Source organism: Candidatus Vogelbacteria bacterium (genome assembly GCA_021414225.1).
Classification (GTDB): Bacteria; Patescibacteriota; Minisyncoccia; order Phycocordibacterales; family XYD1-FULL-46-19; genus JAIOOX01.
Window position 1 is genome coordinate 1 of sequence record JAIOOX010000004.1, and the last position, 55,821, is coordinate 55,821.

A 55,821-nucleotide genomic window follows, 5' to 3' on the forward strand; every position below is an offset into this window, starting at 1 on the left:
ACATCCAGGCGGTCGTGGCCGCTGACTATATCCGCAATCTTCGCGAAGAGACCCGCAAAGGGTTTTACGGTCGGCTCAAGCAGGGCCTGTATCCTTTGGCCGCGCCCGCCGGGTATTGCGACAACGGCAAGGGCCAACCCAAAACTGTTTGTCCAAAGAATGGGCCACTGGTCAAACAACTCTTTGATCTCTATGTCAGCGGTCAATACTCACTCACCACGTTGGCTGATGAAATGCACGCACGAGGATTGCGTTCCCGGACTGGGGGACGGGTACCGAGAAGTATGATTGCGGTTATCCTCGCCAATCCATTCTATGTCGGCACCATCCGCGTCCACAGCACTGGCGAAGTTTTTCCCGGCGTACACGAACCACTTATCCGCCGTAGCCGCTTCGATGATGTCCAGAGCATTCTCCATGGCCGTATGCCTAAGTGTCAGCGTGTTCATCACCACTTGTTCCGCCAGCTTTTCAAGTGTTCGCAGTGCGAGAACCTGCTCATCGGCGAACGACAGAAAGGGCATGTCTATTATCGCTGTCAAACCCGTGGCTGCCGCCAGACCTCGCTCCGCGAGGAATCCCTCGATGATGCTGTTCGCTCAGCCCTGACATCGCTCACGCTCAGTGACGAAGAATATGAATTACTCTCGGCGGAGGCAGAGACCATGGAAACCGAGCAGGAGAAAACCGCTCACGAAGCGGTGGAGTCGCTGCGGTTGCAAGTGGCTGCTGTTGCCGCGCGGTTGGATCGGCTGACGGACGCGTACTTGGACCAGGCTATCGAAAAGGAGGCCTACCAATCACGGCAGGCTTCGCATCTGGAGGATCAGCAGCGATTGAAGGAAAAACTGCGCGATGCGGAGGCGGTTCTGGAGGCAAACCGCAACCAACTCCAAGATTTTCTCGAACTGGTGAAAAGCTTTACGCTGCTTTATGAAATGGGAACGGACGATGAAAAACGCAATGTCATGCAAAGCGTGTTCTCGAACCAGACCGCATTTGGAAAAGACGTTGTGGTTACGCTGTATTTTCCGTTTCAGGCGATGGCAAATCGGCCACCTGTCCTGGATTGTGCCGATGGTAGGACTTGCACCTACGACCTCCGCTTTATGAGTGCGATGCTCTAACTACCTGAGCTACATCGGCATACCTAGTAAACATACAAATTATCCATAAAATATAAGAAAAATCAACCACCTTGATTGACCAGACCACAATAAGCATGTTAGTATTTAGCGTATTGTAGTGCCCAAAAGGCAATATCGCGGGGAGGACGAACGGCAAGTCGCAAGGCTCATAACCTTGAAATAGTGGGTTCAACTCCCACCCCCGCAACAATTGAACGTAGTGAAATTGGTGCGGGGAGCAAAAGAACTACTTCTTTTGCGTGTGGGAGTTGAAAACCGGAAGTATGTTTTTCTAGCAAGAAAAACAACTGAGGTGGGGCTGCGACCGAGCCGAGTGACGACGAGGTGAGAGTTGTAGCCTACTCCCTCTTTGGGATCGCGAAATGAAATCGAAAAATACCCGCCCCCGTAGGGGAAACTCCTACCCTGACTTTTTTAATCCAGGCCACGGAAATTTCAAATGACGATTTGAAAATTATTCCTAACCAACTCCCTTCTAATTAAATATATCTAAACTCTCTAAATACCTTTTCATACAAACCAATCACCCGTTGAGTCTCCCTTTTGTTTAATTCATAACCACCTTCGTGGGCAATAGCATTACGAACTTTATGAGCCTCCCAAGCATCATTTAAAGTTAGGAAGTCGCTCGGTTCGATCATCTTCAATCTCTCCCCTAAATTACCCCCTTTATAGCCAATATTGGCCACCATGGCGTCCAACATAGTATCAGCTTCAATAATAGCCAACTTCCAATCCGCTGGATTATCAGACTCCAAAGCGGAAATAATATTTTCCCAGTCCTGACTAACTTTATCCTCTGCTCCTTCCCGCCAAGCAGTTACCAAAAGAGACATCATGTTTTCCCGATCTTCCTGCCATTGATGAAAAATTAGATAAGCTAAGTAGGCCATCACCAAGGACAAGAAAATAGCCAACACTCCCCAACTAATTTTGAGTATCAAAATGTAAACAGGATTAAGACTAAAAACAGACCATACGTAAATATAAATACCCTTGATCAGAAAATAAATTTTGCTAAAAATTAATTCCAAATTGAGACTAACCATAGATAAAGACTATTATGCTCCAAAAAATTGTTTTCCGATAGCAAATAACACCTCTTCGTTGAAATGATCAGCTGTAAATTGCACCCCCAGTGGTAAACCAGATTTCGTCACACCAGATGGCACAGAAATAGCCGGCACTCCTGCTAAATTGACAGGAACAGTAAAAATATCTTCCAAATACATTTGTAGTGGATCATTAACTTTCGCACCCACTGGAAAAGCTGGGGTGGGAGCAGTAGGAGTCAAAATCAGATCAACCCCGTTATTGTTTTTATCAAAAGCTTTTTTATATTCATTGGTAATAACTTGTCGGACACCACAAGCTTTGCCATAGTAAGCATCGTAATAACCAGCCGACAAAACATACGTACCCAACATAATCCGCCGACGAACTTCTGGCCCAAAACCTTCCCCTCTCGTTTTCATGTAGTCTTCCAAAAGATTTAGACCGTCAACATGAGAACCATAACGAACCCCATCGAAACGCGACATATTAGAAGAGACCTCAGCGGGCATCAAAACATAATAACAAGCTAGTGAATATTTAAGATTCGGTAGTTCAATCTGTCTTACTTCGTGACCCAACTCAGTCAGTTTCTTAAGAGTTTCATCAAAATTTTGCTTCACCTCTGCATCAAGACCGCGACTAACAAAGTCAGTCGGCACACCGATCACTAATTTACTAGACACAGTCGCTAGTTTGGGATCAACACTCGTTGAATCGAAAGAGTCTCGGCCGGCAATTATTTTATACAAAGTTTCAGCATCCTCTACTGTTTTAGTGATTGGTCCAATTTGATCAAGAGATGAAGCCATCGCCATGACTCCATGACGAGAGACTGTACCATAGGTAGGCTTTAGACCAACCACCCCACAAAAGCTAGCTGGTTGACGAATAGAACCACCAGTATCAGAACCAAGGGCACAAAGGGCCAGATCTCCGCCAACTACGGCCGCTGAACCACCAGAAGAACCACCAGCCACTCGCTCAGAATCATACGGGTTTCTGGTTGGACCAAAAGCGGAGTTTTCAGTTGAGCCACCCATAGCAAATTCATCCATGTTTGTCCGACCTATAAAAATAGCTCCAGCTTGTTTTAGTTTTTCAATCACCGTCGCATCATAAGTGGCTCGATAATCGGCTAACATTTTTGAGGCCGCTGTCGCCACTCGACCCTTAATTAAAATATTGTCCTTAATCGCAATTGGAACACCAGTCAGTGGACCAACTTCAGCTCCAGAAGCACGCAACTCGTCAGCTTTTTTCGCTTGATCTAGAACGTCAGAAAAAACTTCCAAATAAGCATTCAAATCTTTATTTCTAATTTCAATATTAGCTAAATAAGCTTTAACCAAGTCGGTCGAAGTAAATTCACCGGATTGTAACCCGGTTATCGCTTTTGTAATTGTTAAATTCTTAAGATCAAGAGCCATATTCGCTATTTATTATTCAGAACTGGTTTAACTTTTACAAAATCACCAGACCGAGCTGGAGCTTCAGCTAGCAAGACTTCTTGATCAGCCCCTGTTTCATTAGGATTAGTATCTGATCGAACCACATTGGTTACCAAAGCGTGTCCAACCGAGATGTTACTGTCAGTAATATTGACCTGATCAAGCTCTGAAACATAACCCAAAATCGACTCCAAGTCCTTTTGCAGTTTATCTTTTTCTTCTTCTTTTAGCTCTAGGCGAGCTAGTTGGGCCAAGTTTTCTAAGTCAGACCGGTCAATCATATGGCTTCTACTATACACTATTTGACCAGTTTTAGAAACTCAGTTTCCGACAAAATTTTGACCCCTAGACGGATCCCTTCGTCGTACTTAGACCCGGGCTCTTGGCCAGCCACAATGAAATTTGTTTTGGCTGATACAGAGCTAGAAATTTCTCCCCCGGCCAGACGGACTAGTTTTTTTGCCTCATCACGAGAAAAAGTCTGCAACGAGCCAGTAAAAACAAAAGTCTGACCAGACAAAGTTTGAACTGGTTTACCACCAATATTTTTCTCAGCCACAATCACAACCTGCTTTAACAATTTTTTAATCAGTTGTTGATGATCAGAATTTTTAAACCAAGTAACTATCGATTTGGCTACCACTTCGCCCACTCCTGGAATAGCCGCCAATTCCGCTTCAGTCGCCTGTTGGATATTGGAAAACTGTCTAAAATGTTTAGCTAAATCAATAGCCGTCTCTTCGCCAACATGATCAATCGACAAAGAAACAACAAATCTGTCCAGCGTTATTTCTTTTGCTCGATCTATAGCCAGTAATAAGTTATCAACTGACTTTTCAGCAAATCTAGGTAAATTCAACAAATCTCCTCGCTTTAAAGTAAAAATATCCGCCAGGTCAGAAATCAAACCATTGTCGAGTAAAGCTTCCACCACCTTTGGACCACAGCCATCAATATCAAAAGCGGACTTACCTACAAAATAGGAAAACTTCCGACGGACTTGAGCAACTGATTTTTTGTTCACACATCGATAGGCTGCCTGACCTGGGATTCGCTCTAGTGGGCCACCACAAGCATCTAGATAAGTTGGAAATTTAAACACCTTTTCTTTACCAGTTCTAAACTCAGTCAGTACTTCTAAAATATCCGGGATAATGTCACCAGCTTTTTGCAAAATCACTGTATCACCCACTCGCACATCCAGACGTTTTATTTCGTCTTCATTGTGTAAAGTAGCTCGGGAGACAGTCGAACCAGCTAGTAAGACAGGTCGGAGTTGAGCTACTGGTGTCACCACTCCAGTCCGACCGACCTGAAAAACAATATCATCCACCACTGTTGTCGCCTGCTCAGCGGCAAACTTGAGGGCAATTCCAAACCGAGGTGACTTACCAGTGTAACCAAGCTTGTCTTGATACTCTCTTTCGTTGACCTTGACCACCACCCCATCAATCAAACACAGCAATGAATCCTTTTTCTTCTGCCAAGTTTGCCAGAAGTTAATTACTTCTTCGATGGTCTGACAATGTTTAAAATGTTTTTCTACCGTAAAACCAAATTCAGACAATAAAGACAGTTCTTCAAACTGGGTTTTAGGAATATTTTTATTTGATTTAGCTAAGTCATAAATAAAGCTAGCTAGTTTACGTTCAGCCACGATCCGCGGATCAAGCTGACGAATAGTACCAGCGGCGACATTGCGCGGGTTAGCATACAAGGGTTCATTATTTTTGGCCCGCCCTTTATTTAAAAGCTCAAACTCTTTCTTACTCAACCAAATCTCACCTTCTACTACAATATCCAAACCCGGTTTTTGTAATCGTAATGGAATAGATTCAATGGTTTTAACATTAGCCGTCACGTCTTCACCAACGGAGCCGTCGCCTCGAGTAGCCGCTGTGACCAAAACAGAATCACGATAAGTTAAGACGATTTTAAAACCATCAATTTTTAATTCAACAGTATAAGTTGGTTGACCACCACCCAACATTTTACGCACCCGTTTATCAAAATCTCTGATATCTTCTTCAGAAAAAGCATCATCATACGACCATTGAGTAATCTCGTGTCGAACTTTAGCAAAGCCGGGTAGAGGTTCACCAGCAACCCGTTGAGTCGGCGAATCAGTGGTAATAAATTCTGGATAATCTCGCTCCAAATCAGCTAGCTCCTTTTTAAGCGAATCAAGCGCCGCTTGCGATATTTCCTCTTTATCTAAGACATGGTAAAGGTACCGATGATGATTAATCACCTCCCGCAATTTTTCTATTCGCCCTTTGATTTCCACTTTATCCACTACCCAAGAATACTACAACAAGCAGAATGTTCAATCTATCTGATTGTTGGTTTTAGATCTTGAACCCTCCTTAAAACAAGCCTATTGTTTGATTCACAGTCAGCATTATTATACCCGACAGAGTCAGATTCAAACCCATCTATATTGTTTGATACAGTCACTTTAGCACAAGAATTATCATTAATATCCTGTATCGTAAATTCCCAATTACCATTTTCAGTGTCGCCCGGCGCTAAATCATTTGGACTTATGACTGAAGTGTCATCCAAGCACATAATTTCTATGTCTGAATCACTTTTAGTAAATACTGAACCTTGAGATTGACCAGTAATTTCATTATAAGAATCTTCAACAAAACCAAAACTGCCTTGTTTATTCCAATAACGAGCACAGGCTCGGCCAACGTCAGCCGCATAATAAGCTATCTGAGAACTCTGTCCTACTCCAGACAAAATTAATTGTTTAAAAATAATATTTGATAAAATCAAACCACCAATAGCCACTACACTGGCCACTAAAACAGCATAAAGAATCGCAAAACCATTATTATCTTTTTTGTTATTGTCCAATATCATAACCAGCATTAAATACATAATCATCTAATATTAATTCTTGTTCAATCATACCTGACTTATTTTTCCAATTAATAGTAACCTCCACTGGAATAGCCATCTCTTCTCCAGTACTAGAAATAATAGCAGGTAATATTTTTATACTCCTCTTAAATATTGTCTCAGGGAATGACTCTCCATAACCATATGGAGCACCAGCTTGTTCTTGAGTCAAATAAGGACAACCATCAGAGTAATTACACGAACCAAAATAAATTTTGTTGGAATCTAAATCAACTTCTCCATAGCATTTTGAATTCACACAAGAAGACATATAATCAAGCCATCCTGATGATTCGCCGTCTCCAATTGATTTAATATTAGAGTCCACTTGGTTGATAATTAACTCCATACCCTCTTGAGCTAAATAGTAAGCAATGACTTTGTTTTTAATAAACAAACCATCTTCTATCGCCTTAGACATGACACCTAGAGGGATAAGTACCGCTATTAATAAAATAGTGATCGCCACAAATGTTTCTATTAGAGTAAACCCTTTATCTTTTTTTAGGTTAGGAAATATCATATTGATCTATTTCTAAGTGAAACTGAACTCTGTAAAGTAAAGTCGGTTCTAATCTTAGGTGTAGCCTGAGCCACACCATGGATAACAATAGTAGCTTTTGGTACAGACTGACTAATGTCAGTATAAATCTCAAAAGTATCTATTGTAACTTCTAGAGAATTCAAAGCAACGCAAGTTTGACTATTTCCAATACACTGATCAACTGTTTTTTTTGCATCATTAATTTTATATGTGACTTGTTCCACAGGAGATGAACCACCAAATCGATCGAAAGAAATATCTGTGTAGCAATTAGGTTTACCATTACCACATTCTAAACCAACCCTCCAATCAGTTCCTTCCCTTAATTCATAAGAGATGGTGTCCATCATAAAGTTTATATTATCCACAACCGCTCGATTAGATTGAATTTTGCGATAAATATTCGCCAAAGTGACAAAAGCCACACTAACGACCATGGCCACAATCACAAACAAAGAAACCGAGACCATCATCTCAACTAAAGTAAAACCATTTTTTTTGTTTTTATCTTTTAACATTATTGAGTAGTAGATGAATCAACAAAATCCTCAACTGCTATTTGACCATTAGCGTAAACTGCCACCACTTTACGTTTTTTTTCTTTCAGTGATTCCACCACTATCTCCACTTTAGAAATTGAATTATCTGGACAATTTTCCCCTTCATCAACACAAAATCTAGGATTAGATTTTGGTCTCTCAAATGAAATATCCACTTGTGACTGTGGTTCAATAATTCCGTCGGCTTTGTATATATAAATATCACTAATCGTAAAACCATTAAGACTATATTCTGATTGACACTCTGTCGTTGACTGTCCACAGGTCGTCTCACTACCTGGGGTGTACTTATAATCAATAGTCGGTAAATCTGCAAATAAAACGAATCGACCTTTTTTATCTGGATCTGTTGATAAAGAAACACCATATGCAACCAAATTCCCATTTAAAGCCCTAGTCCCAACCCCAAAGACCTGAGAACTTCTAATGGTCACTGCAATATCTTGAGCCACCAAATCAACAGAGGTTTTTTCTCTGAAATTAGGAACGTTAATCAAGATCACTCCAGTCACGATCAAAAAAATACCAATAACAACCATCATTTCAACTAGAGTAAAGCCTTGTTTATTTTTTGTGATAGTCATTATAATTTAATGAACGGATTTTACTGAGCTGCTTTATTCCCCTCAACAATCGCTGGATTATCGTATTTAACTTTAATCGGAACCACTTTATCAGCCCCAGATTGTGATGATAGTCTGATGGTGAAATTAGTTCCTCCAACAGGGAATGAACTTAAAAGAGCTCTGAAATACCAAGGTGAAGTTTTATCGCCAGCTGGAATACTTGATGAACAACTAGCTTCAGAAACTTTGTCTTTACAGAAAACAAAACTAATATAAGGAGGTTTACCGCCCAACACACTCAAAGTGAGACCTTCTTCTGTGTCAATCATGTTGTTATTTATTCGAATCGAAGTCAGAGAGTAATAAAGATTACCGGTACATTTATCGTATCCGGAACAGTCAACAATTAGTCGACAGTCTCCAGCCAGGGTCCCATTACAAGTATTTATGTCAATATCAAAAGGATCTGGTTCTTCCGTAACAGTACCAGAGAAAGTAACGGTGACGGTTTTACTCTCATTCATCAACACCGGACAGGTTGAACCAACACTACAACTCGATTCACTCCAAGTAATAGTGGCCAATCCGTCAGCTTCAGCTGATAAAGTAATGGAATTTCCTTTGTTCACTTCAGCAGTACAATCTCCGAGATTGCCAGTACTACAACTAATAGAATTACCAGTAACAGTACCAGAACCAACAACCTTAACTGTTAAAGTTTTCGTTGTTGGGTCAGGATCACAATTAGAACCACCCGGGCAACAGTCAGGATCAGTATCAGGGTCACAAGGTGGATTACAATTTGCACCACCAGGACAACAATCAGGATCAGTATCAGGGTCACAAGGTGTATCTCCTAAATCAGCCAAAACGGTCGACATATCTACCCACCCAACCACGTCAGCTCCCCAGGCATAACCAGCAAATTTTTTAGTTGACGGATTGTAAGTTACGCCATCAAAATTGACCCAGCCATCCCATCCGCCGCCATTCGCCAAAAAACGACCCCAACCAGACATTTTGTAAGGGTTTTGAGTAAAGTCTATTTTCACTGCGTGATTAGGGGCGGCTGGATAAGAACCAGTGGGATTAAACTGCAACCAACCCACATTGGAACTCCAACCATATCCAGTGAAGCTACCATCACTATTCACCACCACCGGACTCTGGCCGGTTTGCATTTGAATCCAGCCAATATTAGAACTCCAAGCATAGCCAGAGAGAGCCTTGGTACCAGTTTGGGCTATTACCTTCTCCACAATCACAGGGGCCAAAAAAGTCAAAACTGTCACCAAAACCAAACCAGATAAAGCTGAGAAAATAAATTTAGGTCGAATCATAGATTAGGTACTTCTTTAAATAATAACACACAAGGTACTCTAAACGTTAAAAACCTTATCCACATTCATCAGGTATCTACCTAAAAAAACATTGTCAGAAAATGAAGATCGAAAACCAAAGCTAAAATAGTACCCAAAACTAAAAACGGCGCAAAAGGGATTTGGCTTTTTAGTTTATTAATCGACGGAACAGCGAGAGCTGGTTTGTATTTAGAAACAGCAATCAAAGACAAGCCGACCACCGCCCCAATCCAGAAAGCGAGAACAACCGCTATTATCCCCTGATCAAGACCCAAGAAGAAACCAAGGGCTACCGCCAGTTTTACATCACCAAAGCCCATCGCTTTACCTTTAGAGAAATACCAAATAAACCAGAAGAAACCAGCCAACACCAGGGCCGCTAAAGACTTATTCAACAAAGCAAAGACAATGTAGCCGAAACCTTGACCTGACACCAAAGGTAGCAACGCTCCCAAACCGGTTAAGATAAAAACCCATTCGTCCGGAATTATTTTATGATGGAGATCGTAAACAGCAATCAAGACCAAAACACTAGCGCACACCAGATAAACAATCAGGGTCAGCAACAACGCAATACCCCACCCGGAAGTTAGGTTGTATTTAAAAATATTCAAATACAAGACAGCGTGAGTAAAACCGATAAAACAAAGACTGGTCAAAAGTTCAACCGCGGGATATTGCCAAGAAATGGTTGACGCACAACCACGACAACGACGCTTTTGGATAATAAAACTAACTACTGGGACCAACTCAAGCCACGACAACATCTTGCCACAGTTTTGACATTGAGAACGGCCACCCAACCCTTGACCAGTACCATAACGAAACAAAATAACATTTAAAAAACTACCAATAATCAAACCGAGCGAGCCAGTAATAAAATAAGTAAACATAATATTAGATTATAACTTAAAACCATTTTTCCTCAAACAAAAACCCCGCCAATTGGCGGGGTTTTTGTTTGAGGAAAACTCTATAAAACTATGATCCACACACTGTATCCCCAGAACTAACCCCAGCGGTGATTGAGCTAGCAGCTTGTGCTCCGGCTGATCCAGTACTATCAACACAGAAAAAATCATTCTCTAATTCTATCTCAGCAGCCCAACTCAAAGAAGTTGCCCCACTGGCACCACTTTGAGCACAAACAGCTGTACCAACATTTTGATCATTAGCAGCCGCTAATAGTTTACCAACAGTGCCAGCATCACCATTACTACAAACATCTATGATGTAATTACCACTAGAATCTACACCTAATTCTGCTTCCGCTCTCATAGAACTCATACTAGCTTTTGCGGAAGATTCTTTGGCTTTACTTCTAGCTGAACCCAATGATGTCAACACAATTCCTGACAAGATACCAATGATGGCGATCACCACCAAAAGTTCGATCAAGGTGAAACCCTTATTTCCTTTAGTCATATTAAAATAATGAACTAATAATAACTTAATAATATTGAAACGTTCGCCTTTATTTAACGTTTGCTTATAAGTATACCGCCCCCTTGGCTTCAAGCACAATAGCGCTGTGGATAAGGGCGAGACTCATGAATCCTAGTCTCGCCCGCCATCGAGTAGTCCTTAATTTTCTCTAGAAGCCGGATGCGACGTTGTAGATAGGCACCAAAACAGAAGTTAGTAGAACACCCACCGCGAGACCAAGCATTACAATCATCGCTGGTTCGATCAGGCCTACCAGAGTATCGACTTCGTTGTCTACTTCCCGTTGGTAAAACTTGGCGAGAGTGTTTAACACAAACCCAAGCTTACCGGATTCTTCACCCACTTTAATCATCTGGATCATAATGCCCGGAATCTCTTCGTGTTTAGCTAAAACACCAGACACTGAGCTACCTGACTTGATCAAATTAGTCGCATCCATCAAAATCTTTTTATACACTTCATTACCCACCACCTCAGCCGTGATCTCAATCGCTCGGACCATGGACACACCACTAGTAATCAAGGTATCTAAGTTGTCAGCAATCCGCGACAAATATAATTTACGATAGAGGGTGCCAATATACGGTATACCTAATTGAAACTTAGAGAAAGACATTCTTCCCGCTTGGGTTGGTAGGTATTTAACCAAAACAACCACTACCACTAAAACCAAAAACAGAAGTAGTAGACCATAATTGACTACCAGATCACTTAAACCGACTACAACCTTAGTATAGATAGGCAACTCTTGGCCGGTTTCTTCCAAAATCTGAGACAACTTAGGAATAACGAAAGTAAGCATCAAGACCATTACCACCACAAAAGATAGCACCACGAAGGCCGGATAGATCAAAGCATTTTTAGCTTTTGAAGCTAACGCGTAGGATCGGTCTAAATAGTCAGCTAAGTAAGAGAAAGTCTCAGACAACTTACCCGACTCCTCACCAGACTTGACCATGTTGACATAAAACTCAGAGAAAATAGCTGGGTGTTTGGCCATCGCTCCGGAAATAGGAATACCAGACTTAATATCGTCAGTGATATGAGTCAGACTTTCTCGCAATAGCGGATTTGAAGATTCACTAGCCAACAGACGAAATGTTGAGAGTACCGAAACCTTGGCTTCAAACAAAGTAGCAATCTGACGAGACAAGATCACGATCTCGCGTGATTGCACTCGTTGGAAAAAAGTTAGATTCGAAAATAAACCAGACCGGCCTTCGGGAGTAACACTGACGATAATCAAATCCCGTCTTTGCAGAGCACTGATCGCCAAATCTAAACTAGGAGCATCGATACTCCCCAGTTGAGGTGAACCATCTTTAGTTGTGGCTTTGTAATTAAATAGCATTTTTGTTTCTTACAATAAGCGATCCAAACTCTTAGCATTATAAGTATAACGATAAGCACTCTCAGACGAAATTTCTCCACGACGAACCAGATCGGCTAGAGAGTGATTGAAGTCAATCATCCCCGCTTCTGAACCGGTCTCAATCACAACATCAATCTCGGCTGTTCGCCCTTCACGAATCAAGTTGGAGACGGCATTGTTATTGACCAATAACTCATAAGCTGGGATCAATCCCCCAGATACTCGAGGCACTAAGCGTTGCGAGAAAATACCCAGCAGTGAATCAGCCAATTGAACTCTGATCTGTTTTTGTTGGGCAGCTTCAAAAGCGTCCACGATCCGGTCGATAGTTTGTGAAGCACTGTTGGTGTGGAGGGTCGACAAAATCAAGTGACCAGTTTCCGCCGCCGTCACTGCAGTTGAGATGGTCTCCGGACTGCGCATTTCTCCGATCATGGCCACGTTTACATCTTCACGGAACATTGATTTAAGGGCTGTGTGAAAGTCTCTAGTATCAAAACGCACTTCACGTTGATCAATAATAGAACGATCACTGGTAAACAAATATTCAATCGGATCTTCGATTGTTACAATATGCTCTGCTCTTTCTCGGTTTATCATATCAATCATCGCAGCCAGGGTGGTCGACTTACCCTGACCAACCGGACCAACCACCAAGAAGAAACCTTGTTCTTTACGGGCAAAGTCGTAAATCTGAGTTGGTAAATTTAATTCCTCAATTGTTTTAATGTTAGCCGGAATCAAACGCAGAGCGATCCCCACTAGACCCCGTTGGAAAAACGCATTACCTCGAAACCGGACCGTTCCATCTGGAGTATACGAGAAGTCTATTTCTTTATTATCTAAAAAGATCGATTTGTTTTGATCGTTCAAAATCTCCATCGCAATCCCCATCGTATCGTCAGCTGACAAGGGTGCTCGATTGACCAACGGGATCAAATCTCCAGCTACTCGAATGGTCGGTGGACGACCAGCGGTCAAGTGCAGGTCAGACCCACCTTCTTTTGTCACTATCAAAACCAACTCGTTTAGTTCTTTTTTATAATCAGTCATGAAAAATTAATTTATTTCTTTTTATTTTTAACAATATCAGTCACCTTGGCCACCACTTCAGTGGGAGTAGCACTAGCTTTAACAATATAACCATCGGCTCCTAATTTCAGTCCTTTGTTCACATCTTCCTGTTGACCAAGATTAGATAAAATAATGATAGCGGTTTTTTCTAAAGATGGACGTTTCTTTAGTTCTTCTACCAATTGAAAACCATCCATCCCGGGCATAATAATATCCACCAAACAAATATCTGGTACCCAACCACTATCTACCTTCTTTAGAGTCTCGTCCCCACTAGACATAGCAACCACTTCGAAATCGTGTTCGCTAAATTTAATCGAGTACATGTCAATCAAAAACTTGTCGTCGTCAACTATAATAATTTTGGTTTTTGATGTGAACATAGTAAGTGTCTTTATTATATTACAGCTTATTGACCTCTTCAAACGGAATAATCCCCTGGAATGCCTTAAGCATAGCATCCTCTTTCATAGTCACGAAACCTTTACTTCTAGCATATTGATAAATATCCCCATCAGACGGCGAATTTAGAATGATTTTCTCTAGTTCCCGATCCATCTCTAATAACTCAAAAGCGCCGATCCGGCCCTTGGTTCCCGCTGGACAAGTAGCGGTCTTTTTGGCTTCGTACACTTCATTAGGAATGACAATATCTTTTCTAAATTCTTCTGGTAGGTCTGCAAATTGTTTATCCACCATCATTCTCAAACTAGCATCCAGTGGCACTTGTTCCTTCTCTTCACAAATAACCGGGATCAAACGCTGACCGATCGCCAATACCAAAGTCGGTGGAATAAGGTAAGGTTCCACACCCATATCAATCAGACGAGGGATCACTCCAGCCGCTGTGTTGGTGTGAATAGTAGAGAAAACCAAGTGACCAGTTAGTGAAGCCTGGATCGCCAAGCGGGCTGTCTCTTTATCGCGAATTTCACCGACCATGATAATGTCCGGATCTTGACGAAGGATCGAACGCAAACCATTAGCAAAAGTATAGTTAATTTCTGGTTGAACCTGAGATTGGTTTACTCCCGGAATATCATATTCAATCGGATCTTCTAGACTAACCGCATTATTTTTTTCTTTATCAATCTCGCCCAACATCGAATACAAAGTGGTAGTTTTACCCGAACCAGTCGGACCAGTTAGTAAAATCAAACCATGAGGCCGAGCGATCGCACGGCGAACAGTTTCTAGGTTGCGATCATTTAGACCCAAAGAACTAAGAGTTACTAATTTCTTTTCCGGGTCAAGAATACGCATCACCACCTTCTCTCCAAAATAAGTTGGGAAAGTTGAGACACGAAAATCAATCTTTCGACCTTCTACTTTGGCAGAAAAACGTCCATCTTGTGGTTTACGTTTTTCATCAAGCTTCATGTTGGTTAAAATTTTGATTCGAGCTACCACTGCATCGTGAACTTGAAGTGGTAAAAACAAACTAGTATACAAAACACCATCCACTCGAAAACGCACCCTTATTTTGTCGGCTATTGGCTCAATGTGAATATCAGAAGCATTACCAGAAGTAGCGTGTTGTAAAATCACCCCCACAATCTTCGTGACCGGGGCTTCTTCAATAATATTAGCTTTACCCTCACCTCGCTGAGCTCCGTCTTTAATCAATTCAGCCGGTGCCCCTTTCTGAGCTTCCACCTCGGCTCCCAATTGATTCAAAGCTTGATCCACTTCACCAGTCAAACCTTCGTAACTTTCGATCGCCGAGTTAAAATCTTCTTGAGAAATAAGAAAAATCTTCAACGGCATATCTACCTTAGAGGCAATAAACTGAGCCGCATCTCGAGCTTCGATATTTTCAGGATCAATCATCCCGATTTCCAAAATACCCTCCGTTACCCCAATCGGCAAAAACTTGTAGTAAGAAGCCGAGTCTCTCGGCACATACTTCAAAATATCATAAGGCAAGCGCTTGCCTCCCAAACTTCGAATGGGAATGTCAGGATTGATAGCCATAATTTAGAATGAAATAAAAACTTTATCGAAAGAACTCATTGGCGGGAATTGGAGTTGTATTAATGTTGCCAGTTCCCAGCGGCGCAAACGGATTAGAACGGCCTTTCTGACGGTCAGGTAAAGGAGTGGTAAAGTCCTGCAAGTCACCAGCAAAAGCTGGATTTGAAAAAATAGAACTTTTTAAATCAACCGAGCGTAGATTATTCAATAAAATCACAAACTCAGACGCTTCTGATTGATCACTCCCAGCCACATTAGAAGCGCCATCAGTGGTCAGTTGTTGAAGACCTAATTGATCATTGGTCTCAGCCTCTCCACCAAAAAAATAAAAATAACCAATAACACCAACTCCCACCAAGAGGACGACGATCAGAATATTAATAATGTTTTTAGAATTGGACATATTTTTATTTTAGCCAATAAGTAACTAAATCAACTTGGTATTGATACTGACCACCAGCCAGCAATTGAGTGGAGGTCGCAGCCGCACCTGTCGCTGGTTGAGCAGAAAAAGATAATCTGGTCACATCTAAAACTCGCAAACTACGGGTTAAATCGCCCATAAAAGCTCGCATTTGACTATAAGTACCAATCACCGCAAAAGATAAACCAACTTTTGTGATCGCCGGCTTGTTGACCAATGGCGACGTATTGGCGGTGGCATCTACCCGACTAGCAGTACGACCAGTCTTATCTAAATCTGTATTTATTTTAACATCTTTCAATTGCATACCAGATTTTTGAGCAATAGTATTAACATCAACAATCAATTGAATGTCATCAACTGCATCAGGTAAAAAGACATCTAATTTTTTAATCTGCTCTGGGTCGATCTTTTGATATGTTGCTTCAAGATCTTGAGCTCGACCTTTAAGAGATTGAATGTCAGCAATAGCTTTATTGAGACTCTCTTTTTCAGCCAAGAGTGATTTAATACCACCACCTACCTTCTGAGTAGCATCATCAAAAGTTCTTTGATTGTTAATAATCGGATCTGTTAGGAAATAAAATACCCCGCCGGCGCCGATGATGAGTAAAATTGGAATTAAAAATCTGGTCATAATTATTGGTTGGTACTAGTAGCTGATACGGTTGAACTAGCTGACACACCACTATTCACAACCGGCAGCTGATTAATTACCGATTGTTGTTCAGCTTGATTCTGTTGAACTAAAGCTTGGTAAGAAGTCAGATCTTTGTTTACAGTCAGAGCTAATTTAAAAGTAATATTTCCCTTAGGGTCTAAACCTAGGCCAGAGAATACGGCGTTATTTACTAGATCACTAGATTTAAAGGCTTTTAGTTGAACGGCAATATCTTCATAACCTAAAGCTACCCCCTCCAAAGTGATTCCTTTGTCAGAAAAATCAAATTTTGTATAACGAATAGTCTGTAGAGTTAATTCTTGAATTTTATCAAACAGAGGCAACAAAGTAGCGTGATTGTTGATAATACCAGAGGCAGCTTTCATTTTGGCATCCAACCTAGCAAAGCGTACTATTCGATCAACCTGTAATTCCCGCTTGTCGTGTTCTAATGATTCTCTCAAACCACAACCTTGATCGCTACCAGCTTGGCAAGGACGATTGATCGAGTCAGACAAAATATATTGATATCCATAAGCTCCGGCAAAAGCCACTAAAGATAAACCAAAAATAACCATAGCAATCAACATCAACAAACCAAGTGACGCTTTAGAAGCCGCTGAATTAGCGTTATTGGTGAAATTTTGTTTAGGAATAAATGATGATTGGATACCTTCTGGCATAGTATAAAAATTTTATGATTCTTGCAGAGCCCTCATCGCTACCCCGATAGCAACCGCAAAGCTCGGACCAACTTCGGATAGGACTGGTGATAAAAAAGCCGGCGCTTGCACTCGCTCGAAAGGATTACCAAAAACGATTGGAGCATACACATGCTGACTAGCAATCTCTTTGATCCCTTTTAATGAAGCACCGCCGCCAATTAAAATAACTTTATCAACACTGCGGTTATACTTCTTCTGATAGTTTACCATAACTCTAGTTACTTCTGAAAATATGTATTCCACAATTGGACTCAGAGTAGCCGTCAAAGACCCTCCGTCAACTTTTTCCACCAAACCGATTCGACGTTTTATCTCTTCGGCTTTAATAAAAGGAATATTTAATGACCGAGCGATAGCATGAGTAACATCTTGTGATCCTTTACTAATAGTATGAGACAACCGAACCACTCCGTAATCAATAATAACCACTTTCGTCGAAGCGGCCCCTAGGTCAACGATCACCGTCGCCCCTAAATCATTTTGTAAAGAACTTCGCATAGCACTAAAAGTTTCAATTTCTAAAAATTTAGTTTCCACTCCAACAGCGGTACTAATATCTTGAAATTGTTTGATCGTATCTTTGTGGACCGCTACCACCAAAACGTTCGTCATCGCGAGCGCTCCCCCTTTACGTTCTCGATCCACATCGTCTAAATTTTCTGTAGTTGATTTCGGAATCACCCACCAATCCAAAGCCACTTCGGAGATAGGTACTGGTACATACTTGCGAGCTTCGATAGGAATTATCTGGTCCAAATTATTATTGACTGACTCTGGTACTTCAATCGCCACCAATAAACTAGATTTAAGTGGAATAGATAAGCCACCAACTTTGGTGGTGATGGCTGATTCTCGAAATAAGTCTTTAATCAACTCAGCTGTTTTGGCTGGTGATAGATTTACCGCTTGACCAACTGAGGCACCACCATAAGGACCAGCTGATAGCTCACCATAGGTTTCCAAAATCATCTGACCTTTGTCTTTTCGCAACTGAACAACTTTAATCGAGGACGAACCAATATCAAGACCAACAACACTAGTGTCGCCTTTAGAAAATAAAGAACCTAAAGTAAATAGCTTCGATAGCGGATTATCCATTTAGAGATTTTTCAAAAATGTTATTATATAGCAGTATATCATAGCCTTATTACTATATGGAGAAGTTACTACAACTTATCCACACGATTATTGATTTAATTTTCCCTCACACGTGCGTTGGTTGTAAAAAAACCGGCCAATTGTTGTGTGACGCTTGTGAAAACTCTTTACTAATGACACCAATTTTTGTGTCAGAAAATATTACAGCTCTTTTTCCGTACCATCACGGAATAATTAAAAAATTATTGTGGCAACTGAAATATAAACAGTCTGCTGAAGTGGCTAATATCTTAGCACCATATTTAGCGGACATACTTTTAGAAAACAGTGCTGACAAATTAGCCCTAAATTTGAAAGCAGAACCAATTATTTTAATCCCCGCTCCCATGTCGAGATTGAGAAAGCGGGAACGTGGTTTTAACCAAGCCAGCAAACTAGCCCAAGCCTTAGCCAGACTTCATCCGAACATTTTTGTGGTTGACGAAACTATTGTGAAAAAAATTAAAGAAACGAAACCACAGGTAACCTGTCGAACTAGAACGGAACGATTAAATAACGTCAAAAACGCTTTTGAGGCCCATCTACCTAACGGAATGCACCACCATCACTTCATCATAATCGACGATGTCAGCACCACTGGTGCCACCCTTGATGAAATAATTAAGGCCTTACGAAAAACCGCCGCCGAGAATATCTCGGCGGCGGTTATCGCTCACGGTTAAAAATCGATTATGACAAGTGCTTAGAAACAAGCTTGGTCATCTCAAACATGTTGACCATTTTCTTGCCATCAAAAACTTTAGTTAAGTTTTCATCAGCATTAATATTTCGCTTGTTCTTTGGATCTTGCAGATCATGCTTCTTGATATAAACCCAAAGTGCTTTTACAACTTCAGATCGAGGCATTGGACCTTTGCCAACCACAGCGGCTAAGTCGTCACTAATGGTCATTGGCTTCATAAATGCAGAATTGGCATTTGGCATATTAATTGTGTCGATTACTAATATGAAAGGTACTATACAACAGTTTGAGAAAAAATGCGAGATAACCACCTTAATCCACCATGGCATATCAATAAAAGTTATGTTACGATGACGCCTATTGGAGGGGTGGCTGAGTGGCCGAAAGCGCCTCACTGCTAACGAGGTAGGGGCTTTAAAACCTCTCGCGGGTTCGAATCCCGCCCCCTCCGCAAAATAAAGAGCTCAAAGCAGGGCTTTGTAGCGACTATATTTTTGCGAGAGTGGGGCGGGATTCGAACGCCGGAGCGGGCGAAGCCCAAACTCAGCAGAGTTTGTTCGCGAGGCGATGCCTAGACCAAAATTTAGTGACGACCAAGTTTTGAGTCGAAGGAGAATCCTGCAAAAAAGAAGACTGGAGAGATGGATGAGTGGCTTAAATCAACGGTTTACTAAACCGTCGAACCTTAATTGGTTCCGTGGGTTCGAATCCCACTCTCTCCGCCAAAAAGAAATTCTATCTCATGATAGAATTAATCAGATGGAATCTCGCAATAAACTCATCTGGCTATTAATGATTATCGGCAGTGCTGTCGGTGGCTTTATCCCCTCCCTTTGGGGCTCGGACGTCTTCTCTATTTCTTCAGTTATTTTTACTGCCATCGGTGGTTTTGTTGGTATTTGGTTAGGCTTTAAATTGGGTAGTTAGGTATAGATTCCCTTATTACTGACCATTTTCTGCCAACCGGCGATCAACTTAAAATGCTCTGGAGACCGTGCTCATTATTTAGATTCAAGCCAAAAAAGCAGAACAAAACTTAAAAAAATTTACCTTACTCAGCCTCAACTTCAAGATAACCATCAGCACCAAGCCATAGTTTCTTTTGCTCGCCAGTGGGAGTAGACCATTCAATTTTTATAACATCATTAACACTTCGAATTGTTTTAATACTTAAGCTACTACCTACACCACCGGGAAAATCACTAAAACTAATTTCCATATCTGGTTGGTTAGACCGATGTTTAATCAATCTACCACCCTCAATATCTAAATCAAAATAATTCTGGTAAAGCCACTGCTTAGCATCTTCTCCAACTTCATAATTAGTGGTATTTTCAGATTCGATACTTTGAACTTCTGACACACCAATTTTTTTTGATAACTGCCTCAACACAGCTTCTCTAAGTTTTTCATCACCCTCAAGAGCCTCTAAAATATTCTTAACCCTAGCGTCAAAAAGTTTTTCATTCAAAGATTGAGGTGACTCCTCTGAACCCCTAAGCAGCTCTTCTTCAAATGATAGGGCTTCATCTACTGCTTCATTGGCACCAAAACCTTCAATTCCATTATTCATAGTGAGTCTATTATATTGGTTTAGTAACCAGTTTATAATAAATTACCTGCGATAAAAAAACAATTTACAAACGAGTATAAGGCATTTTTTATAGTACAATACAAACATGAATCCTCTAGAGCCTTTAATTAAACATTTCCGCCTTACTGGTGATCAACTAAAAGCCCTCGAAAAACTAAAGATTAAAACCCTGCAAGATTTACTACTTCACCTTCCCTCTCGCTATGCTAGACAAGGTGAAGCCAAACAAATTGCCGATTTAGTGGTAGGCGAAAACGCGATCATCTACGGCAAAGTGGTTAAAACCAAGATCAGTAAAGCCTGGAAAAAGAAAATTCCAATGTCAGAGGCAGTGATTGAAGACGGCTCGGGTAAAATCAAGGCGATCTGGTTCCACCAAGCCTACATGGTTAAGAAAGTACCCGAAGGGGCTTTGGCTCAATTTTCCGGCAAAGTCACCGAACGTAATGGTGAAAAATATTTAGCCAACCCTGATATTGGTGGTAACGAAGTAGTCCCCGGCAATTCATTATTTGCTTCAGATGAGGCCATGAATTTACAAGCAGTCTATCCCGAAACTCGCGGTCTGTCTTCGGGTTGGCTTTACTATCGTATCCAAACTTTACTCGGAAAGCATACTCATGAACAACTTCCTGACCCGATCCCAAGTGAAATGTTAAAAAGATACAATCTCCCTACCCTCTCCACCGCTTTGGTTTGGATCCACACCCCCAAAAATGGTCGTGATGCGGAAGCCGCTCGCAAACGATTTGCTTTTCAAGAAATCTTTTTTATTCAACTTGATCGGATTGATAAACGTAATCGCTATCAATCCAATCTGTCTTTCAAAGTTAAGACTAGCTCGGAAGATATAAAAACTTTTACCGACCGTTTTCCTTTTCCCCTAACAAACGCCCAAACTAAAGCCATTGCCAATATTACGAGCGACTTTACTAAAGACAAACCAATGACTCGCCTCCTCGAAGGTGATGTTGGTTCTGGTAAAACAGCCGTCGCTGCAGCCACCGCTTTTGCCGCAGTCAAAGCCGGATTTGAAGTAGCTTATATGGTACCAACCGAAATATTGGCTCGCCAACATTTCGAATCGTTCATTAAATATTTTGAACATATGCACGTGGCGGTAGGCTTGATGACTGGTAGTGAGTGCCGTAAATTTCCCTCCAAGATCTACAAGGAACAACACACTCACATTTCTCGACCACAACTCTTAAAATGGGTAGCTAACGGAGATATTCCGATTGTGATTGGGACTCACTCACTGATTCAAAAATCAGTGAAGTTCAAAAAATTATCCTACGTTATTATCGACGAACAACATCGCTTCGGCGTCATGCAACGGGGCAAACTTCTCAAACAAGGTGGTGGTCACAGTGAAGTGCCACACCTACTTTCGATGACCGCCACACCTATTCCCCGCACTTTGTCTCTGACTATTTATGGCGACTTAGATTTAACTCTACTTGATGAATTGCCGGCCGGCCGCAAACCAGTAATTACTAAAATCATTAAACCAGACGAGCGTGAAAAAGCTTATGAGACCGTTAGGCAAGAGTTAAAGGCCGGCCGACAATTATATGTAATTTGTCCGCGTATTGATGAACCAGACCCGGATAAAGAATTTGCCCTGCAAACAAAATCAGCCAAAGCAGAAAGTCTACGCCTAAAGAAAAATGTTTTTCCCGAATACGAAATCGGCTTAGTCCATAGTAAATTAAAACCTAAAGACAAAGAAAAAGTCATGGCTGATTTTACAGCTGGTAAAATTGATATCTTAGTCTCCACTTCCGTAGTCGAAGTTGGAGTTAATGTCCCTAACGCTACTAATATTATTATTGAGGGCTCAGAACGTTTTGGCTTAGCTCAACTCCACCAATTGCGCGGTCGTGTCTTGCGCAGCTCTCATCAAGCCTATTGTTATTTACTGACTGAAACCAAAAATGAAAAATCTCTAACACGCCTCGACAAACTCATCACCGCTAAAAATGGTTTTGAACTAGCTGAGGCTGATCTTATGCTTCGTGGTGGTGGCACTCTAGCTGGGAGTAAACAGTGGGGTTTGTCTGATCTAGCCATGGATGCTATTCGTAATCTCAAGCTCGTTGAAGCTGCTCGCACCGAAGCCGAAAAACTATTAACTCAAGATCCTGACCTAAAAAAATATCCCCTTCTCAAAGACCGTCTCGACACCAAACCAGTCGATATCCATTTTGAATAAAATTTAACAAAACAAAAACCGCTCTAGGGCGGTTTTTGTAAAAGTCATAACTATAACTACTCTTAACGAAAGATCAGCCCCTGTAATTGTTTCATAATGCTCTGCAAGCTCAATGATATCGCGGCCAACTGACTTTGTGTGGCAGACTTGTTCAATAAGGTATATCGAGTTTGAAAATTAACTGTTTGGGTATAATCAGGAGTAAAATCATCATCAATATCCCACTTAACCCCATTCAATGTAAGTCGATATTGGCCAGACGTCCCCAAAGGACCAAGAGGTACCTCAACCGTCAATGATAAAGTTTCTGTCTCACCTTCTTCAATCCTGTAGTTGCCAGCCGGTGTAAGATCGCCACCGGTTACATTAGTAATATTTCCACTAATTGATTTAGAAGTAGTGGCCACCCCGGCTTTATCTACCACATAAAGGTAACCAATGGAGTTAGCTAAAGATGATAAATAAACAGTGTCACCAATAGCTCTTACTTTGAATTTTATATTAAACTGACCCATATCGTCATTATTTGATGTGCCCGTGTAAACCTGGGTATCAGTACTTACCAGAGTGGTTTGTATACCCTTAGTTCTAAACTCCTGCACCTTACCAAGAACGTAGCCTATCTTTTGATTTAGCGCCATACCATAACCATCTTGATTAACAACATGGATCGAACTTACATTTGCTTCAGTTATATCAACCTTAAGGGTATCACCTTCATCAAAACCACCTGACTCAATATCGTTAATGTCTCCTCTGATAATAAAATCCACAGATTTTCCAGCCTTCACAGCTAATTCAGGATAACTAAAATAAAACGTAACCACCCCAGAAGTCCCTTGAATAGTCACATTTTCTGACGCTAATTCTTGCCCAGCAACAATAAGACTAACGCTCTTTACTACAGACGCAACACTAGCACCTCCAACTGTCGTGATAGTAAGTGGAATTTTGCCAATCCTTACGTCAGAATTACCAACAGCCTTAAATGTACCACCCAGAAGAGCTACACCCTCAGTATCATTATAGTCATCAACAATCACAATACTTTCTCCTACGGTAGTCGGTCCATCCGAAACTTGTAAATTCGAAGATAAAACAACTACAACTTTAAAAGTTGAACTTTTAGCCATAACAGCATCTGTACCAGCTTTACGAACTTTTACATAAGCCATTGAGTTTAGAGGAACATTGGTACCTACACGAACATTGGACACTGACCCCGTATTAGCGATGTTTTGATAAGCAAAGAAACAGGCATCAGAGAGCCCTGTTCTCAAGTAACAAACAGAAACGTCAACATTAGGAACACTGCCGGTTGTGGTCCATTGTACGGACTTGGAAGTAGCTTGAACCCAAGTAGAAGGAGTACTTGTGCCAACAAGAACATTGGAAATAGAAGCTCCTGAGATAACTGTCCTTTCTACTCTATTACTATTACCGTTGGTGTTATTTCTAATCTCAAGCAGATATTGACCTGTCAAAATATTATTTGGAACATTGGCCACAATGTTCGTTGCGGAAGAAGAAACAATAACTAACTCTATAGGACTACCTTCAGGAATTAAGTTGTAATAAGGAATAAGAAAAACTTTAGAGTTAGACAATCTTTCTCCAGAAACAGTCACAGGTGAACCCAAGGTTAAAGACATGGGACTAGTGGTTGATATATATGGTCCCTTTTCACCAACAATTGCAATAGTGTTTGTTTTTTGACTAAGAGAAACTGATGAATGTGTATCGTTTGTATTGGACGGATTAGTTACATAACCAAGATTATAAAAATGGGAGTAATAACTACCGGCAAACAATTTACTAGAATCCCATTTATAAATATACGTAAAAGTTTTTTCTGAGTTAGCTGGTATACTCCAAGCCTTCCCTCCATATAAACCAGGGGCATACACAGACGCTGTACTACTAGCCAATGAGCTAGACTGACCAGGAGTCTGTTTGTTGGTATTATGGACCAAAGAAATTCCTTGATATTCACTAACATAAATCGGCACTGCCCCAGTTTTAACTTTTACCGTGTGGGTACTAATTACCCATGGTTGATCAGGTTTACTGGCATTATATTCTGTTTTAATTGAAGAACTAACAGGAGTAACAACCACACCCGTCTGCGCCGACACAAACGCAGTTGGAATTAATACCAAACCAAGAAGCACTCCAAATAAATATTTTTTCATAAATTTAATAAAAACTAGTAATAATAACTCGGATAAAAACTGTCTTACATAATAACACGGGGTGGTAAAAAGGAACTAGTGTGCTCTCTGGCTTGGATATTAAGCGTTCTGTGCTATCATGCAAAAACTATTGGTATGAAAAAAACCTTACTTATCACTGGCTCGCTAATAATCCTAGTTTTTGCCGGCATCGGCCTCTTTTTGACCGCTGGTTTTGTGGCCGTCAACATGGGTTGGACCAACAGCCAAGGCATAGTCGACAATAGCCTAACCACACAGACCAACAATGACTCAGAGGGAAAAAACTCCCAATATCCAGCCGGTACCAAATTCATCTGGAATCAAAGTTCTGAATGGCAAACTTTGAAAGAGGCTATCGCCAAAGACGCTCTATTAATCAAACAAGTCAGCACCCTAACCGGTATTTCACCTCGTCTTTTGGTTACCCCTTTAGTAGTTGAACAACTACGCCTCTTCCACTCCGAACGAGAGGTTTACAAAGATTTGTTTTCGCCTCTCAAAATTCTAGGCACTCAAACTCAATTTTCTTGGGGAGTTCTCGGTTTTAAAGAAAAAACCGCCAAACAAGTTGAAGATTATTTGAAAGACAAAAATTCTCCTTACTATTTAGGACCTCGATACGAACATTTACTTGATTTTAGCACCAGCGACATTAATAGCGAGCGATTTGATCGACTTACCAATTACAAAGACCGCTACTGGGCTTATTTGTATGGTGCTCTATATTTAAAACAACTGACCACCGGCTGGCAAAAAAGTGGTTACGACATTTCAGGGCGACCAGAAATTATTACCACTTTATTTAATATCGGTTTTGAAAATTCTAAACCAAATGCTAATCCTCAAATCGGCGGATCTGAAATAGATATCGGTAACCAAAAAATATCTTTTGGCCGTCTCGCTTACGAGTTTTATTACTCAACGGAACTCACCGACCAATTCCCAATCAAATAAATTAATTCGCAGTCACACCCCCTATCAATTAACTTTAACTAGTTGGAAATATTTACTGGGCCGACAGTTGAAATACCATTTGGAGGTGGAACAGGATCAATAGTATTACCTGAAACATAAGCTGTAACAGTAGTATTAGTAGTGTTGACTGACCCAACTCCAATCCCCGCCGTCTGACTATTAGTGATGGTATTATTCTGCACGGTTACGCCACTGAAATTAAACAGAGATATCCCAATCATTTCATTACTGATTTGATTACCAATAATAACGTTGCCAGACTGACTCATATAGTCCGCCCCGGGACCAAAAATAGTCACCGCATAAGCATCTCCACCATCAAAACGAATTCCATTAGTACCATACTTAGTAGAGTAGCCAGTATTAATCGGAATTGAAGTATCAGCAACCGTGTCGTGTTGGTTACGGATGTTGTTATTACGAATAATATTATTTCCTCCGGAACGGAAAAAGTTCACTCCAGGACAATCATCAGTCTCCTGACAATTTTCGTAAATTAAATTATTTTCAATGAGGGCACCATTAGCCGGCAAGCCTCCACCGGTAATACCGGAATTGTCATTTTGGTAAATAGTATTGTTTTGGATTTTTACATTTGGCATAAACATCCCAATCCCATGAGAGCCATTACCAGACAGAGTGTTACTTTCTAACACCACATTACTTCCACAAGTATTACACTCCCCCCACATATGAATTCCACTACCTTTGTTACCATCAGCTGTACTATAAGTAGAACCACTCGTACCACTGACCGCCGAATTACGAACTATCACGTCATCAAGTAAGGCTGGGGCACTACTATAAATAAAAATACCCCCCACTCCTTTGTTCGCATCAAGAGTTAAATTTTCCAGAACAATATGTTTAGAGTTGGCCACTACCACTCCAGCGCTAGGTGCGTCTGGATTACTAGTATTAGCTTCGCGAATAGCCAGCGATCTGACAGTAATATAGGAACGATTAAGAATATACACACCAAAATCATTGGCATTATTTAGATCTAATAACGGCTTGGCGCCCGTACCATAGTAACTAAAAATCACCGGATTACCTGAGGCTCCGGAAGTATTAATAATTAATTTTTCATTCCAGATACCTCCTTTTTTAAATAAAATTCGATCACCAGGACCAAACGAGCTCATACTGGAATTTACTTTAGCGATAGTTTTCCAAGCATTAGCTGAAGACAAACCATCTTTCTGGTCATCACCAGACTCACTATCAACATAAAAAATGTCACCAGTCGCACCTGCTATGTCACCAAGACCAGGGTCACCAGCCCCTCCGCCGGTTCCCCCACCCCCAGTACCGCCACCACCTGTACCCTCTCCACCAGTACCGCCACCACCAGAATTATCAACCACTACTTTGCTGGTTGTTAAAGTATAAGAACAAGTTTGATTAAAATCAGAACCACAAGCTGTTCCCTGAAACACAAAAGCAGAACCGGGCCGAATAGGGATACTCCTAATATATTCAGGAGATAAAGCTGTGACAATCTCTTGCCAATTAGCATTATCAGCATCATCACTCCGAATAGTAATACCCGGCTTACCTGGGTAATATTCCCGATCGGCGAAATAAAGTTCCAGAGCTGTTTTTACTTGATGCACTTGTTGATCATTAGCACTATCAACACTTTTCTGCCGAGCACTCGACAACGAAGACAGCACCACACTCGCTAGTAGGGCGATAATCGCTATTACCACCAATAGCTCGATCAACGTAAAACCAGCTTTTTTAGAATTTAGAAAATTAGTTTCGGTAAACACTCCGTAATAATATCACAGGAAAAGTGACAGGGCATCCAAGCCACGACTACATTTGACCGTCGGCTGGGACTTTATTTCTAATCCCCGGCACAGCCACCAATATAAGCAATACCACCAAAACAGCTCCAGCGAAACCTATCCCCACCCAAGGTAAAAAAGGATATTTTTCAGTCAAGCGACTTTCTTCTTTGTCACAAACATCGCCTATCTTGTCACCGTCTCTATCTTGTTGATCAACGTTTGGTTCATTGGGGCAATTATCGACTGAGTTCAAAATACCATCCTTATCAAAATCTTCACAAACATCCCCCTGACCACTGTTATCAATGTCAGCTTGGTCTGGATTTATAACATTAGGACAATTATCATTGATATCTAATACACCATCTCTATCAGAATCAGCTGGACTATAAATAGGATTACCCATAATTGCTGACGGAGTAACTGCTAAAAAATTATTGACGGTCACCAGATTGTCAGCTGTTAATTCGGCTGTTTCTCTGTCTGGGTTAGAATACAACCTATAGTTATGTCCTGGTTGAGCCAAAAAACGGACATAGCCAGATGTCACACTACCAACATTATTCTGCTCCAGAGAAAATTCACTAATGCGAAGCAGTTGTTCATACTCTAAAGTCACCATCCACCGCCTAGCTGTTGTTTCTGGAAAATTAATACTATTAGATAAATAAGGTCTGCGAGCTACTACTATTTTACCACTCTCTCCACCTGAGCTACCACCAAAAAAAGTCAGAACCTCAATATGAGTTGGTTTGGTAACATATTGACCCAGATCAATATTTAATTGAGACGAAGTGATTGGTTTCGCTGTATCAATAGTAATTGTAGTTCGACCAGAAGTACCAGTTAACGGAAACTCTGTGTAAGTACTGACGTTATTATCAATCATTAAATTGGCGCTATTACTAGCATCCGAAGCCGAGATACTCTCCGGCACTTTTTGAGCCACATTCACCTTGTTAACAAATCTAGGCTTGGCGGTCTGTTCTTCTATATCCCAAATTTTAAAGTTGAAAAATTTGAAATTACTGGACGGGAAATCAACTTGAACCACAGTTGGCACTACAATATTGAGATTATTAATGTCCTGATAAGAACGATAATTAGGAGCAGTAAGGTCCAAAGGATTCGACAAGCCAAAAACCGGACTAGTCATACTAAAAAAAACCAACATAGCAGCCCCACTGAAAAATAAATTTTTAATATACATCATCTTCCTAATTATTTTTGAATAATTCCACTACTACTTGGCCGGCGACCAATGAAGGCGGTGCTAATGAGTAGTACACCAACAGCCAGGAAAACAACCACTCGACCAATAATATCCATTTGCCAAACATCAATCGTCAAAAGTCGGCCCACCACAAATATTAACAGGGCTCCCCCATAACTAGTAATTGTTAAATGACCTCGCAAGCGACCCAAAACATAAAAACTTAGACCAATTAAGGTGTAAATAATTAAAGCGATAGTGACGGCGGTATCGGCTGAAGCCGCCAAACTATGAAGACACAACCAGATAATGGCGTAGCCATAGATTGACCCCAACACAGCCAAGATGAGACCAACCTGGCTAGCACTGGTGGATTTTTCCAAACGTGATTTGTGCCATAAATAATAACCTAAAGCCATTAAGGTTACCGCCAAAATAGATAAGACGGCCAAATCACCATGCCAAATTCCATCCCTCCAACTAGAAGAAACTAAACTAGGCAGAGACAAGGCCGCTGGTCCAATTAACACAAAACTAGTCATCTCAGTGACCTCAATCTTTTTAACCCCGGCTGAAACACCCAAAATTAGCAATGCGCTTTCCAAAGTATAAGCAATAGTTAAAGCTGGACCAGATAACTCAGTCGCTGTCGCTGTCGCCAACATCACTACCCCTAGACCAACGTATACATAAAAAGGTTCTTGTCTGCCAGACAACTTTAAGGCCACAAAGGCTCCAACCACAAAAACCACCATCCAAGCCGAAATAGTCAGACTTTGTAAATTGGCCGGCACCGTCTGAATGATCCAAGCCAACAACAACAAACCGTTACCAATCGCTGTTATGACAGCTGGCGCCAAATTTGAATTCGGTCGACGAATAAATCCCACCACATTGGCTACAAAAAACAAGCCAGCAAAAACATAAGCAAAAAGAAGTAGCGCCCCCTTATCGGTGTCAGTAAAGTTAATATATGTTAAGTGAGGCAAACTATACAAAACAACCAACATTAAACCAGCTGTTGCTACAACATCAAATCCCGTTATTGCTACTACCCAAATAGTACCGATTATTATGATCAACAAATAAGCAAATAAGGCGTTGTAGTCAAAGTTCCCACCAACAGTAAACGGAATAACCCCAGCCAAAGCAAGACTAATCAAGGACAGAGGCAAGCGTCGATAAATAACACTCATCAGGGTGACAAAAAAGATACTTGCCAGCATCAATAATAGAGCGCTAGTTGGAGTGAACATTCCATACACCGCTCGGGCGGCATAGGTAGTTAAAATAACAATAGTTGAACCTAAGGTTAAAAAAACACCTCCCTGATAAACATAGTTTTTAATCCTCCAAGCACCTAATACTATAATTAAAGAGCCTACCAATAATCCTAGACTAACCTGACCAACGGGACCAATCCAATTATTAGCAAAGGCGTATGATATAAACCAACCAACCCCAATTAAAACCAACAAAGCACCCAACTTAAGAAGCCAATCTTCTCGAAGCCAAGTAATCAAACGTTCCTCCGGTGATAAAACATCACTAACTTCTACCGACTCACTTGAAACTCTAGTCTGCTCTTCCGGTAAAGGAATAAAACCATCAGAAGACTGTTGATTAGTCGACAAACCAGACAAGGATATAGGTGGAACAATTTGAGGAATTTGTTTTACTTCTACTCCTTGAGATAATTTATTTTCTAGCGCCTTAACCCTAGAACCTAATCTAATAATATAAATAATAATCGCTACACTAACCACAAAACCTAGAGGCTCCATAAAAAAAGATAGCATTGTAAATTAATATTATTATAGTTCCAAGCAAACAACAAGAAAATATCCTCTATTTTTGGGTACAAAAAAGAGCGTAGGAACCCTTTGTCGCCTCTCCCATTACGCATAACGAAAGAGATTTTCAGAGCTAGATTGTGGTATTCCAAGATTGGCTCCGCTTTACCCGGAGATAAAGTTTCAATGCCTCCCACATATCCTATGTTCTAGCCTCCTAACACATTAGGCCATCAGAAGGGAGTTGAACCCTATACATTTAAATCCAAACTTGGCATCCAAATGCACCGACCACACGGCAATGTTTCCTACGCCCAGATCCTAATTTCTTACATAAACTAAAAAAAATGTCCACCCGCTTGGACTCGAACCAAGGACCCTCGAGGTATAAGCTCGATGCTCTAACCAACTGAGCTACGGGTGGTTATGTAAACAAGATTATTCTAATTTTAAGGCAGTGTCTATAGGATAATCTCCAACCGAAAACCTTTTGATACTATAAGCTAGGGCCGGCACCCCCAAATTACGGCCGATCTTTTCTGCTAAAACTCGAACATACACACCACTGCTGGCTGACACTTTTATTTTAATAACGGAAAAAACTTGGTCAGATCGATCACTTAGAATTTTATCCCAAACTGATTTTATGTCTGTCTGTCTAAAATCACCTACGACTTTATCAATTCGACTGTTTATCTTTTCCAGTAAATCGGAGCCGTTAATTTCAGTTAAAGAAACAAAATCTAGTCTAGTAATTTCTACTTGTTTAGAGACTAGAGTGTTATCTTCCAGTCTACGCCGGCCCGCAATTTTCGGGGACGAAAATTGCGGGTATTTCTGCTCAAAAATTCCGACCAGCTCAGCCAAAATTTCTCGCACCCGTGATTCCAAGACCACTTCTTCATTAAGTTTATATTCGGTCACCAAACCCATCACATCCCCCGTGTCGGTGCTCACCCCCAACAAAATTTCCGCCTCATATACTTTTGGTAAACCTAAATATCGTTCTCGACTAAAATTAGACTCACCAACTAACACCAACATCACACCCTCGGCCAACGGATCAAGTCGCCCAGCGTAAGATAATTTTTTGTCTTTGTATTCCGAAAACTTCTGACGCAACAGATCGAGAGTTTGCAGTGGCGTCAGACCGGCTGGTTTATACAACGAGAGGACCATCAGGTAAACCTTGCTTTGGCTTAATCCCATGAAGGATTAGGTGCTTTTCAAATTCGGCCCGCTCCATGGTTTCCATTTTGACCAGTTCTTCAGACATTTCGTCCAGAGCCTTACGGTGGTTAGTGATCACTTCATCTGCTCGAATCAAAGCTTCAGTCATAATTTTTGAGACTTCTTTATCAACAATCGTTTGAGTATTTTCTGATACAAACTTATCAGTTGCTATCACTCCACCAGTGATAGTCTTAGAGTCTCCACCCGCCAAATCAATCGGCCCAATCGCATCACTCATACCATAGCGAGTCACCATACTACGAGCCAAGGCAGTAGCTACTTGAATATCATTAGATGCTCCAGTGGTCATATCACCAAAAATCATTCGCTCCACCGCGTAACCACCAAGTGACACGGCAATGTCGTCGAGAAATTCCTTCCGTGAATTTAATTTACGATCTTCAATCGGTAATTTCAAAGTATAACCAGCGGCGTGGCCACGAGAAATGATCGATACTTTATGAACTGGATCGGAATTCGGTAAAACCGAAGCAATCAAAGCATGACCCATTTCGTGGTAAGCGGTAATTCTCTTTTCCACATCAGATAAAATATGACTTTTACGTTCTGGTCCGAGCATCACCTTCTCCACACTACGCAACAGATCATACTGACTAACCTCTTTCCGATCTTCGCGCGCTGTCAAAATAGCGCCTTCATTCATTACATTGGCTAAATCAGCACCCGAGAAACCTGGTGTTCGTTGGGCAATTACTTTCAAATCAACGTCTGGTGCTAGTGGTTTTTTGCGAGCATGAATAGCCATGATTGCTTCTCGATCTTTAATATCTGGTGGGTCAAGTACTACTCGTCGATCAAACCGGCCCGGTCTGAGCAAAGCCGGATCAAGCACATCTGGTCGGTTAGTCGCCGCCATAATAATCAGTTTCTCGTTTGGTTCAAAACCATCCATTTCCACCAAAATCTGGTTTAGAGTTTGCTCGCGTTCATCATTACCACCACCCACTCCTGAGCCCCGGTGACGACCGATTGCGTCTATTTCGTCAATAAAAATAATCGACGGCGCCGCTTTCTTGGCCATTTTAAATAAATCTCGCACTCGGGAAGCGCCCACACCCACAAACATTTCCACAAACTCCGAAGCGGACAAATAAAAGAAAGGTACCTCGGCTTCACCGGCCACCGCTCTCGCTAGCAAAGTCTTGCCAGTTCCTGGTCCGCCAATCATCAATACCCCTTTTGGAATCCGGGCTCCAATATCCAAGAACTTTTTAGGATTTTTAAGAAAATCAACAATTTCCATCAACTCATCTTTGGCCTCTCGAACTCCCGCCACATCTTTAAAGGTCACTTTTTGTTTGGAATCATTTGGATCAATGATTCGCGCTCGCGATTGACCAAATGAGAAAGCTTGCATGGAAGCCCCTTTGACCTGACGACTAATCATCCAGAAAAAGATAATCACAAAAATTATCGGGATTAAGATCGGCAATAAGTTCAACAGCCAGAAACCCCAACCGGAAGGATTATCAACAGTCACTTTCACTTTACCTAAAGCTTCTGGATTAACTCCATAAAGAGACAGCGTTTCCGACAAAGAACTCTCCGCTTCTTTGCGGGACTTACTTTGAGTCGAGTCTTTATAAGTAGCGGTTAGTTGATCACCGTTAACGTCGATGGCCGTAATTTGACCAGTCAAAACCGCTTGAGAAATTTCAGACAACGAAACATCTTTAACCTTATTTTTCTGTTCCGCCAAACTTGAATAGAGACCAACTAAAAACATTAGTATTAATAAGGTCAAAACTACCTGCCCAGCCAAGCCACCTAAAGCATTATTATCGCCCCCTTGCCACCATGATTTTTTGGATTTTTTAGCCATATATTGATAGACCCTAGTATACTGAAAAGTCGAAAAAATGAAAGATTTTGCCAGAAAAAATAAAAGGTGACGAACCCGGTTTCCCGACTACGCCACCCTCCCAAGATTTCGACAAGATCACCCCGCAAAGAAAGACAGGCTACTTCTTCGGCTTCTTCTTTTTCGGCTTCGGCTTCGGCTCGGCCGGAGCAACCTCGAGCAAGCAGCCCGAAATGTTGCTCAATCGGCTAGCCGTCTGGCCACAACCGTCTTCACAGATAAGTTGAAGTTCAACTTTCTGCGGGTGGTTGTTGGCCCGGATCTCGTTGGCGCCGACTAGCCGTGCACCTGTGACCAGGTACTGCCGACCCTTCTTTCCAACACAACAGTCGCTTTTGAGAGCGTCTGCTGTGAACTGAACCTTCTGGTTCGGTCGGAGAAGGACCACACCCTTACTTGTCCCCGCCTTCGCTGCTGCCATGACAATACCCATCCTTCTAAAACATTTTGATTACTACCCAATGTAGCAACCCTAGATCCAAAAATAACTTTACACCTTATTATTATATAGTGTCAAGTAAAAACCTGTTTTTGGCCATATTTAGTAACGCCAAAATAAAAACCACCTTAAGACTTCCATAACTTCTCGTACCAGTCCCAAGTAAAATGCATGATCAAAAAAGCCGGAATATAAATCGGTATTAGAATAATAGCCAGAGCAAATTTCGCTTTGGAATCTAAGTTTTTCACTGCGTTATGAATCTTACCAAAATCTGTTAGAATTTGTCTATGTCTACTTTTGTGCACAATAAAAAAGTGAATTTCAATTATGAAATTACCGACACTTTTGATGCTGGTATCGAACTACTGGGTCCCGAGGTTAAATCACTGCGACTAGGTCAGGCTTCTCTTGATGGGGCGCATGTCATTATTCGAGGGGAAGAAGCCTATTTAGTCGGCGCCACTATCGCCCCTTACCAGCCCGGCAACAAGGACTCCAAGGTTGATCCGACTCGAACCCGCCGACTTCTGTTGTCCAAAAAAGATATTGCCGAATTGATCGGAACCGGGGCTCGCAAAGGATTGACATTAGTGCCGATTTCAGTGTATAATAAAGGACGTTACATCAAGCTTTCGATCGGTGTCGCTCGCGGTAAGAAGAAATTTGATAAACGCGAAACACTGAAGAAAAAGGAAGCTACTAGAGATGTAGCCAGATCGTTGAAAGATTTTTAATATGGGGATGCCAGTTTAGACGAGAGATTACTGGTGTTCGCGCCAAACGGAGGAGGTTACCTAGCTCCTAAAAAACGGTAACAACCTATGAGTGCAAAAACTGCCTCAAAAGGAAGTGTGGCTTCGCCATACTCTCCTCTAGCTTTCGCTTTAGCCTAAGCTAGTGCTTGCCCAGATTGTGAGTGGCTGTCTGGACCAAGTATAATAGTCGCCAATCTTCGGACTCAAAGTTGTCTTGCTTTGAATCCAAAAACTTAAAGACTCGGCCGGGTGATGCTTTTGTGGCTTTTTGATATCACCTGCTTAAAAAATTGAAAGGCACTATGTTTGGTAGAAACGCTCATCATACCCTCCCGGACGTGGGTTCAATCCCGCCATCTCCACAAAAATAAGGAACGCAGTGACTATATTTTTGTAGGATGCCGCCAGTTGTGCCTAACTGGCGGCGCCACAAATACTATGGGTATTTTCCCGTCAAAGTTTTTTATTTGGCGGCACCACAAAAAATAACCAGTGACTTTTTTGTATAATACCGCTAACCACTTACAGTTATCAGCACCACAAGCAATTACCACCTTCATGGGTGGTTTTGTTTTTTGGGGTTGACTTCCCCATCTTAACCAGGCATAAATAATACTGGATCAAGTTGCTAACCATAAGGGAATCGTTCCATGCCAAAACGACGTGTCCGTTTTTTGTTTGCGATCTGTGGTTGGAGTGTGAACATTATCACCATTCCACCGAGTGGTGTTGTACTGGAACATTTGCACTGGATCAAGGAGGAAGTCTATATCGGTCTGTCGGGAGTTGGTAAACTGACAATTGACGGCCGGACTACCAAATTCAGTCTCGGCTCGATTCACCACATCCCCACCGGGACCTCTCACGGGTTAACAACCGAAAAAGGTGTCAGGTTCCTAACCCTCGAGGGCCCAACTTTACCCAATGACACCATTTTTGGACTAAATGGACCCTACCCACCCCGCCCGCCAAGAAGCCCCGCTTCTGGTCGGCGGGGTTTTCTTTTTAATCTTAATCATTGACACAAATAGAAATTTATTGCAGTAATATGACCAGCATAACTAGGTGTTCTAGTTATTTTTGGATATAGGTCTTCACAACATAGGAACCAAAGGGAGGTGAAAGAAATGGAAAAACATTTCAAGCCATGGCCCAACGCCACCACACAACTACTGTGGGAAATCTGTCTGGTGCACATCCAGGAGACTGATCCTTTGCCGCTCAACGGCCGGAAAATCCGGCGCCGGGCGGGGCAAATATTCAGCTGGATACGGAAGTTCGACGACCAGACCAGTCTTCAAACCTTGATCCTGATCCTGGTTGAAGGACTGAAGGTGGTAGTCGATCGGTGCACCAACGAGGCTCTCAACCTCGATTACCGCCCAGCCCCCAAACCGATCCCCGAGTCGCTCCAGTCGATCATGCCTGATGAGAGGCTATGGGAAATTTTGTGGCTGATGATGGCTTACAAAATTACCAACACCCCTATCCTCTGGGGAGACGAAGGTATCAAGGTCATCGCCACCAACCTGACCAACCAACTCACCAGCAATGGTATGCCGGTGAACGAAGATCACACCATCAACGTGATCCGAGAACTGTTGGGTCAAGTGGTGACCCAACCTCGCTAACATCCCAATCATGGGTGTCCCCTTGATTGGGGCCTAAACGGTAATTCGACCTCCCGGCTCACGCCGACTTGGTCGAGGATAAGAACGTTCCCTATGATTCACTGCCGGTCGAAGCGCAAGCGCTTCGGCCGGTTTTTCCTTTCCTTAAAAACTTGACCAAAAATAAATAGCATGTAATAGTATCGTCTGGAGATTCTGGGAAATAGTTCCTGGAATAACGTTTACCTAGAGAGGTTTTCGCACATGCATAGCAACGGTATTGTCGGGGTTAAAGCTAACGGTTTCCAGGCGGGAGACCGGGTGACCCAAAAAGGTGGCGAGAGTGCCTTTGAGGTGCTTACCGCCGTAAGCAAAGAGGGTAACAAAGTTGCCCTCAAGTCGCTGACCGGCAGCCTCGCGTTCGTGGAGCTGGCCGAGAACTTGGTTCTCGCGTAACCCAAAACGTTTTTATACACCTCCCCGAGCCACCAGGCCCGGGGAGGATTCTTTTTTATAAAGAAGCCAAGGGTTTGACCCCGTAGTAGATTTTGGTATTGGTCATAGACCCACTCCGCCTGTCAGGACGGAGTGATAACAAAATTCACTACCGGGTTTGACTTTTCTCCCAATTTCCCTTACTATTGTTGGGTACAGCCGTCGAATAGACGGTATTAATTTACAAGGTTTTTGAATAAATACATACGCATCAATAATCAGATAACCGCCAAAGAACTCCGAGTAATAGATGACGAAGGAGGTAATTTGGGAGTTATTTCGAAAGAAGAAGCTTTGAAAGTCGCTCAGGAGCGAGAAGTGGATTTGATAGAAATATCACCAGCCGCCAATCCCCCAGTAGCTAAACTCATGGACTTCGGTAAGTGGCAATATCTAGAAAATCGTAAAGATAAACTAGCTAAAGCCAAAAGCCATATTATTGAAACAAAATCCTTGCAGATTAAAATCGGTACCGGTGAGCACGATCTAGGCTTGAAAGCCAAAAAAACAGGTGAATTCTTAGCTGAAGGTCACCGGGTCAAGATTGAACTATTCTTACCAGGTCGGTCCAAATTTTTGGAAAAAACCTTCCTAGGTGATAGATTAGAGAGAATCCTAAGACTAATTCCTATCGATTACAAAGTAGCCGAAGGACCAAAACAAGGACCAAAGGGTATTTATGTGATCGTCGAGAAAGGTTCAGCCAAAGCCAAAGAAGAAGAAACAATCCAAACAACCAATCATGAAAACCAATAAATCATACTCTAAGCGTCTACGAGTAACCAAAACTGGGAAAATTTTGGCTCGTAAAGCTGGTAAAAACCATTTTAATGCTAAGGCTTCCCGTTCTTCTCAGTTGACTGGCAAACGCATGACCCAAATCGTCATGACTAATAAAAGCGCTTCCCGCTTCTTGTCAGGTTTATAATAATAAGCTAGTAATACATACACCATGCCACGCGTAAAACGAGGAACAATATCAATGAAGCGACGACGCAATGTCCTTAAACAGGTCAAAGGCTTTCGTTTTGGTCGCAGTACTAAGGAACGATCAGCTATTGACGCTATCCTCCACGCTGGCCGCAGTGCTTATGGTCACCGCCGTGACAAGAAAGGAGATTTCCGTCGTCTTTGGAACATCAAGATCGGCGCAGCTCTCTCCCCGTTTGATCTTTCCTACAGTAAATTCATTGGTATGTTAAAAACCAAAAACATCGAATTAGACCGAAAAGTAATGGCTCAAATTGCTGAAACCGAACCAGAATCATTCGCTCGACTAGTAGAACAAGTTAAAGCCTAAATTTAAACTAAAAAACTCCCCAAACCGGGGAGTTTTTTAGTTGCTTCAAAAAGACTACAGATCAAGAGTCACAATGTCACCCTCTTTTGGTACGGTAGCATTAATCCCAAAAGTATCGTGTAAGCGCTGAGCTAAGAAAGAAGCCGACTTAGGTTCACCCATGGCAACGAATACTTGTTTGAGGGTTTTGGTGGTAGTGGATACAAAATCAACCAACCCATCACCGTCCTTATGACCAGAATAACCAGTAATTAAAATCACCCTACCATTAACAGGAACATCTTCACCGAGGATTCTAATACTCTTGGCTCCCTCTTGAATCACCCGACCCAAACTACCTGAAGCTTGATACCCGGCAATAACTAAGGAACTATTTGGATCTGGTAAATAAAGTTTTTCATGATGCAAAATACGACCACCATTGGACATACCCGAGCCAGCCAAGATTATCTTCCGAGCGCCAGCATAACGAATCGCTTTAGATTCATCTGTTGATTTGGTCATATGGAGTTGCGGGAAGTGAAATAAACCATCCCCCTCTCTCATAACCTGACGAGCGTCTTTGTTAAAATAGCTTTGATACTTCTTATAAATAGCGGTTACCTCGATCGCCAGTGGTGAATCTAAAAACACTGGCACTAAAGGAATTTCTGAATTTTCCATCATATTTTCGATCTCAAACAAAAACTCCTGAGTTCTCTCAATCGAAAAAGCCGGGATCATGACCGTTCCACCATTAGCTAAAGTATCTTTAATGGCTGCCCGTAGCTTTTGACTTCGTTCGTCTCGGCCTTCATGGTTGCGATCACCATAAACACTTTCCATCACCATGTAATCAATGTCGGTGATAACTTCAGGATCAGGCAATAGAGGGGTTGGTGAATTTCCTAAGTCGCCAGTAAACATTATTTTCTTGCCATTATAAGTAAACTCTACCATCGCTGAACCTAACACGTGCCCAGAGTCGCGCATAACGGCTTGAAATTTGCCAACTGTAATTGGTTCATGATATTTAGCGGTTTGCCATAAACCCATGGCTTGTCTGACATCGTCTTGATCGTAAAGTGGTGGAACATTATCACCTCGGGCTTCCTTTTCCATTACTCCCATACTATCGATTAAGGACACTGCTGAAATATCTTTAGTTGGTGGAGTAGAATAGATCACACCAGTAAAACCATCTTTGACCAACTTAGGAATTCGACCAATATGATCCAAGTGAGCATGAGTCACAAACAAAACGTCTATTTTGGTGGGATCAAAATCAAACTTCTCACGATTGTTGTCTTCTGACACTTTAGTCCCCTGAAAAAGACCACAGTCGATCAAAATATTTTTCTCTCCGTCAGAAATCAAAAAATTGGAACCGGTCACACTTTCGGCTCCACCTAAAAATTTAATAGTTACTTGATTAGTCATGGCCACATTGTAACGTAAATTAACCTTCTCTCAAAACTGTTCGACAGACTCGACAAGCTCACTGCAAGCTAGCTCACAATAAACCTTTCGACCAGCTCAAGCTAAACAAAAACCGCCCAAAGGCGGTTGTTGTTTAGGCAACTAGGATAATTACCAGGGTATTTCTACGTGGGTGTCCGCAACATCAGACCAAGGTCTAACGCAATTGAGACTCCCTGATAATATTAATCTGGATAATCCTAGGAACCTCTGCTTATTATAATCCTCCTTTTTGGGTATGCAATACAAAATCACTAACGTAATACAAAAAAATAATTCAGTAAATAACACTTCCAGAAAAAGCATACTGCGTAAAGGTATTTAATGGAACAAAACGAAACATATCTCGCAAAGGGGGTTTGCGGAGTGACGACGACACAACTTCAGGATTTTTTAAGCTTCAAAAAATCCGTACCCTTTGCGAGATGATGTTGAGTGAATCTAAAACCGTTTGTATTGAAAAATAGTATCGTTACCAAACCAGTGTTTTATTTCATGTTCAGCTTCTTGTTGATTTTCCGAAGCGTGAACCAAATTCATCATCACCCGATGTTCACGATTAGCGATTAGAGGAGAATCAACCGAAAAATCGCCCCGGATTGTTCCCAGTTCTGCCAGATAAGGTGAAGACGGGCCAACTATTTTACGCACCATATCGATCGCATGAGTTCCTTCTATTACCATTTTTACTAGTGGAGCGGAAGTCATATACTCTACCAGCCACTGACGGATATTTTGACCGATCTGTAAATTATCATCTGTCCCATATTCAGCCTGAGGGTCAATACCGTATTTTTCTAAGTTGGCTAAAGTTTTAGTGCCGAGCCGAGCAATCCAAGCCTCATCTTTAGGATAATGACCGTCGATCTGCTCGTAAGTTGGCTGAAACATATCCATCGCGACCACCTTTAGGTCGCGTTGTTCAAACCTCTTTATAATCTCCCCAATCAAACCTTTACGCACCCCATCAGGCTTGACCATGACAAATGTTTTTTCTTCTTTGGTATTAAACATAATGATTGGATTATAACGCTGTTAAAATAATCGGACCACTATCAGTCACCGCAATCGTGTGTTCAAAATGAGCACTGAGTGTTCCATCAGCTGATACAAAAGTATACTCATCGTCCAAGAGGTCAGTCTCTTTGGTGCCTAAGGTAATCATCGGCTCAATCGCTATAACCATTCCCGCTTTTAACTTCTCACCAGTACCAGCTTGGCCAAAATTGGGAATTTGTGGATCTTCATGAACTCCATAACCAACCCCATGGCCAGCTAAATCTTCAATAATTCCATAACCAAAAGGTTTAATATACTGCTCAATTGCAAAGCCAATATCACCCACTGTTTTCCCCACCACCGCTTGAGCGATAGCTAGATCGAGGGCTTTTTTAGTTTGACTGATCAAATTTTGAACCTCCTCCGACACTTCACCAACAGCCAAAGTAATCGCCGAATCCGTAAATAACCCAGCGTGAACCAAACCTAGATCTAGAGTCACCACGTCTCCCTCTTTGATCTCATATTGACTAGGAATACCATGAACGATCTCATCGTTCACCGATACACATAAAGCCGCTGGATAGGCCAATCTAGCCCCTTTGGGGCGATAATTGAGGAAGGCTGGACTGTCACCGTATTCTTTAATTAAACGCCTAGCTTCATCGTCCAAATCCCTAGTTTTGACCCCTGGTTTAACCTGAGTCGCTAAAGTAGTCAAAATAGAGGCCAATCGCTTGCCTCCTTCTCGTAAAATCTGAATTTCTTCTTTGGTTTTTAGTTTAATCATAAATTAGCCAACAGTTCACTATGAATCTCTTCGATAGTCTTGAGCCCATCAAGTTCTATAAACCTATGTTTATCATGATTACGATAAAATTCAATAGTTGGAGAAACGTCGTGGTCAAACCAATCCAATCGCTTCTCTATTTCATCAGAACTGCGATCGTCATCACGACCCCTAGCCAATAGACGCCTTTTAGCTTCCTCGCGAGTGATATTAAGGTGAACCACCACCACATTTTGCCGATCATAAAAATTGAGAGCTGAATCAAGGGCTTTGGCTTCAGCTAATGCCCGTGGAGTACCATCAAAGATTAGATGTTCAGTTCCAGTGAAAGATTCAATCAACACATTAGCCCACATCCACACAGCCAAAAAATCTGGTTGACGGACACCAGTAGACATCACCGCTTTAGATAATTGACTAGAGTGTGAATCACCTTTAATAAAATTCCTAAATCCATCACCGGTTTCTACTAGAAAAATTGGTGACTGATCTTGGGTGGTTAGGTAATCTTTCAGTAAACCAGCCTGGGTCCCCTTACCACAACCAGACCGCCCAATAAAAATAAAAGTTTTTAAATCCATATAATTACTAATTTCCAAGGGGAACAACATTGGATGTACAAATCCTATCATAACCAGTATTTTGATCATCAATAACTCCAGTCCCTCGAAAATCATTATACCAACACTTTCCAGGCTGCGACTCTAAAGGAAACTCAAAAATAAAACAACTAGGATCTGAACTGACAGATCCAGGACAAATTGGAGTATAAATACCCTCAATAGCCGGAGTGCCAGCTGGGGGCGGTTTTAAATATTGATTGATTAAATCATCATCACCGTCAGTCCCTTTAACAGGATCCCCCGGATAATAACTCCTATCGTTAAAAAATAATTCAAAACCTCTTCTATATTCGGCTGCATATTGAATACGAGCACTGTCACGCGCTTTGGCACGTGCACCACCAAGAGAAGTAAGTACCACCGAACTCAAGATGCTAATAATCGCAATGACTACCAATAGTTCTATTAATGTAAAACCTACTTGTTGTTTCATAAAAAAATTAATTATTAAGAACAGTACAGCCTAAAACTTCTTCTCCGTTTTCATCAACTCTTTCCCCCTTACCTCTAGTATCATCATACCAACAATAACCTGGTTTAGAGTTTAACTCAATCTCAGCGATATAGCACTGACCAGTCGGCTCACAGTCGTGGGTAGTAAATGCCATTTTAAAACGATTATCATCGAAAGCGCCTCCATTATTCAAATTACAGTTCCGAGCAAATCTACCCAACTCAGCCAAAGCGGCTGCCAAAGTTCCAGCCCCAGGGACATCATTACCAATATAACGATTATTGTCCAACATAAAAGCTTGATTACAAACACTAAACTGTCTCAAGACATCAACATTTCTAGAATCAAGGGCTTTCAATTTGGCCTGATTAAGGCTAGCTAATACAATACTAGATAATAAGGCAATAATGGCTATTACCACCAACAATTCAATAAGGGTAAAACCAGAACGTTTTACCATATAAATGGGATAACTATAGCCAGAGTAATTAAGACTAAAGAAATTACCACTAAGACAACATTAGCCTGCTTTGGACTACTGGCCCAACCTTTTTTAATCAGAAAACCAGCCAAACCCCCAAGGGCTACAGCTGGTCGACTAACAATTAAATTATCAGGTTGGTCAGAGTTATATAAAATTGGATCTGAACTCATACCCTCCATTATAACACAGGTCTAGTATTCTCGCATGGTCACCTGGGCTTCGATTTTCTTCATTAAGTCCAGAGCAACCGAGACCACAATCAATAAGCTAGTTCCCCCGATCGCAAACGAGGCAATACCAGTTAAACCTTGGATAATCAGCGGCAGCATAGCCACAATGCCCAAGAACAAAGCCCCGATCAAAGTCAGTCTAGTTAAGATTTTGGAAATGTATTCGGCTGTCATTTGGCCAGGTCTAATACCAGGAATAAATGCCCCACTCTTTTGAAGATTGGTTGAGACCATTACTGGATCAAAAGTAACAGCTGAATAGAAGTAAGTAAAAACAAAGACGAATAAGAAATACAATCCGCCGTAGATCCATTGGTTGTTGAGAACGGACAACATAACCTCTGCAATTGATTGTAATGTGGCATTAGAAGCTTGAGCTAAGAAGTTAGCAATCATCTGAGGAAACAGCAAGATAGATAAAGCGAAGATGATTGGCATCACACCAGCATTGTTAACTCGGATTGGCAGATAGGTAGAAACCCCACCATAAACCTTGGAACCTCTCACTTGTTTAGCATAAGTCACTGGAATAGGTCGTTCTGCTTCGGTTACAACAACAATAGCGGCAATCACCACCACCGCTCCGATCAAAAAAGCAATATAAAGAGGAATTTGCGAAATATCAAAAGTAATCCACAGCTGACTAATATTGGAAGGTAGACTAGCGACAATACCAGCAAAAATGATTAGCGACATACCATTTCCAATCCCATACTCAGTGATCAACTCCCCAAGCCACATCAGTAAAATAGAACCAGCCGCGACCACTACAACGTTAAGCAAACGGTCACTTAAGGTCACGCTAGATAAAATCCCCTGGCGCTCTAAAATCAACAACAAACTAAAAGCTTGAAGGGCAGCTAGAGGTAAGGTCAACAAACGGCTGTATTGGGCCAACTTGCGGCGACCAGCTTCTCCATCTTCATGAAACAACTCTTTAATAGTCGGAAACACCAGTGTCAACAACTGCATAATAATCGAAGCGGTAATAAAAGGACCGACACCGAGCATTAAAATAGATAAATTAGACAAACCACCACCAGAAAAGATGTTTAGCAGACCAAAAAATTGGTTGTCAGAAAAAAATTGAGTCAGAGCTGCATGATCAACGCCTGGAATAGGAATAGAAGTTCCTAAACGAAACAAAGCTAAAATCAACAAGACAAAAAGAAGACGAAGTCTTAAGTTGCCGTCTTGGAGTACGAGATTTATTTTCTGAGACACCGTTGACATATTTGGTTGAAATTAAGCTACTTTACCACCCGCTTTTTCGATCGCCTCTTTAGCTGAAGCGGATACTATACACTTTGACACAGATAGCTTTTTAGTCAAAGTACCCTGACCAAGAATCTTAACTACTGGCATTTTACCATCAATTCGACGAATCAAATTTTTAGCAATTAATGATTTAGGAGAAACCACTTCCCCTACCTGGAAAGCTAGTTCTAGTTTATTAAGGTTAACTACTGCTGACTTATCTAACAAAGGAGTGTTGGAGTTTTTACCATGACCACGAAGCTTTGGTAGTCGCTTAATCATATCACGCATTTCTGGACGCATTCGGTGACCAGCACGGGCTTTTTGACCCTTAGTACCACGACCAGCAGTTTTATCGCCTCGGCCAATACGGCGAGGTTTCTTGTTGGGAGTATTTCGTTTTATAGAGTGAATTTGCATAATCGTAAACTTACTTCTTAAGTTGTTTTAATTTCTTCAAAGCTTCAATGGCGGCTCGACTGTTGTTTAATTTGTTTTTACTGCGAGACAAAATTTTACTACCAGTATCTTTAACGCCAGCTAGGTCGAGTACATTTCTCACAGAGCTACCTGCTACCAATCCGCGACCAGGAGCTGGTTTCAAAGTTACCACTGAGGCACCATACTTGGCTTCAGTCTCGTGAGGAATAGACATGGTTTTAGTCAAAGTCAGAGTGATCATGTTTTTCTTAGCGTTGTTAAGAGCTTTAGTGATAGCAAGTGAAGTATCACCAGCTTTGCCAATTCCAACTCCTACTCGCCCTTTACGGTCTCCAGCTACTAAAGTAACAGAGAAGCTGAAACGGCGACCACCACCCATCACACGAGTTACTCGACGAACACTAACCACTTTGTGATCAAATTCTGGTTTAACTCTTTCTGGTCGACGACCAGTATTGCCACGGCGAGGACCACCAGTGCGTCCACCTCGTCTATCTGCTCCTTGTCCAGTTTTGTTCTTAGTTTCTTCCATAATGTATATTAAAATTTAAGACCACCTGCTCGGGCTCCTTCAGCCAGCGCCTGCACTCGGCCAGTGTAGCGATAACCACCTCGATCAAAAACTACCTCTTCAACCCCCTTCTCTTTGGCCAAACTGGCTAGTTTTTTACCAGCTTCGTGAGATTGATTAACTTTAGCAAAAGGAGTTTCACCTTTAACTGCTTTCACTCCCTTAGTAGTGACCGCACACAAAGTCTTGCCTGATTGATCATCAACTAAAGCCCCATAAATATATTGGTTGGAACGGAAAACTGACAAGCGTGGTCGAAGAGCCGTACCCGCTACTTTGGCTCGGACTCGGTTGTGACGCATTTCCCGTCGTTTAGTTAATGATGTAATTCTACTCATGATAGTTTAATGTTTAAGCGGCTGTTTTCTTACCTTGCTTACGACGAACATGTTCATTGTCGTAACGAATTCCTTTACCTTTGTAAGGTTCTACTCGTTTGTAATCACGCACCTTGGCACAGAACTGACCAACTAATTCTTTATCAAAACCGGTCACTGTCAAGGCATTTTTTTCAGCCAACACCTTCAAACCGTCCGGAATAGTTAGAGTTACTTCGTGAGAAAAACCAACATTTAAAGTCAAAGTGGTACCGTTTACATTCCATTTGAAACCAACCCCTTCAATTAACATTTTTTTGGTGAAACCGGTACTAACACCGATAACCATGTTTTCCACGTGAGAAGCATAGGTTCCCCACAAAGCACTATTGGCAACAGTTTCTTTAACTGGTTTGAAAGAGATGGTACCGTCAGCAATAGTGATTTCAATATCTGATTTAAATTCGCGAGTCAAAGTACCCAAAGGTCCTTGAACTTTTAATTCATTCCCCTCTTTAGTGACGGTAACCTTCTCAGGGATAGTGATAATTTTTCGGCCGATACGTGACATGATAGTAAAATTACCAAAGAGTGAATAATAATTCGCCACCGACTTTAGCGACCTTAGCCTCCTTCTCGGTCATTACTCCTTGAGGAGTAGTCAACACTGCAATACCTTGACCTTGGCGCACAGAACGAAGATCAACCACACGCTTGTACACCCGACGAGACGGCTTGGAAATACGAGTGATAGTAGTCAACTTAGACTTACCAGCTTCATAAGCAATATCACACTGAATAAACTTCTTCACTTTCTTACCTCGCTTGTTGGCGGCTGTTAAGTAACCTTCTTTAACTAACACCTCAGCAATCGCCATTTTTAAATTAGAGTAAGGAACAACCACAAATGGCTTTTTGACCATTGAGGCATTCTTGATAGTTACCAACATGTTGGAAATCGGATCAGTCGTCATAGGAATTACCAGGATGATTTCTTAATACCCGGGATTTGACCTTCGTTGGCAAATTCACGGAAGCAGATACGGCAAAGGCCGAAGTCACGCATAAAAGCTCGCTTACGTCCACAACGAAAACAACGTCGGACAACGCGAGATTGGAACTTAGGTTTCTTTTGTGATCTTGCGATCACCGAAGTTTTAGCCATAAATGCTCTACTTTTCGGGTAATTATTATTAAAACAGGCCCTCGTTAGGCCGGCTTTTATCCTATCAAGAAAGGCCTTCGGTGTCAATTATTCACTAATCTGGTATTGCCAAAAACGGTGATATATTTCCTCATTTTTAATAAGCTCTTGATGATTTCCGTCTTCTACTATTTTACCCTTATCCATCACAATAATCCGGTCCATTTTCTGGATAGTACTGAGTCGGTGGGCAATAACAATCGTGGTCCGACCCTTAATTAAGGAATCGAAGGCCTCTTTGATAAATCCTTCACTTTCGGTATCAAGTGACGAAGTTGCTTCATCGAGGATAATAATTGGCGCTCGTTTAAGAATTGCCCGAGCGATGGCCACACGCTGACGCTCACCGCCGGAAAGCTTCACTCCCCGCTCACCGACCAAGGTATCATACCCTTGCGGCAATTGACTGATAAAATCATGAGCATAGGCCTTTTTAGCAGCTTCAATCACATCTTCCATGGTCGCTTCTTCATTACCATATTTGATATTCTCCAATAGGGACCGATGAAACAAAGACGGATCTTGTGGCACATAGGCAATATTCTGACGAAGATCATCTTGGGTAATAGAGTCAATACGTTGACCATCAATAGCAATCTCACCCGACTGTACGTCAACGAATCGCAAAATAAGTTTAACCAAGGTCGATTTACCACAACCAGATGATCCTACTAGGCCCACTTTCTGGCCAGCAGGAATTGTGAGATTAAAATCAGTAAATACTGGATTGGTTGGATGATAATAAAAATTAACCTTATTAAATTCAATAGCTCCAGCCTTAATAGCTGGTGTTTGGGAGGTAGTTAAATCTTTAACTTCAATTGGTCGTTCAATAATGTCGATCATTTCGCTAGCGTCAGCCAGGGCTTCGGTAAACTTACTAATAGAGCGTCCCAGGCCCCACAAATGAGCAAAAATATTAGCAAAGACTAGTTGAGCCAAGACCAGTGTGCCTACACTAATTGAACCCTTAGACCACAAGGAGAGAGCGAGGTACATACCAATAATTTCAAGTAACGAAAAAGCTAAGCTCTGGAGACCAATCTGGATGACAAACACCTTCTCTGATCTCAGCCTTGCTATCAACTCTTCTGTGGTTACTCGTTTAAAACCATCAATCTCTTTATCTCGTCCACTAAAAACTTTGATAGTCAAAATATTAGTAATAGCATCTGCTAATGATGCTGTTACTTTTGAATCTGCTTCTGATCGTTTCAGATCATACGGATTACGGTAAATAACAAAGGCGATCGTAATCCCAACGTAGACAACAAACCAGATAACAAAAAAAATGGTAAGCCAGATATTCTGAAAACTAAAGACAATAAATGTAGCAATAATACTTAGTACCGCCGGTCCAATACCATAAAATATCTCATTCAGAACAACCTCAAACGATCGTGTTAATCGTTTAGCTTTAGCCACCAAAGCGCCTGAGAAATTATCACTAAAAAATTGATATGAGTGCTCAGTTAGTTTACTAAAAGTTCGATCATGTATATCTTTTAGTATTGGGTCTTGGCTTTTGTACAAACAAAAATCAGAGATACGAAAAAATACACTATACAGAATATACAAAAAAGTCATCATCCCAGCTAAGGCCAGAAGTTCAGGACTAATAAACCCTAATGCGTGATGACTAGTCAGATAATCAACTATTTTTTTATACTGAATCGGAACAATAGTATCAGCCAAAATAAGACCGGCCCAAAAAAATAGAGCAGCAGAAAAAAATAGTGCTTGATACGGAGCAACACTAGGAGAGGTATATTTAATAAAACGTTTTAATTGCTTAACCAAATTCATATGTATGATGGTAACATAAAAAACCTCGGGTAAAACAGCTTAGTGAGCCTAATCCTGTTTGAAACCCTTGTGTAGCTGTCGACTGGAATTTCTGAGCCAAGCGAGCCTAGTTCTCCATCACAGACTTGCGTAGTAGTCGGCGAGCATGGTTTTCGTCTTTACGAAGTAGACCGAGCACTCTCAGTGAGACGAAATCGTCGACACGGAGGAGAAGAAAAAAGCCCCGCTGGGGCTTTTTTCTGTTCTGTGGTGGAGAAGCTAGGCGAGCGCCTTTTTGAATGGAATTCCTAGAGCCTTAAAGAAAGCTTGGGCACTCTCCTTATCCTTAGCGGTTGAGACGATGGTGATAGCCATTCCAAATACATCTTTCAATTCTTCTTCAGCTGTTTCTGGAAAAATGTTATTTTCCTTAAAACCAAGAGTAAGGTTACCCATATCATCAACTGAGTCAATACTGAAGCCACGGAAGTCACGCATTCGAGGCACAGCCACGTTGATCAATTTATCCAAAAAGCCGTTCATTCTCTCCCCTCGCAAAGTCACCGCTACACCGATCACATCACCCTCTCGAGATTTAAAAGTAGCGATCGATTGTTTAGCGCGTCGCATGGTTGGCTTCTGGCCAGCAATAACCGCTAGACGGTTAGCTACCAATTCGTTTCGTTTCTTATCTTTAGCCTTACCAGTACCAGAACTGATTACAATTTTAGTTAGCTTCGGTAAAGCGTGGATGTTTTTAACACCCAGTTCCTTTTCCATAGCTGGTCTGATTTGCTCTAATTTTTCTTTGGTTACTAATGTCATGATAGTAGATTTATATTTCTTTACTGCACTTAACACAAACTCTAACTTTTTTACCTTTTAACAACAAACTCTTGGTTCGAACACCTTTACTACAAGTTGAGCAGAAAAGTTGAACATTAGATACGTGAACTGGCAAAGACATAGCAATCACTTGACCTTTCTCATTTGACTTACGAGGTTTGGTGCGGCGGTTACGAACATTAACCCCTTCCACTACCACCTTATCCAAAGCCGCAAAAGTCTTTACGATTTTCGCTTTTTTGCCTTTATCCTTACCGGCGATCACTATTACATTGTCATTTTTTTTGATTGTCATGATATTCAAATTACACCACCTCTGGAGCTAGGGAAACGATTTTTTGGTAACCAAGATCAGCGATCTCTCGAGGAATAGGTCCGAAAATACGTCCACCCTTAGGATCTTTTTTACCTTTTTCCAAAATAACGACCGCGTTTTCATCAAATCGAACATAAGAACCATCCTTACGACGCATAGAAGCTCGTTGACGAACCACCACCGCTTGGAGAACTTCTTTTTTCTTAACAGCCTTACGTGGCTCAGCTACTTGGACAGACAAGATTACCAAATCACCGATCCGAGCATAGCGCTTTTTAGAACCACCCAACACCTTAAAAATACGTCCAATCTTGGCGCCGGAGTTGTCTGCTATTTTAACGATGGATCGTGGTTGAATCATGGATTTATAAAATTAAGCGATAACAATAAAGGACTTATCTTTCGAAATAGGCTTTACTTCTTGAATACTAACCTCGTCCCCCACTTTGAAAGCATTTGTCTCATCATGAGCCTTGTAGCGCTTGGTACGGTTAATAAACTTACCATACTTAGGATGCTTAACTAAGCGATTTACAGCTACTACTACAGTTTTGTCCATTTTATCGGACACGACTGTGCCTTTAAGTAGTTTTCCTTGTTTAATTGTATCTTGTTTAGTAGTCATAGTTTAAGGTCTATACATTACCGGAAGTTTTCTTAGACTGCAAGGCGGTCAAGATCTGAGCGACTTGTTTGCGTAGATTACGACCTTCTTTCACATTGGTCACTTTACTGCCAGCTACTCCAAAACGAAAAGCCCGTAAAGCCTCTCGTTTTTCACCTACGAGCTTCAATAGTTCCGCCTCTGTTTTTTTAAATAATTCAACGTAAGTCATAATATTAATCGCGAGCGACTATTTTAGTTTTTACTGGCATCTTGGCTCCCGCTTTACGCAAAGCTTCACGAGCAATCGCCGGGTCAAGACCATCAACTTCGAATAACATTCGGCCAGGTAGCACTTCAAATTCATAACCTTGTAAATCACCCTTACCCTTACCCATCGGTACCTCTGCGGCTTTACTAGTGTAAGGTCGATCAGGGAAAATACGAATCCAAAGTTTACCCTTCTTGGCCATTTGGCGAGCAATTGTTTTACGAGCTGCTTCTATTTGATTAGAACGAACACGACCATGAGATTCGGCTTTCAAACCAAAAGAGCCAAAAGCCAAAGAGATGCCACGAGTTTCTACCCGAGGTTTCTCTGGGTTCCAACGGCCAGTTTGCCATTTTCGATATTTAACTTTTTTTGGTAAGAGAGACATAGATATTTAAATATTACTTAGCACTTTCATCAAAAATTTCCCCTCGATAAATCCAGACCTTTACGCCAATCACACCGTAAGACAAATTGGCTTTTTCTCGAGCGAAATCAATATCAGCCCGCAAAGTTTGCAAAGGAATTTGACCATCTTTCAAACTCTCAGTTCGCCCCATATCTGCTCCACCTAAACGACCAGATAGGGTGATTTTGATACCTAAAACATTTTTATTGCCCATTACTTTTTCAATAGTACTTTTTAGTACTCGGCGGAAAGGTAGGCGCTTCTCTAGACCTTCAGCCACCATTTGAGCCACAATTGCTGATCGAGAATCTGGATCTTTAACTTCTTCAATATCCAATTTCAACTCTTTAGGTAAAAGAATTTTGTGACGAGTAAATTGCTTTAGAATTTCTTGTTTCAATTTAGCTACTCCCTCACCACTTTTACCAATCAACATACCTGGTCGAGCGGTCTTGATGATAACACGAATAGAATCCTGACTTCGTTCAATTTCCACAGTTTCAATATAGAAACCACGCAAACGCTTTTGCAAAAATTCTCGGATAGTAATATCCCCTCGAAGCATTTCTTGGTATTGGCCATTTTTGCCAAACCAGCGAGACTTCCAGTCTCTAATAATGCCTAAACGATGTGAATATGGATGAACGCTGTGTGTCATGATAATTATTCGGCTTTAGTTTTTTTAGCTTTAATAGTTTTAGGCTTACTTACTGACTTGGTTGTTTTGACTTCTTTTTCCACCTTAGTGGCTTTAACCGCTTTAGGGGCCACTGATTTAGCTTCACCTACTTTACCTAAAATCACTTCAACATGACTAGAGCGTAGACGGATCGGAAAAGCAGAACCACGGGCCCGAGGCATAGATCGCTTTAGCACTCGGCCCTTGTTCACACTGATCTCAGCAATAATTAGTTCTTCCTGAGGAGTATTAAAATTAGTTACCGCATTAGCAATGGCTGACAAAATCATTTTTTGCATTGGCAAACTAGCTCGCTTGTCAGTAAAAGATAAAATAGAAACAGCTTCCACTGCTTTTTTACCTCGCACTAAATCAGCCAAAAGTCTAACTTTTCGAGGGGCTTGTTGATAGTGAGATAAAGAAGCTTTCATAGTATAAAAAATTATTTCTTCTTAGTATCAGTGGCGGCCTTAGCTGATTTAGCAGCTGAGATTTCTGCCTCCTTCTTCTTTTGCTCTAACTCTTTCTGCATCTTACCTCCGTGACGGACGAATTTACGAGTTGGAGAAAATTCACCAAGACGATGACCAACCATATCTTCAGTTACCAAAACTTCAACATGATCCTTGCCATTGTGTACACCAAAAATAAAACCAACCATTTCTGGAGCAATTTGACTGCGGCGAGCCCATGTCTTAATCGCCCCTGTTTCATTAGGGCGCTTGCCAGCAATCTTACTTAATAGTTTTTCGTCCACATAGGGACCTTTTTTGAGTGATCGAGCCATATTTACAAAAAGAAAAGCTCACCTGGAGCTTCGCAATATCTTATCAAATAATGCTTAAATGTCAAACTCTGGACTGCTAGCAGACTCAATAAAAGTCCCCCGCCGGCCAGTAGGCCAGCGGGGGCTATAAATTAAACCAGTTAATCAGATCCTCCTGGCCAAGCCTGGGCAGTGAGAACACAGCATGATCCAAGCCTGGGGTGCCTCCTGTGGGCCACTGGTAAGCACCTGGTTAATCAGGGCTAGTTTAGTGTTCACCAGAGGTAAGGCTTTTGGATCAGACACCTCTCCAAGGTGGCCCTTCAATTCTTCCAACCGACCCTTAAAACCACTACAAACCTCCAGCTGAAGTAGATAGGTGTTCTGGAGAGCCCCTTGGGGGGTATTACTGACCGGCATAACCTTGCCACACCGATCACAAGCTACCCAGAATTCTCCCGTGTCAGAATTTTTCATCTCCTTCAAATCCGGAGAAGAACAACTTGGACAAGATAATTTCATACTCGAAACTCCATATTGATTGTTGTGCCCTTTAGAGGCCCTCTGTCTTTCCACCACCATAACTACCGCAAACATATTTGACTGTCAAACAAAAAAATCGAGCAACTGCTCGATTTTTTTGTTAAGTTTTTTTAAATTAACTTCGTTTAGTTTTCTTGCGACGAGTAACTACGAATTTGTCGGAGTACTTCTTGGCTCGACGAGTCTTGCGTCCACCAGTTATTTTACCCCACTTGGTCTTCGGACGCTTGGTTCCGCGACCCTGACGGCCTTCACCACCACCATACGGGTGATCAACTGGGTTCATCGCACTACCACGCACGGTCGGACGGATACCTAACCAGCGAGAACGTCCAGCTTTACCAATAGTCACCAACTTACTCTCTTCGTTAGAGACAGTGCCAATTGACGCCCAGGCGTTTTCATTAATTTTACGAACTTCAGTCGACGGCATTTTGATAGTGGTATAACCAGCATCATTACCAAGCACCTCAGAAAATGAACCAGCTGAACGAACTAAGCGAGCACCACCGCCTGGTTTGATTTCAATATTGTAAATAAAAGTACCAACGGTAATGTTTTTCAGAGGTAGACGATTACCAGCTTTGATCTCGGCCTTATCAGAAGTCAAAATTTCATCTCCTGGTTTAACATTTTTAGGTAATAAAACATAACGTCTTTCACCATCTCGATAGCAAACCAACCCAATAAAACCAGAACGATTTGGATCATATTCCACTGTTTCCACTTTTGCTGGAATATCTTTTTTATCAAAAACAAAGTCTACTGCCCGGTAAAGACGTTTGTGACCACCCCCCTTGTGACGAACAGTAATCCGGCCAGCATTATTTCGTCCAACATGACGCTTACCACCAACTGTTAATGGTTTATGTGGTTCACTAGCAGTCAACACTCCACGATAAGTAACCGTGGTCATGTGACGTCGTGATGGAGTTGTTGGAGCGTATTTTTTCATGATTAATAATTACTAGCTTAATTTTTAGACAAATTCAATACTATCGCCCTTCTTTAAAAAAACCAAAGCTTTTTTAACTCCAGTTTTAGTGCCAATTTTACCCCGCACCAACACTTTACGACTAGGCAAATTAACAATATTAACCTTCACCGGAGTCACTTTGTAATAACTTTTAACTGCCTCCATGACCTGTTTTTTGTTAGCCGCTGGTGGAATTTCAAAAGTATAAACTAAGCCATTTTGACCAGAAGCCAAAACAGTCGCCTTTTCAGTTACTCGTGGTCTCTTTAGGATGTTAGCAATAATAGTAGTCATGATGTATTTTAAGCGCGAGCTGACAAAGCTTCAATGGTTTTAACTGGATCAGTAATCAACACATATTTATAAGTTGCCAGAGTCAACGGGTTAATATTTCTAGCCTCTTCAACCACCACAGTCTTAATGTTGGCAAAGCTCTTTAGCATTGCCTCGTCTTTGGTTGGTGATACGATCAAAGCTCGTTTACCAGTTTTATAAACCAATTTTTCAAACCCAGCCAACTTAGACAAGTTACCTAAATCTTTAGTCGCTAATTTAGCTTCTGGTTTAGCAAAGATTAAAGGCTCAGTGAAAAGAACTTCCCCGTCTCGCAATTTAGCCGACAAAACAGTAAACAAAGCTTTGGTTTTCATTTTGCGGTTAATTTTTTTACTGTAGTCACGTTCTGATCGAGGACCGTGAGTAGTACCTCCACCAACCCAGATTGGTGAACGGCGAGAACCATGACGAGCTCGGCCGGTCCCCTTTTGTTTCCAAGGTTTTTTACCACCACCCCGGACTTCACTGCGATCTTTACTATTGGCATTGCCTTGGCGAGCATTGGAATTCATACTTTCAATCACCTGATGAATTAAGTCATTGTTGATTTTCAAGCCAAAAAACTTCTCCGGTAATTTTACCGATCCAGACTCTTTTCCTTGTCGATTGTAGATTTTTGCTTCCATGTTGTTATATTATTTGGCCTTGATTTCCACCAAGGTACCACGGCGACCAGGAATAGCTCCACTAACTAAAATCTTGTTAGCGCCAGCGTCCACTTTAACGATTTCCAAATTCTTAACAGTGATCCGATCTGAACCCATTCGGCCCGCCATACGTTTACCTTTAAAGACTCGTTGCATACCACCAGCTCCAATAGAACCAGGTTCACGTTCA

General features: G+C 41.5%; 68 protein-coding genes, 5 tRNA genes, 1 other RNA gene and 2 pseudogenes (1 of these 76 only partly in view). 18 read left to right on the forward strand and 58 right to left on the reverse strand.

The genetic code is table 11. The features are described 5' to 3' along the window. The first annotated feature begins 2 nt into the window (after positions 1 to 2). Positions 3 to 422, forward strand: a pseudogene (locus K8Q91_02835) (recombinase family protein). Positions 423 to 425: 3 nt separating this feature from the next. Continuing rightward, positions 426 to 599, forward strand: a pseudogene (locus tag K8Q91_02840) (zinc ribbon domain-containing protein). A 473-nt stretch (positions 600 to 1,072) separates the two neighbouring features. Here K8Q91_02840 and K8Q91_02845 read toward each other — a convergent pair. Continuing rightward, positions 1,073 to 1,146, reverse strand: a tRNA-Met gene (locus K8Q91_02845). Between the two features lie 117 nt (positions 1,147 to 1,263). Between K8Q91_02845 and K8Q91_02850 the strand changes: the two genes are divergently transcribed. Next, positions 1,264 to 1,335 (forward strand) — tRNA-Met (locus K8Q91_02850). Positions 1,336 to 1,627: 292 nt separating this feature from the next. Here K8Q91_02850 and K8Q91_02855 read toward each other — a convergent pair. The 19 genes from K8Q91_02855 to pilM all read right to left on the reverse strand — a co-directional run bounded on the left by K8Q91_02855 (position 1,628) and on the right by pilM (position 18,367). Next, the gene (locus K8Q91_02855) at positions 1,628 to 2,197 is read right to left on the reverse strand and encodes a hypothetical protein (GenBank protein ID MCE9628910.1); all 570 of its coding nucleotides are present in this window, start codon (positions 2,195 to 2,197) and stop codon (positions 1,628 to 1,630) included. A 12-nt stretch (positions 2,198 to 2,209) separates the two neighbouring features. Continuing rightward, positions 2,210 to 3,631: an Asp-tRNA(Asn)/Glu-tRNA(Gln) amidotransferase subunit GatA gene (gene gatA, locus K8Q91_02860; GenBank protein ID MCE9628911.1), complete on the reverse strand. Its 1,422-nt coding sequence runs from the start codon at positions 3,629 to 3,631 to the stop codon at positions 2,210 to 2,212. A 5-nt stretch (positions 3,632 to 3,636) separates the two neighbouring features. Beyond that, positions 3,637 to 3,933, reverse strand: a complete 297-nt coding sequence (gene gatC / locus K8Q91_02865; protein ID MCE9628912.1) for an Asp-tRNA(Asn)/Glu-tRNA(Gln) amidotransferase subunit GatC — start codon at positions 3,931 to 3,933, stop codon at positions 3,637 to 3,639. A 17-nt stretch (positions 3,934 to 3,950) separates the two neighbouring features. Further along, entirely contained in the window at positions 3,951 to 5,948 is a 1,998-nt protein-coding gene (gene ligA, locus K8Q91_02870; protein MCE9628913.1) for an NAD-dependent DNA ligase LigA, read from the reverse strand. Positions 5,949 to 5,983: 35 nt separating this feature from the next. After that, the gene (locus tag K8Q91_02875) at positions 5,984 to 6,523 is read right to left on the reverse strand and encodes a hypothetical protein (GenBank protein MCE9628914.1); all 540 of its coding nucleotides are present in this window, start codon (positions 6,521 to 6,523) and stop codon (positions 5,984 to 5,986) included. Further along, positions 6,507 to 7,085: a type II secretion system GspH family protein gene (locus K8Q91_02880; GenBank protein ID MCE9628915.1), complete on the reverse strand. Its 579-nt coding sequence runs from the start codon at positions 7,083 to 7,085 to the stop codon at positions 6,507 to 6,509. Before K8Q91_02880 ends, K8Q91_02875 begins: the two co-directional genes overlap by 17 nt. Continuing rightward, a complete protein-coding gene (locus tag K8Q91_02885) occupies positions 7,082 to 7,624 on the reverse strand; it encodes a prepilin-type N-terminal cleavage/methylation domain-containing protein (GenBank protein MCE9628916.1) in 543 nt (180 codons plus the stop codon). Before K8Q91_02885 ends, K8Q91_02880 begins: the two co-directional genes overlap by 4 nt. Then, on the reverse strand, positions 7,624 to 8,250 hold the full coding sequence (locus K8Q91_02890) for a type II secretion system GspH family protein (protein ID MCE9628917.1): 627 nt from the start codon (positions 8,248 to 8,250) through the stop codon (positions 7,624 to 7,626). Before K8Q91_02890 ends, K8Q91_02885 begins: the two co-directional genes overlap by 1 nt. Before the next feature lie 20 nt (positions 8,251 to 8,270). Next, the gene (locus tag K8Q91_02895; protein ID MCE9628918.1) at positions 8,271 to 9,572 is read right to left on the reverse strand and encodes a hypothetical protein; all 1,302 of its coding nucleotides are present in this window, start codon (positions 9,570 to 9,572) and stop codon (positions 8,271 to 8,273) included. An 80-nt stretch (positions 9,573 to 9,652) separates the two neighbouring features. Then, positions 9,653 to 10,486, reverse strand: a complete 834-nt coding sequence (locus tag K8Q91_02900) for a prepilin peptidase (protein ID MCE9628919.1) — start codon at positions 10,484 to 10,486, stop codon at positions 9,653 to 9,655. An 88-nt stretch (positions 10,487 to 10,574) separates the two neighbouring features. Next, positions 10,575 to 11,018 (reverse strand): type II secretion system protein, encoded by a 444-nt coding sequence (locus K8Q91_02905; protein MCE9628920.1) that lies wholly within the window; start codon positions 11,016 to 11,018, stop codon positions 10,575 to 10,577. 169 nt (positions 11,019 to 11,187) lie between these two features. Then, positions 11,188 to 12,390 (reverse strand): type II secretion system F family protein, encoded by a 1,203-nt coding sequence (locus tag K8Q91_02910; GenBank protein MCE9628921.1) that lies wholly within the window; start codon positions 12,388 to 12,390, stop codon positions 11,188 to 11,190. 9 nt (positions 12,391 to 12,399) lie between these two features. Then, on the reverse strand, positions 12,400 to 13,464 hold the full coding sequence (locus K8Q91_02915; protein ID MCE9628922.1) for a PilT/PilU family type 4a pilus ATPase: 1,065 nt from the start codon (positions 13,462 to 13,464) through the stop codon (positions 12,400 to 12,402). An 11-nt stretch (positions 13,465 to 13,475) separates the two neighbouring features. Continuing rightward, positions 13,476 to 13,868: a response regulator gene (locus tag K8Q91_02920; GenBank protein ID MCE9628923.1), complete on the reverse strand. Its 393-nt coding sequence runs from the start codon at positions 13,866 to 13,868 to the stop codon at positions 13,476 to 13,478. 19 nt (positions 13,869 to 13,887) lie between these two features. Then, on the reverse strand, positions 13,888 to 15,459 hold the full coding sequence (locus K8Q91_02925; GenBank protein MCE9628924.1) for a GspE/PulE family protein: 1,572 nt from the start codon (positions 15,457 to 15,459) through the stop codon (positions 13,888 to 13,890). Between the two features lie 22 nt (positions 15,460 to 15,481). Continuing rightward, positions 15,482 to 15,862 carry a hypothetical protein gene (locus K8Q91_02930; GenBank protein MCE9628925.1) on the reverse strand — a complete coding sequence of 127 codons (381 nt, stop codon included), beginning with the start codon at positions 15,860 to 15,862 and terminating at the stop codon, positions 15,482 to 15,484. A gap of 4 nt (positions 15,863 to 15,866) precedes the next feature. Further along, positions 15,867 to 16,520, reverse strand: a complete 654-nt coding sequence (locus tag K8Q91_02935; protein ID MCE9628926.1) for a hypothetical protein — start codon at positions 16,518 to 16,520, stop codon at positions 15,867 to 15,869. Positions 16,521 to 16,522: 2 nt separating this feature from the next. Next, complete coding sequence (locus tag K8Q91_02940) at positions 16,523 to 17,227, reverse strand: hypothetical protein (protein ID MCE9628927.1); 705 nt, start codon at positions 17,225 to 17,227, stop codon at positions 16,523 to 16,525. 12 nt (positions 17,228 to 17,239) lie between these two features. Beyond that, positions 17,240 to 18,367 (reverse strand): type IV pilus assembly protein PilM, encoded by a 1,128-nt coding sequence (pilM, locus tag K8Q91_02945; GenBank protein MCE9628928.1) that lies wholly within the window; start codon positions 18,365 to 18,367, stop codon positions 17,240 to 17,242. Positions 18,368 to 18,423: 56 nt separating this feature from the next. On the opposite strand from pilM, the gene K8Q91_02950 reads away from it, so the two are divergent. Beyond that, entirely contained in the window at positions 18,424 to 19,089 is a 666-nt protein-coding gene (locus tag K8Q91_02950; protein MCE9628929.1) for a hypothetical protein, read from the forward strand. A gap of 7 nt (positions 19,090 to 19,096) precedes the next feature. Here K8Q91_02950 and K8Q91_02955 read toward each other — a convergent pair whose 3' ends face one another. Then, positions 19,097 to 19,318, reverse strand: coding sequence for an SWIB/MDM2 domain-containing protein (locus K8Q91_02955; GenBank protein MCE9628930.1), 222 nt, complete (start codon positions 19,316 to 19,318; stop codon positions 19,097 to 19,099). A gap of 153 nt (positions 19,319 to 19,471) precedes the next feature. Here K8Q91_02955 and K8Q91_02960 point away from each other — a divergent pair. The 3 genes from K8Q91_02960 (at position 19,472) to K8Q91_02970 (ending at position 20,036) form a co-directional block, all read left to right on the forward strand. Next, positions 19,472 to 19,560: transfer RNA gene (locus K8Q91_02960), tRNA-Ser, on the forward strand. Positions 19,561 to 19,744: 184 nt separating this feature from the next. After that, positions 19,745 to 19,834 (forward strand) — tRNA-Ser (locus K8Q91_02965). Between the two features lie 34 nt (positions 19,835 to 19,868). Then, positions 19,869 to 20,036 (forward strand): hypothetical protein, encoded by a 168-nt coding sequence (locus K8Q91_02970; protein ID MCE9628931.1) that lies wholly within the window; start codon positions 19,869 to 19,871, stop codon positions 20,034 to 20,036. A gap of 124 nt (positions 20,037 to 20,160) precedes the next feature. On the opposite strand, the gene K8Q91_02975 is transcribed toward K8Q91_02970, so the two are convergent. Next, the gene (locus K8Q91_02975) at positions 20,161 to 20,682 is read right to left on the reverse strand and encodes a hypothetical protein (GenBank protein ID MCE9628932.1); all 522 of its coding nucleotides are present in this window, start codon (positions 20,680 to 20,682) and stop codon (positions 20,161 to 20,163) included. Positions 20,683 to 20,788: 106 nt separating this feature from the next. Between K8Q91_02975 and recG the strand changes: the two genes are divergently transcribed. Further along, a complete protein-coding gene (recG, locus tag K8Q91_02980; protein ID MCE9628933.1) occupies positions 20,789 to 22,918 on the forward strand; it encodes an ATP-dependent DNA helicase RecG in 2,130 nt (709 codons plus the stop codon). A 62-nt stretch (positions 22,919 to 22,980) separates the two neighbouring features. Here recG and K8Q91_02985 read toward each other — a convergent pair whose 3' ends face one another. Then, on the reverse strand, positions 22,981 to 25,110 hold the full coding sequence (locus K8Q91_02985) for a hypothetical protein (protein ID MCE9628934.1): 2,130 nt from the start codon (positions 25,108 to 25,110) through the stop codon (positions 22,981 to 22,983). A gap of 135 nt (positions 25,111 to 25,245) precedes the next feature. Between K8Q91_02985 and K8Q91_02990 the strand changes: the two genes are divergently transcribed. Beyond that, entirely contained in the window at positions 25,246 to 26,085 is an 840-nt protein-coding gene (locus K8Q91_02990; GenBank protein MCE9628935.1) for a hypothetical protein, read from the forward strand. A gap of 38 nt (positions 26,086 to 26,123) precedes the next feature. On the opposite strand, the gene K8Q91_02995 is transcribed toward K8Q91_02990, so the two are convergent. From K8Q91_02995 to ftsH, 6 genes are all read right to left on the reverse strand, one after another. After that, positions 26,124 to 27,881: a right-handed parallel beta-helix repeat-containing protein gene (locus tag K8Q91_02995; GenBank protein ID MCE9628936.1), complete on the reverse strand. Its 1,758-nt coding sequence runs from the start codon at positions 27,879 to 27,881 to the stop codon at positions 26,124 to 26,126. Between the two features lie 46 nt (positions 27,882 to 27,927). Continuing rightward, positions 27,928 to 29,115, reverse strand: a complete 1,188-nt coding sequence (locus tag K8Q91_03000; protein MCE9628937.1) for a thrombospondin type 3 repeat-containing protein — start codon at positions 29,113 to 29,115, stop codon at positions 27,928 to 27,930. A gap of 8 nt (positions 29,116 to 29,123) precedes the next feature. Next, positions 29,124 to 30,914, reverse strand: coding sequence for a DUF2339 domain-containing protein (locus tag K8Q91_03005; GenBank protein MCE9628938.1), 1,791 nt, complete (start codon positions 30,912 to 30,914; stop codon positions 29,124 to 29,126). A gap of 344 nt (positions 30,915 to 31,258) precedes the next feature. Next, positions 31,259 to 31,332: transfer RNA gene (locus K8Q91_03010), tRNA-Ile, on the reverse strand. A gap of 14 nt (positions 31,333 to 31,346) precedes the next feature. Further along, entirely contained in the window at positions 31,347 to 32,075 is a 729-nt protein-coding gene (locus K8Q91_03015) for a hypothetical protein (GenBank protein ID MCE9628939.1), read from the reverse strand. Further along, positions 32,068 to 33,888, reverse strand: a complete 1,821-nt coding sequence (ftsH, locus tag K8Q91_03020) for an ATP-dependent zinc metalloprotease FtsH (GenBank protein ID MCE9628940.1) — start codon at positions 33,886 to 33,888, stop codon at positions 32,068 to 32,070. Before ftsH ends, K8Q91_03015 begins: the two co-directional genes overlap by 8 nt. A 143-nt stretch (positions 33,889 to 34,031) precedes the next feature. Between ftsH and K8Q91_03025 the strand changes: the two genes are divergently transcribed. From K8Q91_03025 to rplT, 9 genes are all read left to right on the forward strand, one after another. Continuing rightward, entirely contained in the window at positions 34,032 to 34,250 is a 219-nt protein-coding gene (locus K8Q91_03025; GenBank protein MCE9628941.1) for a hypothetical protein, read from the forward strand. A 502-nt stretch (positions 34,251 to 34,752) separates the two neighbouring features. After that, the gene (gene smpB / locus K8Q91_03030) at positions 34,753 to 35,199 is read left to right on the forward strand and encodes an SsrA-binding protein SmpB (GenBank protein MCE9628942.1); all 447 of its coding nucleotides are present in this window, start codon (positions 34,753 to 34,755) and stop codon (positions 35,197 to 35,199) included. A 3-nt stretch (positions 35,200 to 35,202) separates the two neighbouring features. Continuing rightward, positions 35,203 to 35,585, forward strand: a transfer-messenger RNA (tmRNA) gene (gene ssrA, locus K8Q91_03035). A 285-nt stretch (positions 35,586 to 35,870) separates the two neighbouring features. After that, on the forward strand, positions 35,871 to 36,242 hold the full coding sequence (locus K8Q91_03040; protein ID MCE9628943.1) for a cupin domain-containing protein: 372 nt from the start codon (positions 35,871 to 35,873) through the stop codon (positions 36,240 to 36,242). A gap of 96 nt (positions 36,243 to 36,338) precedes the next feature. Continuing rightward, complete coding sequence (locus K8Q91_03045) at positions 36,339 to 36,851, forward strand: hypothetical protein (GenBank protein ID MCE9628944.1); 513 nt, start codon at positions 36,339 to 36,341, stop codon at positions 36,849 to 36,851. 243 nt (positions 36,852 to 37,094) lie between these two features. Next, the gene (locus K8Q91_03050; GenBank protein ID MCE9628945.1) at positions 37,095 to 37,286 is read left to right on the forward strand and encodes a hypothetical protein; all 192 of its coding nucleotides are present in this window, start codon (positions 37,095 to 37,097) and stop codon (positions 37,284 to 37,286) included. 231 nt (positions 37,287 to 37,517) lie between these two features. Beyond that, the gene (infC, locus tag K8Q91_03055; GenBank protein MCE9628946.1) at positions 37,518 to 38,081 is read left to right on the forward strand and encodes a translation initiation factor IF-3; all 564 of its coding nucleotides are present in this window, start codon (positions 37,518 to 37,520) and stop codon (positions 38,079 to 38,081) included. Further along, positions 38,068 to 38,253: a 50S ribosomal protein L35 gene (locus tag K8Q91_03060; GenBank protein ID MCE9628947.1), complete on the forward strand. Its 186-nt coding sequence runs from the start codon at positions 38,068 to 38,070 to the stop codon at positions 38,251 to 38,253. The genes infC and K8Q91_03060 overlap by 14 nt, the downstream gene beginning before the upstream one ends. A 24-nt stretch (positions 38,254 to 38,277) precedes the next feature. Then, entirely contained in the window at positions 38,278 to 38,625 is a 348-nt protein-coding gene (rplT, locus tag K8Q91_03065; GenBank protein ID MCE9628948.1) for a 50S ribosomal protein L20, read from the forward strand. Between the two features lie 54 nt (positions 38,626 to 38,679). Here rplT and K8Q91_03070 read toward each other — a convergent pair whose 3' ends face one another. From K8Q91_03070 to rplC, 29 genes are all read right to left on the reverse strand, one after another. Continuing rightward, complete coding sequence (locus tag K8Q91_03070) at positions 38,680 to 40,044, reverse strand: MBL fold metallo-hydrolase (protein MCE9628949.1); 1,365 nt, start codon at positions 40,042 to 40,044, stop codon at positions 38,680 to 38,682. A 480-nt stretch (positions 40,045 to 40,524) separates the two neighbouring features. After that, positions 40,525 to 41,097 (reverse strand): nucleoside-diphosphate kinase, encoded by a 573-nt coding sequence (locus tag K8Q91_03075; protein ID MCE9628950.1) that lies wholly within the window; start codon positions 41,095 to 41,097, stop codon positions 40,525 to 40,527. Between the two features lie 10 nt (positions 41,098 to 41,107). Beyond that, positions 41,108 to 41,872 (reverse strand): type I methionyl aminopeptidase, encoded by a 765-nt coding sequence (gene map, locus K8Q91_03080; GenBank protein MCE9628951.1) that lies wholly within the window; start codon positions 41,870 to 41,872, stop codon positions 41,108 to 41,110. Next, on the reverse strand, positions 41,869 to 42,453 hold the full coding sequence (locus K8Q91_03085) for a nucleoside monophosphate kinase (GenBank protein MCE9628952.1): 585 nt from the start codon (positions 42,451 to 42,453) through the stop codon (positions 41,869 to 41,871). Before K8Q91_03085 ends, map begins: the two co-directional genes overlap by 4 nt. 7 nt (positions 42,454 to 42,460) lie before the next feature. Then, complete coding sequence (locus K8Q91_03090; protein ID MCE9628953.1) at positions 42,461 to 42,928, reverse strand: type II secretion system GspH family protein; 468 nt, start codon at positions 42,926 to 42,928, stop codon at positions 42,461 to 42,463. Between the two features lie 7 nt (positions 42,929 to 42,935). Next, a complete protein-coding gene (locus K8Q91_03095) occupies positions 42,936 to 43,409 on the reverse strand; it encodes a type II secretion system GspH family protein (protein MCE9628954.1) in 474 nt (157 codons plus the stop codon). Then, complete coding sequence (locus tag K8Q91_03100; GenBank protein ID MCE9628955.1) at positions 43,403 to 43,603, reverse strand: hypothetical protein; 201 nt, start codon at positions 43,601 to 43,603, stop codon at positions 43,403 to 43,405. Before K8Q91_03100 ends, K8Q91_03095 begins: the two co-directional genes overlap by 7 nt. A gap of 21 nt (positions 43,604 to 43,624) precedes the next feature. Then, positions 43,625 to 44,896, reverse strand: coding sequence for a preprotein translocase subunit SecY (gene secY / locus K8Q91_03105; protein MCE9628956.1), 1,272 nt, complete (start codon positions 44,894 to 44,896; stop codon positions 43,625 to 43,627). A gap of 12 nt (positions 44,897 to 44,908) precedes the next feature. Continuing rightward, the gene (gene rplO / locus K8Q91_03110) at positions 44,909 to 45,340 is read right to left on the reverse strand and encodes a 50S ribosomal protein L15 (GenBank protein ID MCE9628957.1); all 432 of its coding nucleotides are present in this window, start codon (positions 45,338 to 45,340) and stop codon (positions 44,909 to 44,911) included. A 10-nt stretch (positions 45,341 to 45,350) separates the two neighbouring features. Beyond that, positions 45,351 to 45,893 carry a 30S ribosomal protein S5 gene (locus tag K8Q91_03115; GenBank protein MCE9628958.1) on the reverse strand — a complete coding sequence of 181 codons (543 nt, stop codon included), beginning with the start codon at positions 45,891 to 45,893 and terminating at the stop codon, positions 45,351 to 45,353. 8 nt (positions 45,894 to 45,901) lie between these two features. Next, positions 45,902 to 46,270: a 50S ribosomal protein L18 gene (rplR, locus tag K8Q91_03120; GenBank protein MCE9628959.1), complete on the reverse strand. Its 369-nt coding sequence runs from the start codon at positions 46,268 to 46,270 to the stop codon at positions 45,902 to 45,904. A 13-nt stretch (positions 46,271 to 46,283) separates the two neighbouring features. Next, positions 46,284 to 46,820 (reverse strand): 50S ribosomal protein L6, encoded by a 537-nt coding sequence (gene rplF / locus K8Q91_03125; protein MCE9628960.1) that lies wholly within the window; start codon positions 46,818 to 46,820, stop codon positions 46,284 to 46,286. Positions 46,821 to 46,830: 10 nt separating this feature from the next. Next, positions 46,831 to 47,223 carry a 30S ribosomal protein S8 gene (rpsH, locus tag K8Q91_03130; protein MCE9628961.1) on the reverse strand — a complete coding sequence of 131 codons (393 nt, stop codon included), beginning with the start codon at positions 47,221 to 47,223 and terminating at the stop codon, positions 46,831 to 46,833. A gap of 5 nt (positions 47,224 to 47,228) precedes the next feature. Next, positions 47,229 to 47,414 (reverse strand): type Z 30S ribosomal protein S14, encoded by a 186-nt coding sequence (locus K8Q91_03135; protein ID MCE9628962.1) that lies wholly within the window; start codon positions 47,412 to 47,414, stop codon positions 47,229 to 47,231. An 87-nt stretch (positions 47,415 to 47,501) separates the two neighbouring features. Then, positions 47,502 to 48,452, reverse strand: a complete 951-nt coding sequence (locus K8Q91_03140; GenBank protein ID MCE9628963.1) for an ABC transporter ATP-binding protein/permease — start codon at positions 48,450 to 48,452, stop codon at positions 47,502 to 47,504. Between the two features lie 1,065 nt (positions 48,453 to 49,517). Continuing rightward, a complete protein-coding gene (gene rplE / locus K8Q91_03145) occupies positions 49,518 to 50,063 on the reverse strand; it encodes a 50S ribosomal protein L5 (protein MCE9628964.1) in 546 nt (181 codons plus the stop codon). A 10-nt stretch (positions 50,064 to 50,073) separates the two neighbouring features. After that, complete coding sequence (gene rplX / locus K8Q91_03150; protein MCE9628965.1) at positions 50,074 to 50,379, reverse strand: 50S ribosomal protein L24; 306 nt, start codon at positions 50,377 to 50,379, stop codon at positions 50,074 to 50,076. Positions 50,380 to 50,389: 10 nt separating this feature from the next. Then, positions 50,390 to 50,761 (reverse strand): 50S ribosomal protein L14, encoded by a 372-nt coding sequence (gene rplN, locus K8Q91_03155; GenBank protein MCE9628966.1) that lies wholly within the window; start codon positions 50,759 to 50,761, stop codon positions 50,390 to 50,392. Positions 50,762 to 50,773: 12 nt separating this feature from the next. After that, the gene (rpsQ, locus tag K8Q91_03160) at positions 50,774 to 51,025 is read right to left on the reverse strand and encodes a 30S ribosomal protein S17 (GenBank protein ID MCE9628967.1); all 252 of its coding nucleotides are present in this window, start codon (positions 51,023 to 51,025) and stop codon (positions 50,774 to 50,776) included. Between the two features lie 10 nt (positions 51,026 to 51,035). Next, complete coding sequence (rpmC, locus tag K8Q91_03165) at positions 51,036 to 51,236, reverse strand: 50S ribosomal protein L29 (GenBank protein ID MCE9628968.1); 201 nt, start codon at positions 51,234 to 51,236, stop codon at positions 51,036 to 51,038. A gap of 4 nt (positions 51,237 to 51,240) precedes the next feature. Beyond that, on the reverse strand, positions 51,241 to 51,663 hold the full coding sequence (rplP, locus tag K8Q91_03170) for a 50S ribosomal protein L16 (protein MCE9628969.1): 423 nt from the start codon (positions 51,661 to 51,663) through the stop codon (positions 51,241 to 51,243). Positions 51,664 to 51,676: 13 nt separating this feature from the next. Next, entirely contained in the window at positions 51,677 to 52,342 is a 666-nt protein-coding gene (rpsC, locus tag K8Q91_03175) for a 30S ribosomal protein S3 (protein ID MCE9628970.1), read from the reverse strand. A gap of 5 nt (positions 52,343 to 52,347) precedes the next feature. Beyond that, the gene (gene rplV / locus K8Q91_03180; protein ID MCE9628971.1) at positions 52,348 to 52,794 is read right to left on the reverse strand and encodes a 50S ribosomal protein L22; all 447 of its coding nucleotides are present in this window, start codon (positions 52,792 to 52,794) and stop codon (positions 52,348 to 52,350) included. An 11-nt stretch (positions 52,795 to 52,805) separates the two neighbouring features. Beyond that, the gene (gene rpsS, locus K8Q91_03185; protein ID MCE9628972.1) at positions 52,806 to 53,150 is read right to left on the reverse strand and encodes a 30S ribosomal protein S19; all 345 of its coding nucleotides are present in this window, start codon (positions 53,148 to 53,150) and stop codon (positions 52,806 to 52,808) included. Positions 53,151 to 53,294: 144 nt separating this feature from the next. Continuing rightward, the gene (locus tag K8Q91_03190; GenBank protein ID MCE9628973.1) at positions 53,295 to 53,726 is read right to left on the reverse strand and encodes a hypothetical protein; all 432 of its coding nucleotides are present in this window, start codon (positions 53,724 to 53,726) and stop codon (positions 53,295 to 53,297) included. A gap of 61 nt (positions 53,727 to 53,787) precedes the next feature. Continuing rightward, positions 53,788 to 54,627, reverse strand: coding sequence for a 50S ribosomal protein L2 (gene rplB / locus K8Q91_03195; protein MCE9628974.1), 840 nt, complete (start codon positions 54,625 to 54,627; stop codon positions 53,788 to 53,790). 24 nt (positions 54,628 to 54,651) lie between these two features. Continuing rightward, a complete protein-coding gene (gene rplW, locus K8Q91_03200; protein ID MCE9628975.1) occupies positions 54,652 to 54,942 on the reverse strand; it encodes a 50S ribosomal protein L23 in 291 nt (96 codons plus the stop codon). 8 nt (positions 54,943 to 54,950) lie between these two features. Beyond that, the gene (gene rplD / locus K8Q91_03205; protein ID MCE9628976.1) at positions 54,951 to 55,610 is read right to left on the reverse strand and encodes a 50S ribosomal protein L4; all 660 of its coding nucleotides are present in this window, start codon (positions 55,608 to 55,610) and stop codon (positions 54,951 to 54,953) included. Between the two features lie 9 nt (positions 55,611 to 55,619). After that, a protein-coding gene (gene rplC, locus K8Q91_03210; GenBank protein MCE9628977.1) for a 50S ribosomal protein L3 crosses the window boundary here: on the reverse strand, positions 55,620 to 55,821 show its 3' portion. It continues 416 nt past the right edge of the window; the window shows 202 of its 618 coding nt (coding positions 417–618); its start codon lies beyond the right edge, outside the window — the gene reads right to left on this strand; it ends in the stop codon at positions 55,620 to 55,622.

Coding starts and splice junctions, on each gene's coding strand:
- K8Q91_02905 (MCE9628920.1), bottom strand. CDS start 11,018: ATGACTAAAGGAAATAAGGGTTTCACCTTGATCGAACTTTTGGTGGTG.
- K8Q91_02925 (MCE9628924.1), bottom strand. CDS start 15,459: ATGGCTATCAATCCTGACATTCCCATTCGAAGTTTGGGAGGCAAGCGC.
- K8Q91_02900 (MCE9628919.1), bottom strand. CDS start 10,486: ATGTTTACTTATTTTATTACTGGCTCGCTCGGTTTGATTATTGGTAGT.
- K8Q91_03060 (MCE9628947.1), top strand. CDS start 38,068: ATGAAAACCAATAAATCATACTCTAAGCGTCTACGAGTAACCAAAACT.
- rplO (MCE9628957.1), bottom strand. CDS start 45,340: ATGCAAATTCACTCTATAAAACGAAATACTCCCAACAAGAAACCTCGC.
- rplV (MCE9628971.1), bottom strand. CDS start 52,794: ATGAAAGCTTCTTTATCTCACTATCAACAAGCCCCTCGAAAAGTTAGA.
- K8Q91_02985 (MCE9628934.1), bottom strand. CDS start 25,110: ATGAAAAAATATTTATTTGGAGTGCTTCTTGGTTTGGTATTAATTCCA.
- K8Q91_02855 (MCE9628910.1), bottom strand. CDS start 2,197: ATGGTTAGTCTCAATTTGGAATTAATTTTTAGCAAAATTTATTTTCTG.
- recG (MCE9628933.1), top strand. CDS start 20,789: ATGAATCCTCTAGAGCCTTTAATTAAACATTTCCGCCTTACTGGTGAT.
- rplN (MCE9628966.1), bottom strand. CDS start 50,761: ATGATTCAACCACGATCCATCGTTAAAATAGCAGACAACTCCGGCGCC.
- K8Q91_02930 (MCE9628925.1), bottom strand. CDS start 15,862: ATGTCCAATTCTAAAAACATTATTAATATTCTGATCGTCGTCCTCTTG.
- ftsH (MCE9628940.1), bottom strand. CDS start 33,888: ATGTTTTTAGTTGGTCTCTATTCAAGTTTGGCGGAACAGAAAAATAAG.
- K8Q91_02950 (MCE9628929.1), top strand. CDS start 18,424: ATGGAGAAGTTACTACAACTTATCCACACGATTATTGATTTAATTTTC.
- K8Q91_02895 (MCE9628918.1), bottom strand. CDS start 9,572: ATGATTCGACCTAAATTTATTTTCTCAGCTTTATCTGGTTTGGTTTTG.
- K8Q91_02975 (MCE9628932.1), bottom strand. CDS start 20,682: ATGAATAATGGAATTGAAGGTTTTGGTGCCAATGAAGCAGTAGATGAA.
- K8Q91_02990 (MCE9628935.1), top strand. CDS start 25,246: ATGAAAAAAACCTTACTTATCACTGGCTCGCTAATAATCCTAGTTTTT.
- K8Q91_03050 (MCE9628945.1), top strand. CDS start 37,095: ATGCATAGCAACGGTATTGTCGGGGTTAAAGCTAACGGTTTCCAGGCG.
- K8Q91_03000 (MCE9628937.1), bottom strand. CDS start 29,115: ATGATGTATATTAAAAATTTATTTTTCAGTGGGGCTGCTATGTTGGTT.
- rplF (MCE9628960.1), bottom strand. CDS start 46,820: ATGTCACGTATCGGCCGAAAAATTATCACTATCCCTGAGAAGGTTACC.
- K8Q91_02890 (MCE9628917.1), bottom strand. CDS start 8,250: ATGACTATCACAAAAAATAAACAAGGCTTTACTCTAGTTGAAATGATG.
- rplP (MCE9628969.1), bottom strand. CDS start 51,663: ATGTCTCTCTTACCAAAAAAAGTTAAATATCGAAAATGGCAAACTGGC.
- secY (MCE9628956.1), bottom strand. CDS start 44,896: ATGTCAACGGTGTCTCAGAAAATAAATCTCGTACTCCAAGACGGCAAC.
- map (MCE9628951.1), bottom strand. CDS start 41,872: ATGATTAAACTAAAAACCAAAGAAGAAATTCAGATTTTACGAGAAGGA.
- gatA (MCE9628911.1), bottom strand. CDS start 3,631: ATGGCTCTTGATCTTAAGAATTTAACAATTACAAAAGCGATAACCGGG.
- rplW (MCE9628975.1), bottom strand. CDS start 54,942: ATGACTACTATTATTGCTAACATCCTAAAGAGACCACGAGTAACTGAA.
- rplD (MCE9628976.1), bottom strand. CDS start 55,610: ATGGAAGCAAAAATCTACAATCGACAAGGAAAAGAGTCTGGATCGGTA.
- rplT (MCE9628948.1), top strand. CDS start 38,278: ATGCCACGCGTAAAACGAGGAACAATATCAATGAAGCGACGACGCAAT.
- K8Q91_03135 (MCE9628962.1), bottom strand. CDS start 47,414: ATGGCTAAAACTTCGGTGATCGCAAGATCACAAAAGAAACCTAAGTTC.
- rplR (MCE9628959.1), bottom strand. CDS start 46,270: ATGAGTAGAATTACATCATTAACTAAACGACGGGAAATGCGTCACAAC.
- rpsH (MCE9628961.1), bottom strand. CDS start 47,223: ATGACGACTGATCCGATTTCCAACATGTTGGTAACTATCAAGAATGCC.
- K8Q91_03140 (MCE9628963.1), bottom strand. CDS start 48,452: ATGTACCTCGCTCTCTCCTTGTGGTCTAAGGGTTCAATTAGTGTAGGC.
- K8Q91_02910 (MCE9628921.1), bottom strand. CDS start 12,390: ATGCTATTTAATTACAAAGCCACAACTAAAGATGGTTCACCTCAACTG.
- K8Q91_03090 (MCE9628953.1), bottom strand. CDS start 42,928: ATGAAACAACAAGTAGGTTTTACATTAATAGAACTATTGGTAGTCATT.
- K8Q91_03190 (MCE9628973.1), bottom strand. CDS start 53,726: ATGTTTGCGGTAGTTATGGTGGTGGAAAGACAGAGGGCCTCTAAAGGG.
- pilM (MCE9628928.1), bottom strand. CDS start 18,367: ATGGATAATCCGCTATCGAAGCTATTTACTTTAGGTTCTTTATTTTCT.
- rpmC (MCE9628968.1), bottom strand. CDS start 51,236: ATGACTTACGTTGAATTATTTAAAAAAACAGAGGCGGAACTATTGAAG.
- K8Q91_02955 (MCE9628930.1), bottom strand. CDS start 19,318: ATGACCATTAGTGACGACTTAGCCGCTGTGGTTGGCAAAGGTCCAATG.
- rplX (MCE9628965.1), bottom strand. CDS start 50,379: ATGACAATCAAAAAAAATGACAATGTAATAGTGATCGCCGGTAAGGAT.
- K8Q91_02920 (MCE9628923.1), bottom strand. CDS start 13,868: ATGTTCACATCAAAAACCAAAATTATTATAGTTGACGACGACAAGTTT.
- K8Q91_03070 (MCE9628949.1), bottom strand. CDS start 40,044: ATGACTAATCAAGTAACTATTAAATTTTTAGGTGGAGCCGAAAGTGTG.
- rpsC (MCE9628970.1), bottom strand. CDS start 52,342: ATGACACACAGCGTTCATCCATATTCACATCGTTTAGGCATTATTAGA.
- K8Q91_03040 (MCE9628943.1), top strand. CDS start 35,871: ATGCCAAAACGACGTGTCCGTTTTTTGTTTGCGATCTGTGGTTGGAGT.
- K8Q91_03115 (MCE9628958.1), bottom strand. CDS start 45,893: ATGGAAGAAACTAAGAACAAAACTGGACAAGGAGCAGATAGACGAGGT.
- K8Q91_02885 (MCE9628916.1), bottom strand. CDS start 7,624: ATGTTAAAAGATAAAAACAAAAAAAATGGTTTTACTTTAGTTGAGATG.
- K8Q91_03085 (MCE9628952.1), bottom strand. CDS start 42,453: ATGGATTTAAAAACTTTTATTTTTATTGGGCGGTCTGGTTGTGGTAAG.
- K8Q91_03095 (MCE9628954.1), bottom strand. CDS start 43,409: ATGGTAAAACGTTCTGGTTTTACCCTTATTGAATTGTTGGTGGTAATA.
- K8Q91_02940 (MCE9628927.1), bottom strand. CDS start 17,227: ATGCCAGAAGGTATCCAATCATCATTTATTCCTAAACAAAATTTCACC.
- K8Q91_02875 (MCE9628914.1), bottom strand. CDS start 6,523: ATGATATTGGACAATAACAAAAAAGATAATAATGGTTTTGCGATTCTT.
- gatC (MCE9628912.1), bottom strand. CDS start 3,933: ATGATTGACCGGTCTGACTTAGAAAACTTGGCCCAACTAGCTCGCCTA.
- K8Q91_03075 (MCE9628950.1), bottom strand. CDS start 41,097: ATGTTTAATACCAAAGAAGAAAAAACATTTGTCATGGTCAAGCCTGAT.
- K8Q91_03100 (MCE9628955.1), bottom strand. CDS start 43,603: ATGAGTTCAGATCCAATTTTATATAACTCTGACCAACCTGATAATTTA.
- K8Q91_02935 (MCE9628926.1), bottom strand. CDS start 16,520: ATGACCAGATTTTTAATTCCAATTTTACTCATCATCGGCGCCGGCGGG.
- rplB (MCE9628974.1), bottom strand. CDS start 54,627: ATGAAAAAATACGCTCCAACAACTCCATCACGACGTCACATGACCACG.
- rpsS (MCE9628972.1), bottom strand. CDS start 53,150: ATGGCTCGATCACTCAAAAAAGGTCCCTATGTGGACGAAAAACTATTA.
- K8Q91_02915 (MCE9628922.1), bottom strand. CDS start 13,464: ATGACTGATTATAAAAAAGAACTAAACGAGTTGGTTTTGATAGTGACA.
- K8Q91_02970 (MCE9628931.1), top strand. CDS start 19,869: ATGGAATCTCGCAATAAACTCATCTGGCTATTAATGATTATCGGCAGT.
- K8Q91_03005 (MCE9628938.1), bottom strand. CDS start 30,914: ATGCTATCTTTTTTTATGGAGCCTCTAGGTTTTGTGGTTAGTGTAGCG.
- rpsQ (MCE9628967.1), bottom strand. CDS start 51,025: ATGACTACTAAACAAGATACAATTAAACAAGGAAAACTACTTAAAGGC.
- K8Q91_02880 (MCE9628915.1), bottom strand. CDS start 7,085: ATGATATTTCCTAACCTAAAAAAAGATAAAGGGTTTACTCTAATAGAA.
- rplE (MCE9628964.1), bottom strand. CDS start 50,063: ATGACATTAGTAACCAAAGAAAAATTAGAGCAAATCAGACCAGCTATG.
- smpB (MCE9628942.1), top strand. CDS start 34,753: ATGTCTACTTTTGTGCACAATAAAAAAGTGAATTTCAATTATGAAATT.